Below are 57,671 nucleotides of genomic sequence, written 5' to 3'. Positions count from 1 at the left end.
GCACCAATAGATTATACGATGAATATTTTTATTAATGCTTTTACTAAAGCAGACTTTATGTTCTGATGAACGTCCACTGCAACACTTTCCTGCTTTTAAATATAAAACGAACAAGCGCAAAATAAATTTGTATTTGTTCGTTTTTTATTAATTTATTTCTATATATTCCATAAGTTTCTCTGATCTTTTAGGTCCTATGGCTTTTTCCAAATCCTGCTTAGAATTTATTCTCCCATTATTCTTATCTCTATATTCAATAATTTTTTTAGCTAAACCCTCTGCTATTCCAGGTATTTTTTTATTTACTATATCCGCCTCAGAAGCAGAATTTATATCCAATTTTTCATTTTCATCCTTAGAACTCACAGCTGTATTTGATGAATTATTTTTTGAATTACTTAAGCTTTTCTCTTTTGATCCATCCTCTTTTGATTTTATTTCAATATTATCTCCATCAATCACTTTCTTTGCTCCATTTATACTATAGGGATCTGACTTTTCTGTAAAACCACCAGCTAGATCTATTAAGTCTTTAATTCTATCACTATTTTTTAATGAATACACTCCTGGTTTTTTAATCTCACCATAAATTTGTGCTTTTATTTCTTTTTTTCCGTCACTATTTTTTATGCTTTGTATGTCATTGCTTTCACTTTTATTTTCTTCTTTAATAGTATCCCCTGTTTTATTTTCTTTGTATATTGATACATCTTTATTCTCTAAAGTTGTCTTTGTATTTTGTAATCTATATCCAATAAATAAAAATATTAAAAATATACCCAGTATTATTACAGAACCGTACAGTTTCTTTTTTTGCATTAATTTATACCTCCCTTAAGATGAATTATTAACAACATGTAAAAGAAATAGTCTTTTTTCAATTATTTTGCCATTACATATTTTTTTTGCTATACTGTTACAAGAATAATTAATTTAGGAGGTACCCATGAAGCAAATAATAACAATTGCCATTACGCTTTTATTATTAACTACCAGTACAACTTACAGAGTCAATGCAGAAACACCAGCACCACCTAATGTGTCAGGTGACGGTATAGTTCTTATGGATGCAACCACAGGTGAAATATTATATGGAAAAAATATAGATGCAACTTTTCCTCCTGCATCCACTACAAAGATAATGACAGCATTGCTAACTTTAGAAAATTGTAAATTGGATGATGTAGTTACTGTAAGTAATGACTTTACTACTAGAAATTTCAAATCTTTGGACGGTAATAAAATATATATACAAGATGGAGAACAAATTACTGTGAAAGATTTACTATATGCACTACTTCTCCCATCTGCTAATGATGCAGCCGTAGCTCTAGCGGAACATATAAGTGGCTCTATTCCTGAATTTGCTAAACTTATGAACGAAAGGGCCAAAGAACTTGGCTGCACTACAGCAAATTTTCAAAATCCCAATGGACTATACGATAACGACCACAGAGTTTCTGCTAAGGATTTAGCACTTATCCTAAGACAGTTGGCAACTCATCCGGAATTTTCTCAAATTGCCACTACTCCTAGGTATACTATGGCTCCTACAAATAAATTTGATCCAGTAAAAACTAAATTTGATAGAACACTTATCAATGAAGATAAATTAGTGTACAAAAATCTTCCTTCTTACTATTATGAGGGAATTGAAGGTGGTAAAACAGGCTATACAATACAGTCCCTTCACTCTTATGTAGCTAGTGCTACAAGGGATAATCACAGGCTTATAGTGACAATTCTACATAGTAATGACAGAACTTTTTTTCAGGATGCACGAAACCTTTTTGATTACGGATTTAAAAATTTTGATTTAAAAAAACTGTATTCAAAGGGCGATATAGTAACTACCTTTAATGAAAGCGACGGAAATAAAATCTCGCTCTTAGCATCAAAAGATTTTTATTATGTGAATGATAAGACTTCTAATACAGTACCTGCATTTAATTTTAATGAAGCCTCTTTAAAGGATAAGTATTTTCATAAAGGTGATGTAGTTTCAAATTTAGATATGAAATTAAATGGTAAAGATATTGGAACTTTGGCGCTTGTAAGCAGTGCAGATTATAATCCTAATGTTAATTCTATTGCCAAAGCCTCTGAAAATAATCTGAAAAATAATAGAGTAGCCTATGGAATAGGCATAGTTATAATCTTGCTTCTATTAAATACTTACAGACTTAAAAGAATTTCTGCAGCGAAAAAAAGACGATATTTAAAATATAGAGGACTTAAATAAAAAGGCAGCTAAACGCTGCCTTTTTATTTAAATTTTAAGTATTTTTATCTAAGTCTTTTTATTAAATCCTCTATATCTTTTGGTAAATCTATTTCAATTTTTATAATCTCATTAGTTCTTGGATGAGGAAAACTAAGCCTATAAGCATGTAACGCTTGCCTTCCTATAATTGTGTTATCCTCACCACCATATAGCGTATCTCCTAAAATAGGATGACCAATACTACTTAAGTGAACTCTTATCTGATGAGTTCTTCCTGTTTCCAATTGCAGCCTTATAAGATCTCCCTTTTCAAAGCTTTCAATTACCTCATAATGGGTAATACTTCTTTGTCCTCTGCTATCTATTATTCTTCTTATATCTTCCTCAGTTCTATATATTGGCAGATCAATAGTACCTGCTTTTTCTTGCAAATTTCCTCTAACTACAGCTAGGTACCCTTTTTGGAAAGTATCTAATTTCATATCTCTTGCCAGTGACATATGTGAAAATTGATTTTTTGCTACTAAAATAAGCCCTGAGGTATCCATGTCAAGCCTGCTTACAAGTCTCACTATACATTTTTCACCTTTTTCTTTAAAATAATATAAAAGGCCATTGGCAAGAGTTCCTTCCGGATAGCTTCTAGTTGGATGAACCACAATTCCTGCTGGTTTATTGACAACTATCAAATCCTGATCTTCATATGCTGCGGAGATATCCATTTTCTCAGGAATTATATTTTGGTTTTCATCTCTAAAGGTATCTATTTCAACTTTGTTGCCAGATCTAAGCACATAGTTCATTTTTACAGCACAGCCATTAACAGTTATCCTCTTTTCTATGGCAGCTTTTTTTATAAATCTTGTAGATAAATTGAGTTTATTCTTTAAATACTCTCTTATTTTGGTATCTGCATCATCTTTTTCTATATAGTATGTAAGTTTACTATTCATTCTATACCCCTTTTGTTCTATTTGCTACGCATAATTATATTCACTGTTCATAACATAATTTAATATTCCTTCTTATCAGTTACCTAAATCATTTCCAAGTACAATTACTACATCATGTGAACTCTTTTGTGGGATAAGCTCATAATTATCTGTTTTTATTAAGCCACTCATATCATTGTTTATTTGTATTAATTTATTTTCATCTATACCATAAAAAGTAATTTTTGTAGCTTCCACTGGTTTCTTTGGTGCATTTCCAGTAGTTATATTAGTAAATCCTTTTTCACTTAGTTTTGTTTGATAATTTTTTGCCAAACCATTTTTTGTAGTTCCATTTTGTATATTAATCTTTAAAGCAGACTTATTTATATTGTCAGATTTATTAACTGCCTTAGTTGTAGAAAGGTTGGCACTATTGTTTGCTGTGTCCAGTAAAAAATATTTATTGTTTTCAATAGACACTTCTAATCCCTTGGCAGTAGCTATGCTTATGTTCTGATTTTTTAAATGGCTAAAGGTGCGTGCATATTTTATAATTTGATTAGGAGTCATATTGGTTACTATATCCTTGGAAACTGATGATATTATAGCAGGATATTTGAAAACAGTAGAGAATCTACTAAATTTCTTTATAACTGCATCTATAAGCTGCTGTTGATTTTTTATTCTGCCTAAATCCCCACCTACTATAAATTTACCGTCATTATTTTTAACCCATCTAAAATATTCTTCAGCCTTTTGTCCATTTAAATGAGTGACTCCCTTATCAAAATTAATATGTAAATTCTGAAGGTTGTCATCATAATCCATTTTGTTATTTACATTAACATCCACTCCACCTAAGGAGTTAATCACATCTTTAAATGCATTATAATCTAATTGAACATAATAATTTACTTTAGTATTCATTAATTCCTCAACATTACTTACTAGATATTTAGGCCCATTCACAGAATTGGATACACTTATTTTCTGACGTTTCTCATTAAGATTTATCATAGTATCTCTTGGAATTGAAATAATTTTTAAATTTTCATTTTTAGGATCATAGTGAAGAAGTACTATTGAGTTTGCTTCTTTTATAGTATTAATTTTCACAGAATCTCCTGAATCATTAGACCCGGTGTCCACGCCTGCCACTAAGATATTTACAGGTTCATCCTTTCCTGGTGCTGAAGCATTAATATTGATTAAATTTGATTTACTATTAGTACTTGATAAATAAAATACAGTAAAACATGTAACCCCAACTCCAATACATACAATTACAGCTAAAATTGCAATTACAGCTACTTTTAGTATTTTCTTTGATTTTGTTCCTTGATTTTCCCCATCCATTAACTCCACCTACTTTTCATTACATATAATATAATTTCTTGCATCTATAGTATTTAAATGAATTAGATCTCCTCTTGAAATTACCAACTCAATAGTACTATTAAATGAAAGCAATAATCCTTCACCCAAATCTCTATTTACTGCTTCTCTAAGTTCATCTACTCCAGGAAAATTTCTTGAAGGCTCTATATAATCTGCTAAATAAATTATTTTTTCCAGTAAACTCATATCTTTTCTTCCTGTGGTGTGATATTCGATGGAGTTCAATATATCCTGATCCTCAACTCCCATTACTTGCTTTGCAATTATGGCACCAGCTGCTCCATGCATAATACCAGGATTCTTATAGGCAACATAATCTAATTTATATCCATTTTCAACACAAATATCTAATATCTTGCTTTTTTCCATTTGTTTCGCACAATCATGTATTAGCCCAGCAATTTTAGCCTTATCCACATCTGCCCCATATTTCTTAGCCAAAGCTTCTGCAGTATCTCTTACTCCTAAACTATGCTTTAGTCTTCCCTCTGTTAAATTTTTTTTCAGATATTCTTCCATTTCAATCTCATTCCACATAAAAATCCCTTCCCTCACAAATCATAAAGTCTTAACCTAGCAATATCTTTAGAAACTGAAGCAGGTACCAAATATGATATATTATTGCCCTGCCTGACCTTTTTTCTTATATAAGAAGCTGATATATCCATTAAAGGTAAGTCCAACAATATAATATCCCTATTATATTTCTTTTCAATCTTTTCTTTTTGTTTTTCAAGCTGTTCTTTGCTGTAGCCCGGCCTATTAAATACTACAAAGCTGCAAAGCTCCAATATTCTATTGATATTTTTCCAGTTTTCCATTTCAATGAGGCAATCAGCTCCACTTATAAAATACCATTGAGTATCTGGTTCTTTTTCCTTAAGATATTCCAATGTTTTATAGGTAAAACTTAAACCTCTTTTATGAATTTCATAATTATCTATTTCAAAAATAGGTTCATCTTTTATTACCTTTTCCACCATTTTATATCTTATTAGTGCATCTGTTACTACCTTATCTGTCTTATGAGGTGGATTACCTGTAGGTATAAAAACCATTTTATTAAGCTTTAATCTTTCTATAGCCTCATAAGCAATATTTAAATGTCCGTTGTGAATTGGATCAAAAGTCCCTCCTAAAATGCCTTTTTTCATTTTATTCCCTCTTTAGCTTAGGCATGAAAAATAGAATGACTTCCTTCACTTGCAATTTATCTTTAATGCCCTAATAATTATTAATAACTATATTATATCATATTTACAGCAATGACATATGCCATTTATTGTAACATTATATCTTCTTTATATTACAATAGATGTTAAAAGTTTACTTTTTTCTATATATAAAAATAGAATTCTAAATATTCAGGTATAATTTTATCGCCCTAAATCTTAGAATTCTTATTCTCATGCTTTTAAACAGGTAATTCTATTTTAGCATTATCCTTAGATTTTCTATATAATACAAATTTCCTACCTATAGCTTGAATTCCCTCACAATTTAATTTTCTGCAAAGTAAATCACTAGCTTCCCTCGCAGTATAGTCGCTGGTCTCAAGTACCGTTATTTTTATTAATTCTCTGGCTTTAAGGGCATCATCTACCTGTTTTATAAAAGCTTTTTCTATATCACTTTTCCCTATCTGAAAAATAGGCTGAATTTTATTGGCTAAACCTCTTAAGTAACTTCTTTGTTTGCTGGTTATCATTAAATTGCTTCCTCCTATAATAAAAACTCGAATTCAAAATCATTTAATCTTACTAATTCTCCGTCTTCTATTCCCATACTAACCAACTCATCAATAATCCCCTTATTTCTAAGTACCTTATGGAAATACATCAATGATTGAGGATCATTAATATTTACACTATCTAGCAATCTATCAACAAAGGAGCCTTCAACTATATAGACATTATCTTCTTTACGAATTTCATAAGTAAATTTCTTATCCTCTGGTACAAATCTTTCCTCTTCACTTATTTCCAGATCTGTAACAGGTATCTCTGAAAGTTGTTTTGCAGCTTCCTTCAATAAATCATCTACTCCAAACCTTGTAGCTGCTGAAATCTTAAAGATATGCTTATATCCCATTTTCTGCAACTTCTCTTTAAAATTGTTGAAATTAGTATCATCATAAGAAATATCACTTTTATTTGCGGCTATTATCTGCGGTCTATCCCAAAGTTTAACACTATATTTCTTTAATTCTTCATTGATTTTAATAAAGTCCTCTACAGGATCTCTTCCTTCACTGCCAGAGATATCAACTACATGAATAAGAAGCCTTGTTCTTTCAATATGTCTTAAAAACTGTAAACCAAGACCTACACCCTCTGCTGCACCTTCAATAATACCAGGAATATCTGCCATAACAAAACCTTGAATTCCAGGAATACTAACTACTCCAAGATTAGGTTTTATGGTTGTAAAATGATAGTTTGCAATCTTAGGCTTTGCTTTAGACACCATGGAAAGCAGGGTAGATTTACCTACATTTGGAAAACCTATAAGTCCCACATCCGCCAACAATTTAAGTTCCAAACTTATCCATCGTTCCTCCCCCGGCATGCCAGGTTCTGCAAAATTTGGTGCCTGTCTTGTAGGTGTACAGAATTTTGCATTTCCCTTTCCACCTTTTCCAGCTTTTGCAGCAGTAACCTCATCTCCAGCATGAGATAAATCCGCAATAATCTTATCAGTTTCTACATCTCTAATGATTGTGCCCATAGGTACCTTTATATATAAATCTTTTCCATCTCTCCCATAACATTTAGATCCGGAACCAGCTACTCCAACTTCCGCTACATATTTTCTTTTATATGTAAAGTCTAAAAGAGTAGTCATGTTTTGATCTGCTATGAAGATTACATTTCCACCATCTCCGCCATCTCCGCCATCAGGACCACCTAAAGGTACGTATTTTTCTCTTCTGAAGGAAACAGATCCATTTCCTCCATTACCAGACTTTATAAATATTTTTGCTGTATCAATAAACATTATTCTTCACCTTCCTTTTATGGAGTAAAAAAGCACCCCCTAAAGGGTGCTTTAAATTATTCAGCTATGCTTTCTTCTATAGCTACAGGATAAACGCTTGCTTTCTTCTTGTCTCTGCCTACTCTTTCGTATTTAACTACTCCATCGACCTTAGCAAAAAGAGTATCATCAGATCCCTTACCTACATTAGCTCCAGGGTGGATCTTTGTTCCTCTTTGTCTAACCAATATATTTCCAGCAAGTACGAATTCTCCATCAGCACTTTTAACTCCAAGTCTCTTAGATTCACTGTCTCTACCATTTCTTGAACTACCTACTCCTTTTTTATGAGCAAATAGTTGTAGATTCATAACTAGCATTTCACTGCACCTCCTCTATTTCCACTTTTATATAGTCACCATAATTAATTTCCATATTCTGCATTCCAGATAACATTGTCTTCATTAATATTTGACATTTTTCAATATTACTCACAGCTTCATTTTTTAAGTCTAAACTTAAAAAGCCATCACAAATACTAATCTCGGCATTTGCACCTACAATTTCTGTAATACCATTGGCAAAGGTATAAGCTAATGCCGACACTGCACTACACACAACATCATAGCCTTCTTCGCTAAAACCTGCATGCCCATTTATGTTAAAAGAAACAAAACAATTATGTTTTTTTGTAAAAACAATATTAATCATGACTAAGCTTCAATCTTTTCAATTACAAGCTTAGTATAAGGTTGTCTGTGACCTTGTTTTCTTCTGTAGTCCTTTTTACGTTTATATTTGAATACTATAACCTTCTTAGCTTTTCCTTGTTCTGCTACTTTAGCAACAACTTTAGCTCCTTCAACTACAGGTTTACCTACAACAAATCCGTCTTCTTTTGCAACTGCAAGAACGTTTGTCAATTCAACATTTGAATCAACTTCAGCTTCTAGTTTCTCAACGAATATTACGTCTCCTTCTGAAACTTTATACTGTTTTCCTCCAGTAGTAATTACTGCGTACATTAAAACACCTCCTCAAACCAGTCTCGCCAACTCAGGTACACAAAATTTAATTTCATGTTTAATATAAAACCCTATGCGTGCGGCCTACAAATGCCATTTTAACACATATAATAATATTTGTAAATAAAATTATCCATATATTTTATACATATTCTTATCTTCTATTTCACTATTAAACATTAAAGGTTCTGCATTATATGAATTCATATCTTTTATAAATTTAACATAGACATTTTTTTTCTCTGCACCTATTGACTTTACAAATTTATCTGTATATTTCAATATACTTACTTTATACTCTTCACTTATTTCAATATAAATGTGATCACTGATATTTTCCATATCAATTCTTATTATTCTGTTTCTAATTAAATTGGCTAAATAAGATAGCTTCAATACTCTACCAGAACCATTACAAACTTTACACTTTTGTTCAATATAATCTAATATGGATTTACCCCTTCTTCTTCTAGCTATTTGCACAATATTTAATTCCGTAAATGGGTAAATTATAGTTTTATTCTTATCATCCTTAAAGCCTAATTCTAAAATATGTAAAATTTTATTTTTTATTTTTGTATCATCCACATCTATAAAATCTACAACTATTATTCCGCTTAGATTTCTAAGTCTGATCTGTGCTGCAATTTCCCTGGCAGCCTGAATATTTGTAAATTCTGCAGTATTTTGAATATTTCTTTCCTTAACATTTTTACCTGAATTCACATCAATAACATACATAGCCTCGGTTTTATCAATTACTATAGATCCTCCACAGGGAAGTTCCACAATATTATTTCTAAGTTCTAATATCTTTTTTTCGATACCATAGTATTCCATAATAGGAATATTAGATTTATGTATTTCTATCTCTGCAGTTATATCACCTTTATTTTTTATATAGGCCTCTATGAACTTAAAATCCTCTGAATTATTAACAATTATTTTTTCCGTATCTTCATCTACTACATCCCTTAAAACTTTTCCTAAAACGCCGCCAGAATTGTATATAAGTTCAGGTTTATTAGAGTAGTTTCCCTTTTTCACTATATCCTCGTATATTTTGTATAATCTTTCAATTTCATTATTTATCTCATCTATGGTAATCTTCTCTGCATTAGTTCTTATCATGACCCCTGTATCTTCAGGCTTCCTTATACCATTTTTTAAATGTTCCTGAATTTTTTTATCTACTATTTTCTTTGAAATAGAAATTTCATTGTTTAAAGTTTCAATTACAGCATATCTTCCAGGTACAGTAATTTTATTACTTACCTTTGGACCTTTTGTCCCCATATTTTCTTTAATAATTTCAACTAAAAGTTCTTCACCCTTTTTTATTTTTACATTATTAAATTTAGAATCCATGTACATATATCCATTTTTTCCTCTACCAATATCTATAAAAGCACATTTTATTGCAGGTACAATGTTTTTAACTACACCTTTATAAATCTGTCCTGGATACACTAATGTACCCTCTTCCTCAATATAGCATTCTATAAGTTTTTCCCCTTCTGTTATTGCAATTCTAAGTAAATCTCTTTGCCTTTCAAAGAATATATTTTTCAACTTTAGCACCTCTAAGTCTATTATTGGTTTTCTCTATCTATTCTGAGACATTTTACCCAATTATTATACATTATAATTGGACTCATATAAACATAACAGCCACCCTTCTCAATAATTAATATAAACTCAGTGGGAGTACATGCTCCCACTAAGTAAGGTTTATTGCTGAAAATACTGCCAAAGTGGTACTAACTTTTTATTTTTAACGCCATACATTTCCGTTCTTACAATTTCTGTGAAGGCCTCTTCATCTACAGCTTTAGTATTTTGTTTTATATACTGTGCCAAAAGCTCTGCTGATAAATTTTCTCTGCTTCCACAAGAAAGTTCTGCTTCCAGCTTAAGATAATCACCCTCCACATTAGGCTTTAAATTCTTAATCATTGGTTTAATATCAATCTCTTTTTCACCACTTTTAGTCTTCTTAATAATGTTCCACGCTTTAAGCTGAAGCATATTATCAAGTTCGTTATTAAGATCATCTGTATTCAAATATTTTATATTTATTTTATAGCTTGCTCCATCAATTGCTGCCATGGCTTGAGGAATCTTCCTGCCATCTTTGTCATAGAGTTCCTTAATTTCAACTACCTTTAATAATTTTATATTTTCCGTAGAACTCTCATTAAACTTTCTTTCTATTTCATTTATATCTACTGCTTCTTTGAATTCTATATCGAGATAATCTCCTAAAGAATACATTCCAACAGATAGAGGCTGAGCGATGGAAAGCTTCATATGAGGATTAAAGCCCTTAGAATAATCTACAGGAAGTGCAGCTCTCTTAAAGGTTCTCTGAATTGTTCTCATAATATCAAGATGAGAAACAAATTTTACTTCAGAGCCCTTTGTAAATTTAATTAAATATCGCACCTTCAAAGCACTTCCCTTCTTTAAAATTAACATTTATACCACAATTTTTACATCCACTTCTACAATCAGGAGTAATAACTGCTAGCTTTGCATTTGCATTTTCTTTAATTAAAAATTCTTTATTTACACCAATATCTATAAAATCCCAGGGTAAAAATTCTTCATAACTTCTTTCTCTATAGGCATAAAAATCTCCGTCTATATTACAATCCCTCATAGCTTCCATCCACAATTCATAATCAAAATACTGAGACCAGCCATCAAATTTTGCTCCTTTTTCAAAGGCCTTCACCAGTACATCGCACATTCTTCTATCTCCTCTTGCAAAAACCGCCTCAAGATAGCTTACAGGTGTCTCATGCCAGTTGTAAGTTACCCTCTTATCCATAACCTTTTGTAGTTCTCCTATTTTTCCCCTTACAGAAGGCATTTTATCCATTGCTGCCCATTGGAAAGGTGTAAAGGGTTTAGGAACAAATATAGAAGTACTGGCAGTAACCTTTAAGCCCTTTTTTCTTTCTTCCTTTGGAACCTTATAATATTCCTCTATAACTTTTTTTGATAAATAAGCTATTCCCTTCACATCCTCTGCAGTTTCAAAGGGAAGGCCTATCATAAAGTAAAGCTTAATAGTTGACCAGCCAGCTTTAAAGGCACTTCTAACAGAGTTAATTAAATCCTCTTCTGTTACTCCTTTATTTATTACATCTCTCATTCTCTGGGAGCCCGCTTCTGGTGCAAAGGTAAGCCCAGTCTTTCTGACTTTCTGAATTTCCTTTATTAAATCCACTGAGAATGAGTCTATTCTGAGGGATGGCAATGATACACCAACCTTTTCATCTCTATATTTCTCCACCATAGAATTAATTAAATTTTGTATATCTGAATAATCACAAATGCTTAGAGAAGTAAGAGAAATTTCATCATAGCCAGTATTTTCAATAAGTCTTTCAGATATGTCCAATAATTTTTCTGATTTTTTTTCTCTTACAGGCCTATAAATCATTCCCGCCTGACAAAATCTGCAGCCCCTAGTACAACCCCTAAAGGTTTCCAGCATAATTCTATCATGCACAATTTCATTGTAGGGTACAATTAGTTTATCTGGATATTCTACATCATTGAAATTTTTAATTATTCTCTTCTTTATAGCTTTAGGTATATCTTCATATTTTGGTTTAAACTCCTTTATAGTTCCATCTTCCTTATAATAAACTTCATAAAGACCTGGAACATAAGTACCTTCTATTTTAGAAGCTTCTCTTAAAAACTCCTTTTTACTTTTTCCTTTGTATTTTTTATATAGATCCAGTAATTCATTTAGATGTTCCTCTCCTTCTCCAATAGAGAATATATCAGCTATATCATAAAGAGGCTCGGGATTATAGGCACAGGGACCTCCACATATTACTACAGGATCCTCTTCTTTCCTTTTGGAAGCTCTTACCTCTATTCCTGACATATCTAACATATTTAAAATATTTGTATAACTCATTTCATATTGGAGTGTAAATCCTATAAAATCAAATTCTTTTAAAGAATCTTTTGTTTCAAGAGCATATAGTGGTATTTCACTTTCTCTCATGAGCTTTTCCATATCCGGCCAAGGTGCAAAAGCCCTTTCGCAGTAGGTATCCTCTCTTTTGTTTAAAACATGATAAAGTATCTTCATTCCAAGATGGGACATACCTACCTCATATACATCTGGAAAACAAAAAGCAAATCTTATATCTACTTTATTCTTATCTTTAACACAGGAGTTAAATTCACCACCTGTGTATCTGGCTGGTTTTTCAACTCTGTGCAAAATATCATCGGTTATTTTCTTCAATTCTATTTCCTCCTCATTAGGCATCTAAAAATCAATAGTAAGTCAAATATGCGGCGTATATTTTGAAGATGCCTTAGCTCATCCATTTTGTCATTCATTGTTATTCTAACATATAGGCATTCTCAAAGAAATACCCAATAATACAGCCTATATTTTCTTCTATATTTCTCTTTTTTCCTGCACATACATTATGTCAGTTTTCTGCACTGCACTTTTCCAGTACTATATTTCCTTTTTCTCGTGTATTTGTATTAATTCCTCTATAGTTATATTTCCATAACTTTTTAGTGCCTCTAAAATCTCTTCTTCATAAATTATATCCACAACTCTTAATTCTTCATCAAGTACAGTAAAAATATTGTATTTATTTTTTTCTGCCAGACTAAGCGCCTTTAATAATTCACTTTTATAGTATATAGAAAAATTTCTATTTTCTATATAACCTCTTTTTATAAATCTAAATTTTTTCTTTATAATATCACTCATGATTATATATGCTATCCTTTCCTTTTCCCTAAAAGAATATATCATTATATAAAGTGCTATAATTCCAAAGGACAAATTCATCTGGCCTTTAAAAAAACAGTATATATAATATAACATAAATATACTTCCAATACACATACTAACTATAATAGTAATTAAATTTGCAAATCTGTATATGGTCTTTTTCCCTATTAAATCTCTTAATATCCTTCCGCCATCTAAAGGTAATGCTGGCATTAAATTAAATATTCCAAGAGCAGCATTGGTAAAAAATAATGAATGTATAAAAGTTCTATTAAAGTGTAAATTCAATACATAAAAAATAACTGCCAGTACTAAATTAAAAATTGGCCCTGACAGTGAAATTATCAAATCTTCCTTAAATGAAGCTTCTGCTAAATCATCAAGCCTTAAAGCAGCACCAAAGGGTAAAATTTCAACATTACCGTTTTTAAATCCAAAATATCTTGCTACAAAATAGTGTGTGAATTCATGAAAAATAACCATGGCAAAAGCTATGAATAGATCTCCGTTAAAACCTATAAACACTAGTAAAACAATATATGGTATAAAAAATTTATTAATTTTAATCAAAAGATCACTCCAAGTTTATTGCTTAGGTATATAAAAATAAACAACAATTTAAAAATACATAGTATATTTTTTGAAGATGCCTTGTAAAAATTAAATATTTAAGTATTGCTGTGGATCAAGATTTTCACCCATATATATTAATTCAAAGTATAGTGAAGGAGAAACTACTTTTCCCGTATTACCTGATTTTCCAATAATCTGATCTTTGTTGACTTTATCACCTTTTTTCACTTGAAGGGAGTTCATATGAGCATATTTTGTCTCAATACCATTTTCATGATCTATAACCAAATATTTCCCCAGCGTTTTATCCTCTCCTGCTTCTTTTATGAATCCATTATAAGAGGCCTTTATATCTGTATTTAATGAGCATTCAATATCTATTCCCTTATGGAATTCAACTTCACCTGTAGTACTATTTTTCATTTGACCATATCCTTGTAATACTTTGCCATTTACAGGAACTGTAAAATTATTAGTTATATTTTCCTTAATAGTTTTACCTCCCATAACCTTTGTTCTAACACTATCAATCCAATTTGTTGCCTTGTTTTGAAAATCTGTAATATTATCGCTCTTAACTGACTTCACTAAATTATTTACATCTATACTCTTTATATATAATATTGCGGATTTGTAATCAAAATTCTCATTTACAATATTTTTAGAATAATTATATACCATCTTTGTCTGTGGATTAACATAAAGCTTACAGGTAAATGCAAGCAGAAAGAGAACTACAGTACCTATAAGTTGCATTTCAAAAGTTCTCAAAAGCTTTCTCTTGCTAAAAATAGATTTTTCAACATTAGACTGTCTTTTATAAGGTAATTTGTTCTGGCCGTATCCCTTTTTGGATAATGCATTATAATAATTTTCATACTGGCTGTTAAAACTCCCCATATTTTCCTCCCAATTATAAATTCATACAATATCATATATATTTATTTAATAATTTTTTATGACAAAAAAACTGTTCTAAATAGATAGAACAGCTTTTTTAATGCTTTTTATTTTTTAATCTTCATTTTTCTTATAGGTATATTTGCCACAAGCGCTGGTGAATTTCCATCCTGCTCCTCAACTCTTGTAAGTTTTACTTCTACATCAGAATTATCAATCTCCACATATTTAGCTATAACATTCATTATTTCACCCTTTATCAGTTCAAGAAGCTCTGGAGACAAATCAGCTCTATCATGAATTAAAATTAACTTTAATCTTTCATTGGCTACATCCTTTGAAGAAGGTTTACTTGAAAATAATTTAAATAAATCCATACCCCTATCTCCTAACTACTTAAATTTAAATAATTTTTTTATAGCTGCCATAATGCCATTAGATGTTTCATCTTCTTCCAAAGAAATAAAAGGAACCTCTTCTCCTGTTATCCTTTTTGCAATATCTAAAAAAGCATGCCCAGCCTTGGAATTGTTATTTAAAACTATAGGCTCCCCTCTATTAGTAGAAACTGTTATATCCCTATCATTAGGTACAACCCCAATAAGCTTTATTGCCAAATTATCTATTATGTCATTAATACCCAGCATATCACCTCGCTTAACCATTTCAATGTCTATTCTGTTAACTATAAGCTTATGATCTTCTAATCCTCTGGCATCTAATTTTCCAATTACTCTGTCAGCATCTCTTACAGAAGTGACCTCAGGGTTTACCACCACAATTGCCCTGTCAGCGCCTATAACTGCATTTTCAAATCCCTGTTCAATTCCTGCTGGACAATCAATTAAAATATAATCATATTCATTTTTAAGTTCATTTACTAAATTAAGCATTTGTTCTGGATTTACATCATTTTTATCCCTAGTTTGGGCCGTTGGAAGCAGAAACAGATTATCATACCTTTTATCTCTTATAAGTGCCTGCTTTAATCTGCAATTTTCCTCAACTACATCTAAAAGTGTAAAGACTATTCTATTTTCAAGTCCCATTAATACATCCAAATTTCTAAGGCCCGTATCACCATCCACCATTACTACTTTCTTTCCCATAGCTGCAAGCGCCGTACCAATATTTGCTGTAGTAGTAGTTTTTCCAACTCCACCTTTTCCAGATGTTATTACAATAGCTTCTCCCATTTAATTTACCTCCATTATATGAATTTATTAGGTGAATAAGGTTCTACAATTATAGTGTTTCCTTTTATTTTTGCTACCTCAGGATAATCGGGCTCTTCATCGTTTTCTGGCGCCCTTGTCATTATATTAGCTATTTGCAAAACCTTAGGTTCTAACCTAAAAGCAGCTATAATTGACTTGTCATTACCGTTTACACCGGCATGTACATCTCCTTTAAGACTTCCAAGCACAATAATATTTCCTGCTGCAAAAATTTCAGACCCAGGATTCACATCACCTATTATAACTATATTTCCAGTATAATTTATTACCTGACCACTTCTTACGGTTTTTCTGAAAAATTTAGTTCTTCCTTCATAAACTCCCGTAAAAATTCTACTTTCATTTTCTTCAATGTCCTGAAATATACAATCCTTTATAAGAAATTCTTCGAAGAGAATATCCTTTAATTTTCTAAGCTCTCTTTCACTTATAAACTTAAGTTGTGTAGTAATTTTCAATGTACAGCCCTTATAAAATCTTTTACCTCTTGAAAGCTTTTGTTCTAATTTTTCCAGCATATCACTGAAATCTTTAAATGCATTCATATCAATTAGTACATTTAGGCCATCTTTATTTCCTTTTAGCACAATTTTGTCTTCATCCATAAATACTAAACCTCCAAAGGTTTTTAAGCTTCCTTTATACATTTCAACACAATTTGTTAAAAATCCTTCTTTTATAATTAATTTTTTAAAATAATTATAGGAAATCTTATTAATTAAATGTCCAATCTCAAACTTATATACATAAATAAATTTTTACAATAAAAAAACACCATAAAACCCGTGTAATTTAAAATTGAGTTTTATGGTTATTTTAGATAAAATATATATCTTTTTTATTTATCTGCTGGTCTTTTTGTCACATCTGTTGTCACATCAAATGGATAATTAGCCTTAGTAAGCTGATCTCTAAAATACCCTTCATAAATCCCTCTTGCCACATTTGCTGCCTGGCTGCCATAGCCCCCATCAAATATGACCACTGCTACAGCTATTTGCGGGTTATCTGCTGGAGCATAACCTATAAACCAAGCATAATCTGATCTGCCTATTGTATTTTGTATTTTTACATCACCTTGGGCAGTACCAGTTTTACCAGCAGTTTTAATATCAGAAATTTTTTACTATACTCTAATCTATCATATACGTCAATGGGCTGAATTTTTTTAGTTACAGCTCCATTAGCGTCAGTAATATTTCCATTAGATAAATCAGTTTCTAGATTTAGAAGAAATTGTGTTGCATTTACATTTCTTTGGGATGCAATATTATAAACTGTTCCAAAATTTTCAGGTATTTCTATGCCCATAATTGGATTTCGATTTTTAGGATCGGCACCCAGCCCAAACTGCCATGCATATTTTGCTAAAGCATTATCTAAACATTTTGCAATCTTTTTTACATAAATCTACAAATATTTGAACTTTATATTATATTTCAATGTAATTCATTAAAAATCCTTCTCTTATGTTTAAATTTTTTTAATAATCGAAATATTTATTCTAAAAATTTAAATGGATTTTGTAATAAAAAAACATCATAAAATTGAGGTTTAAACCTGAATTTTATGATGCCTCTAAACTTATATATTTTTTATTTATTTGATGAAGTATTACTTGCACCTGTTGTTGCAGGTAAAGTAGTATTTATATCAAATGGATAATTCATTTTAGTAAGCTGATCTTTAAAATAGCCTTCATAGATTCCTTTAGCTACTTTGGCAGCTTCACTACCATAGCCACCATCAAATATAACTACAGAAATAGCTATTTGTGGGTCATTAGCCGGTGCATAGCCTACAAACCACCCATAGTCTGACCTGCCTGTTTTTGCCTGTACAGTAGTATCTACCTGCGCTGTACCAGTTTTACCTGCCGTCGGAATGTAATTGTTAAAACCACCAAGAGCTGCTGATGCAGTACCATCTCCTCCTGCTCCACCTGTAACCTGACTCATACCCTGCATAATCAAGCTTCTGGTTTCAGGACGCATGTCAACTTTATTCAACACCTCCGGCTTGGTTTCACTTACCACTTTTCCATCAGCATCTTTTATCTTATCCACTAAATGAACCTTATATCTAGTTCCTCCATTGGCAAGAGTGGCTATATAATTTGCCATCTGTACTGGAGTAAAATTATCTATACCCTGACCTATGGAAGCATTATAAATATGATAATTATATTTAGGTGTCAAATCTTCAATTGCCATTCCCATTTGCTGAATTACTACCTTATTTACAATATCATTTATATTAGCGTCACTTAAGTTCTTACCAGTTTCCTGAGATAACTGTTTAAATAAATTAGTAAGAGAAGTAATATAAGGTTTATTATTTTGAGTAAACTTTCTACTCTCATCTACATTTTTAATAGTATTTTTTATGGAATTCTTTATCTGTGTTTTAATATCTGAAACCTTTTTACTGTCATTACCTCTGTCATATAAATCTACCTGTGGTAATTTATCGTTGTAATAATCTGTACCAGTATTCAAATACTGTTCTATATTTAAAAGAAACTGTGTAGAATTAATGTTTCTTTGAGATATTGTATTATACACCTGACCAAAATTTTCAGGTATTTCAATTCCACTACTTGCATTCCCCCCATTTGGATCAGCTCCTAATCCAAATTGCCATGCATATTTTGCTAGAACATCTTCACCTTTCTGATTTTTAAGATCCTTTCCCACAGTCATAAAATATGGGTTACTTGATTTTTCTAATGCTTTAACTATGTTAACATAACCATTAGGTCCATCAGATCTAAATTCAATAACATTTCCACCGTCACCTACAAAATATCCTTGATCATTAACTGTTTTGTTTGCATCTATAACTCCCGTTTGCAATCCTGCAACTCCAGTCAAAGGTTTAAAGGTAGAACCTGGTGGCAACAGTGACATAGTAGCATAATTATATAGATATTTAGGAAAATAATCAAATCTATCTGTTCTTATAGTAGTATTATTTTTAATACTACTATCTATAGGAAACATATAATCAATTAAATCCTGCGGCATTCCCTGTGCCTTTGCCAGTTGCTCATAATCAGGACTAAAATATTTTTTTATCTCATCATCAGTTAGTCCACTGGGATTTGAAAAATCATTAGGATTAAAGCTAGGCAGACTGGCCAGTGCCAAAACCGCTCCTGTATGAACATCAATAACTACTGCCGCTCCTCTTGTAGCATTCTTTGTTCTCTGATCTTGAATCTGTCCCTTATTCTGTAAATATGTCATTTCATTTTGTAATGCCTGTTCTGTAGCATATTGTACATTTGCATCTAAAGTAAGCTGTACATTTTCTCCTGGAGAAGCCTCTCTGCTGGCCAACTTATTAGTAATTCTTCCCTGTTTATCAATTTGAACTATGTCTCCCCCATTGGAGCCCTTCAATCTATCCTCAAGAACCGCTTCAATTCCAGAAGCACCTACATAATCACTGCTGACATCATAACCTTTTTCAGCATACTTCTCCTGATCTGTAGAGCTTATCTTATTTATATATCCCAAAACTGAAGAAGCAAGAGTTCCATAAGGATAACTCCTCATAGGCTGAATGTCCACATTTATTCCAGATAAATCGGATAGCTTTTGCCATAATATTAGTGCTGTATTTTTTTTAATATTACTGGCAATAGGTACTGGTTTATACCCAGAAAAACTATTCATCTTTATGGCATCTTTTACCAGTAAATATCTTCTTAATTCATCTACTGTATATTTACTGTCAAGCTTTGAAACTCCTGAAACTATTCCGTAATGCTTATCATCTATAAGCGTATTAAATACTTGTTCTGGAGTCAATTTAAGAAGTTCACTGTCAAGCTTGCTTGTTTCTGCTGGTGTTAAATCAGTTTCCTTTTTGCCCTTAAATTCTGTTTTTAATATAGAATCCTGAAAACCTCTATCCTTTAGAAATCTAAGCTGCAAAGTCTGTATGCTCTTAGGATCACTGGCATTAAATTCAAATCTGAATGGATTAACTTTTAATGCAAAACTATCATCTTGATGTTCACCATTATCATCTAATATTTTAAATATCTTTGACATGGTAGAAAAAAATTGCTTTTCACTGTCATCAGTATCCATAAAAGTAACCTCATAGCTCTGGATGTTGGTTGCAAGATTTATACCATTCTTATCTGTAATTGTTCCTCTAGGACCTTCCTGTGGTATGAGCTTATGAGACTTAGTATTAGCCGTTTCACTGTAATACGTTCCCATATTCACTTGTAAGTTAAATAGCTGTGTTCCAATAGCGGAAAAGGCAATTATCATAATTACAATTAAAACAGTATACCTATCAAATATTTTTTTCTTTTTTTTATCCTTTATCATAACATCCCCACTCTCGTAAAATTTCCAATTAAATATATGTACTCTTTTTTACATAAATCTAAAAATATTTAAACTTTTATTATATTTCAACGTAATCTATTAAAAATCCTTCTCTCATGTTTAGTGTTTTTAAATAATAAAAACATTTATTCTCAAAATTTAAATAGATTTCATAACAAAAAAGCATCATAAAATCCATGTAGTTTAAACCTGGATTTTATGATGTCTTTAAACTTATATATTTTTTATTTATTTGATGAGGTATTGTTTTCACCTGCTGTTACAGGTAAAGTAGTATTTATATCAAATGGATAATTCATTTTAGTAAGCTGATCCTTAAAATAACCTTCATAGATTCCTTTAGCTACTTTGGCAGCTTCACTACCATAGCCACCATCAAATATAACTACTGAAACAGCTATTTGTGGATTATTAGCTGGTGCATAGCCTACAAACCAACCATAGTCTGATCTACCTGTTTTTGCCTGTATAGTAGTATCTACTTGAGCCGTACCAGTTTTACCTGCAGTTTGAATGTAACTGTTAAAACCACCAAGAGCTGCTGCTGCTGTACCATCTGCTCCTGCTCCACCTGTAACCTGACTCATACCTAGCATAACCAAGCTTCTAGTTTCAGGACTCATGTCAACTTTATTCAATATCTCTGGCTTAGTTTGACTTACCACTTTTGCATTAGCATCTGTTATCTTATCCACTAAATGAACCTTATATCTAGTTCCTCCATTGGCAAGAGTAGCTACATAATTTGCCATCTGTAATGGTGTAAAATTATCTATACCTTGACCTATGGAAGCATTGTAAATATGATAATTATATTTGGGTGTCAAATCTTCAATTGCCATTCCCATCTGCTGAATTACTACCTTATTTACAATATCATTTATATTAGCATCACTTAAGTTCTTACCAGTTTCCTGAGACAACTGTTTAAATAAATTAGTAAAAGAAGTGATATAAGGTTTATTATTTTGAGTAAATTTATTACTCTCATCTACATTTTTAATAGTATTTTTTATGGAATTCTTTATCTGCGTTTTAATATCTGAAACCTTTTTACTGTCATTGCCTCTGTCATATAAATCTACCTGTGGTAGTTTATCACCAGAATAATCCGTACCAGTGCTTAGATATTGTTCTATATTTAAAAGGAACTGTGTGGAATTAATATTTCTCTGAGATATTGTATTATATACCTGTCCAAAATTTTCCGGTATTTCAATTCCTGTACTAGCATTTCCTCCATTAGGATTAGCCCCCAAGCCAAATTGCCATGCATATTGTGCTAAGGCATCCGCACCCTTCTGGTTTTTTAAGTCCCTACCAACAGTCATAAAATATGGGTTACTTGATACAGTTAGTGCTCTAACTACATTAACAAGACCATGCGGACCATCAGAAAGAAATTGAATTTTATTTCCACCATCTCCAGTAAAATATCCTGGATCGTTTACCAATGTGTTTGCATTTATAACCCCTGATTGAAGTCCTGCAACTGCGGCTAAAGGTTTAAAGGTCGAACCTGGCGGCAACAAGGACATAGTAGCATAATTATATAAAGGCTTTGGAAAATAATCATATTTATCATTTCTTATGGTCGTATTACCCTTAATACTAGTATCCACAGGGAACATGAAATCAATTAGACTTTGAGGCATACCTTTAGCCTGTGCCATCTGTTCATAATTAGGATTAAAATATTGGCTTATTGCACTTTGATTTACTCCATTTGGATTGGCAAAAATATTTGGATCAAAGCCCGGAAGACTGGCAAGTGCCAATATTGCCCCAGTGTGCACATCAATGACTACTGCTGCTCCTCTTGTAGCATTGGTTGTATTTTGATCTCCACCAACTGTTCCTTGTTTCTGTAAATATGTCATTTCATTTTGAAGCGCCTGCTCTGTAGCATATTGTACATTTGCATCTAAAGTAAGCTGTACATTTTGTCCTGGATTTGTAGGTTTAGTGGATAATTTACTAATAATCCTTCCCTGCTTATCTGTCTGAACTACGTCTCCTCCATTAGTACCTCTTAGATTATTTTCAAAGGCTGCTTCAATCCCTGAAGCACCAACATAATCACTGCTGACATCATAGCCTTTGGCAGCATATTTATTTTGGTCTGTAGCACTTATCTTACTTATATATCCAAGAACTGAAGAAGCAAGAGCTCCATAAGGATAGCTTCTCATTGGCTGAATATCTGCATTTATTCCAGATAAGTCCGATAACTTTTGCCAAAATATAAGAGCTGTGCTCTTTTTGATATTACTTGCAATAGGCACAGGCTTATATCCAGAAAAACTATTCATCTTTATTGCATCTTTTACTATTAAATATCTCCTTAAATCATTCACAGTGTATTTGCTATTGACTTTTGAAACACCACTTACTATATTATAATTTTTTAAAAGCTGATTAAAAACCTGTTCAGGCGTAATCTTAAGGAGTTCATTGTTAAGATCACTTGTTTCCGAAGCTGTTAAATCTGTTTCCTTTTTACCTTTAAACTTACTTTTAAGTATTGGATCCTGAAAACCTCTATCCTTTAAAAATCTAATTTGCAAGGTCTGTATAGATTTAGGATCACTGGTATTGAATTCAAATCTGTAGGGATTAACCTTTAGCGGAAAGCTGTCATCCTGACTTTCACCATTATCATCTAATATTTTAAAAACCTGTGACATGGTAGGGAAAAACTGATTTTCACTATCAGTAGTATCAGTAAAAGTGACCTCATAACTCTGAACATTGTCAGCAAGCTTTATTCCATTTTTATCTGTAATTGTTCCTCTTGGACCTTCCTGCGGTATGAGTTTACGAGCTTTAGTGTCTGATTGTACAATATAGTATGCGCCATTTGTTATCTGCAAATTAAACAATTGTGCTCCTATAGCCGAAAATGCAATTACCATGATTATAACCAAAACAGTATATCTGCTTAATATTTTTCTTTTTTTTCTATTTTTTATCATAAAATCACCACTCTTAAAATTTCCAATTGCGTATCATATAATCTTTTTTACATAAATTAAATATACATTTATACATAAATATTGCTATAAAGAAGCTATATACTGCAACGAATATTGCATTATATACATTCATTTGTATATGAAGCATATATAGTATTACCCAAATCAATATTCCCTTTAATAGAGTTAATGCAAATATAGCACAAACAGGCATTAACTTCTTCTCCTTAAACAAGTTCCTGCCTATTTCTCCTGCGAGTACACATAAAAGCATATTAAGCAAAGTATTAATTCCAAAAGTGTTAAGAAAAAATATATCTTGTAATGCCCCAGTAATTATGCCAATCACCATTGCCGACCATCTATCATTTATAATGCTGTAGCTTAGAGCAAAGATAAGCAGTAAACTAGGATAATATCCATAAACAGCAGCGAAAGGCATAATGGCATTATCTACAATTGTAAGTCCAAAAATCAAAATTATTAAAATTAAAACCTTTTTCATTTATATCACCCTAGTACTGTATTTGACTGGTATTCTTTGGTACAACAATGAATACCTCTTGTAATTTATTAAAATCCACAAATGGTTTTAATATAGCATATTTAATAATTTTAGTGTTATCAACAGCTACACTGGTAACTTTTCCTATTGGCATATCTTTAGGATAAAAGTTACCAACACCAGAAGTTACTATAGTATCTCCTACCTTTACATCTGTATCTTGATTCATGTTGTCCAGCTTAGCTAATTTATTTTTACTAGCATCTATATATCCATCTACAATACCATCCATAACACCAGTACTTTGAATCTTACCTGCTATTTGAACATTTGGATTATTCAAAGCTCCAACCTGGCTCCAATTGTCTCCTGTACTTATTACCTTACCTACAATTCCATCAGGAGTAGCCACTACTAATCCATTCTTAACTCCATCATTTTTACCTTTGTCTATTATATAAATATCTAATAGACCATTTGCACCGTTACTCGTAACATTACAGGTAATATAATTATATCCTTGATTTTGATGTATAAAATTTAAATCACTACTTAATCTTTGATTTTCTGCTTGCAGAGAATCATATGCGGATACCTTTTTTTGCATATCTGTATTCTGTTTCTTTAGCTGCTCATTTTCCTGTTTTATCTGAGAAAAATGGGTTATAAACCCTAGCCAATCTTTTACATTACTCATTCCTTTATAAATAACACCCTGTACTGAATTTAACGTAACCCCCACACCATTTTCCACTAAGGAAGCATTTTGTCTTTTTACACTAAAGCCTATTAGCACCAAAAAGCTAACTGACAGAACAATAATTGTTACTGCCAGTCTATTTTTCACAAATTTCATCTTTAGCCTCTACTTTTACTTATCTTATCAAAGTGCTCAAGAGCTTTACCTGCTCCCAATGCTACACAATCAAGTGGTGCCTCTGCTATATGTACAGGCATATGGGTTTCGTTATTAATTAAAGAATCTAATCCTCTAAGGAGTGCTCCTCCTCCTGTTAGCATTATACCTATATCCATAATATCTGCTGCAAGTTCTGGTGGGGTTTTTTCAAGGGTAAGTTTAATAGAATCTATTATAGCTGATACAGGCTCTTTTAAAGCTTCTCTTACCTCTGCTTCAGTTATCTCTATATTCTTTGGAAGACCTGTAACTAGATCTCGTCCTTTTATTTCCATAGTTTCTTCTACATCTGAAACCTTGTAAGCCGATCCCAATTGTACCTTAATATTTTCTGCCGTTCTTTCACCGATCATTAAATTATATACCTTTTTAATATAGCTTATAATTGATTCATCCAGCTCATCTCCAGCAACTCTCAGAGATTTACTAGTAACTATACCTCCAAGAGATACTACTGCAACCTCTGTTGTACCACCGCCGATATCTACAACCATACTTCCCTTAGGCTCTTCCACAGGTAAACCTGCACCGATAGCAGCAGCCATTGGCTCCTCCATAAGCTGTACATCTCTAGCTCCAGCTCGTTTAGTAGCTTCATCAATAGCTCTTTTTTCTACCTCTGTGACTCCTGATGGGAAACAAACTATTATTCTAGGGCTTGCAAAACTTCCCTTTGAAGTTACTTTTGCAATAAATCTTTTAAGCATACTTTCTGTAACATCAAAATCAGCTATAACTCCATCCTTTAATGGTCTTATAGCAACTATATTTCCCGGAGTTCTTCCTATCATTTGTTTTGCCTCATTACCAACGGCAAGTACAGTTTTTGTATTTGTATTTATAGCAACAACGGAAGGTTCTCTCAAAACGATTCCCTTTCCCTTAACATAAACTAAAGTATTTGCTGTTCCTAAGTCTATACCCATGTCTCTAGATATACCAAAAAATCCCATTTAAATTTTTCTCCTTTCAAACTTACAAAATTCCTTTTTCCTTTAAACTTACATAAATTCTATCACCAATAATAACATGATCTAAAAGGTCAATACCTATTATTTTACCACATTCTTTTAACCTATGAGTGATATTAATATCCTCAGCACTAGGTGTTGGATCACCTGACGGATGATTATGACATATTATAATGGAAGCGCTATGAGCTAAAATAGCACTATGAAACACTTCTCTTGGATGTACTATAGAAGAATTCAAACTTCCAACAGATACATCTACTATTCTGATAACTACATTCTTTGTATTCAATAAAATAACCTTAAGTACCTCTTTGTTTAGACTTCTCATTTCCCGCATCACCAAATCAGCAGCATCCTTAGGCTTTGAAATGCTATAGGTATCTCCAGATCTATATGTACCAAACCTTCTTGTAAGCTCACCTAACGCAATTATTTGTACTGCTTTAGCCATACCTATTCCATCAATTTGTAAAAGTTCTTCTACATTTAAGTTCAACAATCCGTCGAGCCCACCATTAAGCTTTAATAACCTGTTTGATAAACTTAGAATATTTTCCTTAACTGTACCACTTCTCAATATAATAGCTAAAAGCTCACTGTTAGACAAAACCTCAGCACCATATCTAAAAAGTCTTTCTCTCGGTCTTTCATTTTCGGGTAAATCCATAATTTTAAGAGAATTAGCCAATACTGTACCTTCCTTTATAGACTTATTCCCATCTCCCCAAACATTTTACTCAATTTATTAAGTGGTAATCCAACTACATTGTAAAAGCATCCAGTTATAGATTCTACAAAAACTGCAGCGTTACCTTGTATGCCATAGGCACCTGCTTTATCTAAACATTCTCCAGAACATACATATTTCTTAATCATTTCATCAGTCAAAGCAGAAAACTTCACCTCTGTGCACATATAATCTGTTTTCGTCTTACCAGAATTTAAATCCAGTATTGCAACACCAGTATACACATTATGAATATTGCCACTTAACCTCTTTAATATTCCAAATGCATCATTTTCATCTTTAGGTTTCCCCAAAATAAGATTTTCAAATGCAACAACTGTATCACAACCTATAATAAAAGCATCTTTTCTCTCAGCTATTGTATTTTTAACTTCCTTTGCTTTGCTTTCTGCCAAAGTCATAACGTATTTAGGAACATCACCTTTAAACTCAATTTTCTTTTCATCGAAATTACTTGGAATAACTTTAAAATTTTCAGTAATTCTCTTTAAAAGCTCTATTCTCCTTTCAGAGGACGAAGCTAAAATCAAATTCATACTTTCACTTCCTAATATTTTTTATATATCATTATTACTAATATTACTCCCATCAGGATAATAATATTGACATTAAAGTTTGCTGCTCAATGTTAGACTTAAAAGCTTAATAACAAGAAGATAGGTTTAATTGTACATATAATAGACACACCCTTTAAGAACTAGCAATCTAAAACCTTGTACGGCCTATATAATTACAATGCTCACGCCTATTTCTATCAGCAAAATAAGAAATATGAAATATTTTGAGTCTTTACCAGTTATATTGCCATATCCCCCATTAAATTGAACCTTTCTGTGTCTAATATAGTTTATCATTTAATATACCTTTAAACAAGTATTTATATAAGTTATTAATAAAAATTTTTTAGTTTGTTTTCAATTAAAAAGTCTGCTTTTTCGCAGACTTTTAGCTATTTAGACAATTTTTTAAACTGCGAATACAAAAATACTTTGTCCGCATTTGCATTATCCTTTGAAAAACTTGCAGGAAGCTTATCTATATGTTGTTTCATTTCTTCTAGAACTATTTTATTTTTATAATTTCCATCTACTTTATCAAGTTTTTTGGTCCAATCCTTTAGCGCAGCAGTTTGAACTTCTTTAACATCTTTATCATAGGTTTTGTTTATAACTTGTAAACTTGCATTTAAAATACTTATTATTTGTGAATCACAGACATCATTTTTACTTAGACTATAATTTATATCCTGTGCCTCAAATTTATTATCCCCTAAAAGTTTTACAGCAGCATCATAATCCTTTTTATTATCGTAAAAACCAAACATAACTCTTATATTTCCATTATCCTCAACCTCAAAAGGATTTCCAATTTTACCAAGCTTATTCATTAAATCCTGTGCATTTTCTTTCTTTGTAAATGTACCACATTGTAAAAATACAAAATCTACTGAATTATTCTGATTAAAGACTGCTTTACTTTGTGAACTTCCCACTACACTGCTATTGTTCTTTAAGAATATATTTGATATAAGAGTACCAATTAGTATTGCACAAATTAATACTATAAATACGGCTACAATGTAAAACTTGTTACCTTTTTTTTTTCTTTTTATATCATATCTAGTATATCTCATCTTCTCATCCCCCTAAATTTTACTACTATAAAATATATTTTAATATAGTAAAATTTATACTAGGAATTTAAGATATATTGATCACTAGTTATATATTTTCTTTTTTAATATGACTGCATTTCCATTATTACTCTCGTTCATAAAAAAATCATTACTTATTCTTACCATTTGAAAACCACTATTTTTCAATACATTCAATATTTTTTTATCCTTTACTGAAACACCTATTAGAAAGTCTTCTATACCAAAATTATGTAAGAAATACTTTAATATTTTATCTAATATAATATTTCCTTCATTATTATCTAATGAAGCTGATTCCATAGCAAAGCAGGATGCCCATACTATATTTTTATTTTTAAATTCAATTCTTCCTCTAAAAATTCCAATTATATTATTTCTTTTTATTATCTTTAAAAAAATTTCACATTCACTCATGTAATATTCTAAAAATCTTTCGTAAAATTCATTGGTTCCTAAATAATCATTACTATTGTATAGAAAAGATTTTTGGTTATTATACCACAGTTGTATATGTTTAACATCTTCTCTTTCTACACTTGAAATACTAAAATCCCCATATTTTATATTTACATCAAACATACCTCCACCTCTTTTCTTTCTATTATTTTAATTCTACACAAAATCATAATTTCCTTTTACACTGTAAAAATATATAACCTAAAAACCCCTTTTATTAACTCAATAAACTTCTTAGTTAAAGGGGATCTTTAGGTATCTGAAAATAAATAATAAATTACGGATATATACAGGTATTGCTACAGAACTCTCTATCAATCTTCTTCATCAAAATCTATTATAGCTGGCATGGCCACAATTGCTGGTCCAAAATTTTTAGACCGAAAACCTCTCATGTTCTGAAGTAGCAAATCCTCTTCATAGGACATATTCCAATCTATATTTGGATTATAATTATAATTTACGTTAGCGCCGTACATGCTGCCAAAACTATAATCATCGTTAAATAGAAAATTTCTTTCCATTATAGGGAAAAAATTTTTTCCATTATTTATTAAAGAAAAAGCTGGAATTTCACGAAAATTTTCATAAGGAGTATCATAAGGACATTCATATTCATAAGGTCTAGCAAAAAAATCACTATTATAATAGTTTTTGTTCATTTATCAAGCCTCCTAATAATATAATTATTAATTATAACATTGATATAAAACTTACTTATATTCTACTGAGCGTTTCTTACTAAAGTAAATCTTATTCAATATATATGCATGAGGCGTAAAATAAATACTGTTAAATTATTATCCAATGGTAATATTTTCTATATTTTTAATATATGAAACTCCTCTTCGATTTTATTTAAATAAATTTTCAGCATAAGCTTTAATATTATCTGGTATTTCATATGAAAATAAATTTTTTATATCTTGTAGTGATTTTATTGAGTAAGTTAAATTAAATCTTAGCTTATCACCTTCCAACTTAAAGTCGCTGATTTTAAAGGGTTCAAGAATTTTTCCATCAATATTAATGGAATTATTAGTATTATTAATTGTCATATAATTTGAATTACTCTTTTTTAATCTATTCAACACTAAATTTTTAGGTATGGAAATACGCCCTATCTTAGCACTTTTTAAATTTAATACTAACTTATCTCCACTTGTAAATGGTATAAATTCTAACATGTATTGTGTTGAGATTTTATTAAATAGATAAGAATTGATATATATACTTATACTATCTGCATTTATATCCGTTTCCATTGCATTAACCTTTATTTTATCTTTTATAGCTCCATATAAAAGATTATTTAAATCTTTTTCAGTTAATAAAAAACCAATATGTAAATTATTATCCTGTCTATCAAATTGTATTGTATCCAGTGATTTGAAAAAATTATCTTTAGTATTTGAACTAATGTCGCTATTGTTCCATGCTATTGATCTTACAGGACTTATTAATACAATAAGTCCTAGTATAATAATTATTATAATCATTCCAAGACCTGCTAATTTCTTCTTATTTAACATCTAACTCTGCCCTCCTAATTTACTATTAAGTAATATTATTTTAACATCCACATTTTCAGTTTTCAATTTATAATTCTTTATACCTATTGTACCTGTATGTTTATTGGTATATAATAAATACACTTATATTACATTATTATCATAAGGTAAAATTGTAAGGTAACTATTTTTTTGATATAATATTATCAGCATTTCAATAGTAAAATAACTATGATTTATTTAAATAAACAAAATTATATCTCAAGTTATGAGGGGGAAAATATAAAATGGAAAAAATAGCAAGTTTTACAGTTAATCATTTAAAATTAAAACCAGGAGTATATGTTTCAAGAAAAGATACTATTGGTGAAAATATTATTACTACTTTTGATCTAAGATTTACAACACCTAATCTTGAACCAGTACTAAATACTGCTGAGATTCACGCAATAGAGCACTTAGCTGCTACTTATTTAAGAAATGACAAAGATATTTCAGCAAAGACTATTTATTTTGGACCAATGGGGTGTAGAACAGGTTTCTATTTAATACTTGCTGGAGATTATGAATCAAAAGATATAGTAGATCTATTAATTAATTTATTTAAATTCGTGGCAGATTATGAAGGAGAAATCCCAGGTGCTGCTGCTAGAGATTGTGGGAATTATCTTGATATGAATCTCCCTATGGCTAAATATGTAGTAAAAAAATATCTTAATGAAGTACTTTTAAAAATTACTGATGAAACTTTAAATTATCCTCAATAAAATATGTTTATATCTTTAAATACTAATTTAAGAAAGTTGCGAACTAACTTGAAAGTTTCTGTTCATTAACCAGTGAAAGCTTTTGTGGCCGTAAAATCCCCAAATACATGGGATTTTACGGCCACAAAAAGTTAAAGATTTCACTTCGTGAAAGGTGAAAGATTCAACGTCGCTTCGCTGATTGAAAGTGAAAGATTTGGCTTCGCCAAAAGTAGCAGTGAATTCTTTCACTTTTAATCGAAGCGAAGCCAAGATTAAACCTTTCACCTTGACGCCCCAGCGGCAATCTTTCACTTTTTCACCGCGTAAGCTAGGTGAAAAGCTTTCACTTGTTAATGAGTAAAATCATCATTTATTAGTTTTTTCAATCTTTATAGTTAGTTCGCCCTTTCTCACAAATACGTTGTAAATCAACCTAATAATTATCGTCAATATTAACACTTCTTGATGCCACAATATCTATACCTAAGCCCAAAATATTTTCAATGATTATATCACCCTTTTTAACCGGTGCATTTATTTCAATCTCCTTAACCGGTTTAACAAGATCTGTGACAATACTTTTTGAAACAGGTTCTTTACTTCTAACGGGAAGTCTTTTTATATTTCCTCCCTTTATATTTATAGTAGTAGTAAATATTCTAACTGGATTTTCAATTTCTTGAATAGCATAATTTTTACCTTTTTCACATCTATTACCAGCAACCTGATAGTTACCCTCTTTATTTTCTGTAATACTTATTTTACAAGCCGTCGGGCAAACTGTACAAATTAATTTATCTATCATTATTCTACCCCCATAAAATAGATTTAAAATCTTAAATTACATCATTTCTATATGGCCAACTGAATCTAAAAATTCTAATGGAAATGAGCTTAAATATAAATATTCTTATATTAGATTAAGTACAAAAACTAACTGCTAAAATTAGACCTCACATAGATAGCAGCATTTATTCCTGCTTTTTCCGCCTCTTTAGTTACATTATCCACCAAATCATGTACTTGTACTACATTTCCACAGGCAAAAATTCCTTTTTCACTGGTTTCCTTTAAATCATTTATTTTTATTCCACCTTTTGTTCCAATTTCAATACCAACATTCTTTGCAAGCTCTGTTTCCGGTATCAAACCTGCAGACAGAAGCACTGTGTCACATTCATATTTTTTCTCTGTTTCTGGTATTGAAATACCTTTTTCATCTACTTCACATACATTAACTGCTTCCACTCTTTCTCTGCCATATATATCTGTAATAGTATGCTTTAATAAAAGTGGAATGTTAAAATCAGAAAGGCACTGAATAACATTTCTGTAAGAACCACCTGGCGAATCAGATTTTTCAATTACACCAATAACCTCCGCGCCTTCCAACTTCATTCTGCGAGCCATTATAAGTCCTATATCTCCAGCTCCCAAAATAATTACCTTTTTACCAACCATATAACCATCTATATTAATAAGTTTTTGAGCTGTTCCTGCCGTAAATACACCCGAAGGTCGCTTTCCAAAAATTCCTATAGAATCTCTAACTCTTTCCATGCAGCCTGTGGCTAAAATTATTGCTTTGGCTTTAATTTTTATAAAACCGTCTTTTTCACTGCTGGCAGTTATATTCTTTTCCTTGTCAATACTTAGTACCATAGTATCTAGCTTGTACTCTATTCCTAGTTCATTGACCTTATTGATAAATACTTCTGCATATTCAGGACCTGTAAGCTCCTCTTTAAATATATGGATACCAAATCCGCTGTGTACACATTGCCTAAGTACTCCACCTAATTCCTGTTCTCTTTCAATAATAAGCACGCTATCAATTCCATTATTTTTAGCTTCCACAGCTGAGGCAAGTCCCGCAGGGCCACCACCTATAATTACAATATCATAATTCTTCAAGATATACCCGCTCCCTTAATCTTTAAATTCCATCTATAAGACATATAAAAATAAATAGTGAGTCAAACTAGTTATCTATTTGAATATGCCTAAATAGAAACTTCAAAATAAAAGTTCTCACTAAATTAGACTGTCATTCAATAAGATATATGAACCTTTATTGTCATATTCAATTTCACTCATACTTTTTCCAAGTTCTCTAGACAAAATCTCCAGAATTTTAGGTTCACAAAAACTCCCTTGACATTCACCCATAAGGGCTTTCGTTCGATTTTTTACACCCTTAACTGTAGTTGCTCCACAATTTCTATGTATAGCGTCTACTATTTCGCCTTCTGTAATCATCTCACAACGGCATATTACTCTGCCATATTTTGAATCCTTTTTAATAAGTTCTTCTTTTTCATTGTCATTAAGCTCTTTAAATCTATAAATTTTTCTTCTTTTAGGATTAAAATCTGTTTTTTGTGTTATGGCTTCATAATCTCTTTCAAACACATGCTTAACCATGCCTGCTATCATTTCTGCAATAGCTGGTGCACATGTTATACCCTGGTCCACACTGGCTGCATTTATAAATCCTTTAACTTTCTCTGATTCCCCTAAAATAACTTTTCCACTTTCTTCTTTTCCATTTAATCCAGAAAAGCATCTGATAATATTGTCAAAGGGTATTTTATCACTTAATCTAGACATCTTTTTCTTTAAAATTTCAATTTTATCTGCAGAAGTTTCAAAGGATTCCTTATCAGATGCTGATTCAAACACCGGCCCCATCATAATATTTCCTCCTACAGTAGGCAAAATATTAAGCCCTCTATCGCCTTCTTTAGGGCACCTATTTACAAGATGTTTAAACATAGGTCCAATATTCTCATTAAATACAATAAATTGTGCTTTCTTAGGAATAATATTAAATTTAGAATTCTCCACCAAGGAATTGTTTATTTTATCTGCATAAAGCCCAGCACAGTTTATTATACACTTTGCCTCTATAGTATTATTTTTTGCAATTACCTTGAATCCCTTATCCAACTTTTTTATATCCTCTACTTCACTGTTGAGAAATAATTCAGCTCCGTTGTCCATGGCATTTTCAACCAAGGCAACTACCATTTGAAAAGGCCACAGGCAGCCACAATTTGGAGAATAAAATCCAAACTCAAACTTTGAATCTATATTTGGTTCCAGTTCAGCAATCTCTTCTCTATTTACTATACGTACTCCTGGAGCATTACTTTTAACGGCTTTGGCATGCATATTTTCTATCTTTTCTCTATCCTCTTCATCAAAACCTACTGTAAGGGAACCCATTCTCTTAAAGGGAACCTCTAATTCCTCACAAATTTCATCATATATTTCATTTCCCCTTATAAGCAATTTTTGATTTAAACTTCCCACAGGCTGACGAAACGGCTCATAAATATTACAACAATTTGAACCTGTTGTTCCATTAGATACGTCGCTATTTTTTTCAACAATTGCAATAGATACATTGTACTTGGAAAGTTCTCTAGCTATAAAAGCTCCCACAATACCAGAACCTATAACTGCTACATCATACATATTATCACCCTTTCCTTTAAATTTCTTAATTACCTAAGCCTTTTCAATAAGTAATTAACAAAATATATGCATATCTTATTTAATTGCATTATTTATCTTTAAGAACCTAGGCAAGTTTTTATTTACTTTATTAGTTTTTTCATGAATAAATACTATAACATTTATTGATAATTATACTACTTTTTATTAAAAAATGTCATAGGAACAAACTATAATGAATTCTTAAATTCCACTTTCACTTTCAGTAATTTTCATTATAAATGTTGCAATTTTATCGTTCTAAATATTCACGCATTTTACTTATATAGCAATATACTCCTGTTATTGCGGTAAAATTATTTTAATATTGAAATATTTTCTCTTATTAAATACAAAATACTGTTAATACATATAAATTTTAAGTTTCTAAAAGCAATTTGACTTATTTAACCAATAAGTTTACCATAAGAATAGATTTACATATGTAAACTTTATCCGATGACTAGTCGCTGTAATACTTCACCGCACTCTGTGAAAGCGATTCACACAAAATCCAAGATTTTGGTTCTCTGCTTTTCTAAAGGTGGAGATAGCAGCGACACGTACCTGGATAATTCATCTAAACTTGCTGGGAGTACAAAAATTCCCACCAAGTAAGATTCATTGATAAATCTATTGCTTATATATAAGTTACAATGAAAATTATACTTTTGATTAACATTTCTAATAGATGATTTTTAAATTAGATAATTACATAGTGGAGGGTATAAGTATATGAAAAAATCAGAAATTAAAACTTTAGCTTTATCTATAGGTATGTTAGTATTTCTAAGCGGATGCAGTATAAAAAAATCTAATAATCTTTCTAATAGTTCTAGCATTCCAAATAACAATGTTAAAACAAATGAAAGCACTTCTTATAGCAGTAGTTCCTCTGAGCAGACTCCAGGTTCTGTAAAAATTAAATATAATCTTAACTACATACGTAAACTAGCTAGTAATCAAGTAGCTGTATGGATAGAGGATTCTCAAGGCAACTATATTAAATCACTCTATGCCAGTAAATATACCGCTGATGGTGGTTACAAACAAAGACCAGAAGCTCTTACAGAATGGATTTCAAAATCAGGATGGAAAAATGCCACAAAAAATGAGATAGATACTGTTAGTGGAGCAACTCAAAATCCTGGAAACATTAATCTTACTTGGGACTGCAAAGATGAAAAAGGTGCTGCTGTTAAACCTGGTAAATACATTTATATTGTGGAAGGTAATATTTACTGGGGAAGTCGTGTGCTTTACAAAGGCGACATAGAGATAGGAAATTCTGAAAATACTTCTAATGCTAAGGCTAATTATATAAATAAAGATTCCTCAAATAATGATACTCTTATAAAAAATGTTTCTGCAGAATTTACTCCAAAAAAATAATTTAAAAACATATTTTTTATTCTTTCAATTGGAAGCGCTATCAAACTTAATTTTTAATTCACAAACCTAATAATATTATATTGCATTTAACCTAATGTGTTATCCATCCCCAATCCTCTATAGGAAGAAAACGGATATCACATTAATGTATATGTAAAGATATTTTATTACAATATGTACATTATAAATTAAGTTGTTAACCCAACTATAAACCACACTAATACAAAACTTATTAATATGGTCATATTTGATAATATTCCTATAAATTTTTGGTCATAATTAAATTCTATTGAAAAAGGTATAATTGCTGAAGCTGTTGGTAAAATAAATCCAATAAGTAGAGTATATTTAGACATCTTATCAAAAGGTGAAAATATAAAAAATATAATTCCAACTGTAAAACCTATGATATATCTTAATGCTAACACTGAGGCAATATCTTTAAATTGTCGTAAATCAAATTTAAAGCTTAAATATATTCCCAAAAGTAATAATGACATTGGCATATTGGCTTTAGATATGACGCTGGAAAAATCGATAACCATCTTTGGTAAATGCACCCCTAGGATATTTATAACTACTGAAATGATATATGTAAGCAAAGGTATCGATTTAAATACTTTGCCTGCTGTCTCTTTAATATCCAGCTTTCCAGCTTCATCTGAAAAATAACTTGCAATAATATAGCATAGTCCAAATATTATAAAAGAATTTCCTAAATCAAACATACCAAAATATTTTACACCTTCATGTCCCCAAATTGCCTGAACCAACGGGTAAGCAAAAAGTCCTATATTAAAAGCAGGTAGCAGCATAAGAAGAACTCCTTTTATTCTTCTCTTTTTTTTCCTAAATACATATAAACCAATTCCCATCATAAAAAATCCATATAACATATTTATAAAGGTTAACTTAACAAGAGAAGGTTCAACTTTTAGAGTGCTAAAAGTATTTATAATAAGACATGGCAGTGTAACATTAATTACAATTCTTGCAAGCCCTTCACCATCTTCCTCCTTAACTATATTTAATCTTTTACAAAGGTATCCCAATACTATAATAAGCATGGAAATTAAAAATTGACTATTGATACTATTCATAAAAATCCCCCTAAATGTAAAACTTCATAAGTTGTAAAAATGTTTTAAAATTGTTTTTGTAACCATTTGCATATATTACACAATTTAAATCCTATCACATAAAACAGTATAATAAAACTATACAAATAAATCAAAAATTATTTACAAAAAATTTAATTATTTATACCTAACTTAATCCATAAATATTAAACTCTTGTAGTTATCAATAAAGTTCATTTAGTGTGAATTGGTATCTCTACTAATTTTAGATAATTTATCTATATATGCCACTGCTATTATCGTACTTATGATTAGGTGTTTATTAAATTAAATAATCATAGGATAAATTAAAATATATCTTATGAAAAATCACAAAAATTGATAATATTTTAACAAAATTACTTCTATTTGACATCCAAAACAATAGTGCTATGATGAATTTATAAACTATTAAAACTTAAATGGGGTGGTTTTATTATGGTATTAAAAGAAAATAAAGATATTGAAAATGTAGTTGACAGCGCTTACAAACTATATATAGACGGTAAATGGATTGATAGCACTGAAAATAATACAATAAAGAGCTATAATCCTGCAAACGGCAAATTTTTAGCTGAATTTGTGGATGCAACTAATGATGATGTAGATAAAGCTGTAAATGCAGCTTGGAAAGCTTTTCATGAATGGAAAACAGTAAGCCGTGAGGAAAGAAGCAGGCTTCTCCTAAAAATTGCTGATTTAATTGAAGAAAATGCAGAACATCTAGCTTTAGTAGAAACCCTGGATAACGGTAAACCATTGAGAGAAACTCTTAATGTTGATGTGCCAGCCAGTGCAGATCATTTTAGATATTTTGCAGCAGCCATAAGAACTGAGGAAGGAACCGCTCAGGACATTGATAAGAATACATTGAGCATTGTTTTAAAGGAGCCTATTGGTGTTGTTGGCCAGGTTATTCCATGGAATTTTCCAATACTTATGGCAGCCTGGAAAATTGCTCCTGCACTAGCAGCTGGAGACACTATAGTCATTCATCCTTCTTCTTCTACTTCTTTAAGTCTTCTAGAACTTGTAAAGCTTATTGGCAATATACTCCCAGCAGGTGTATTGAATTTGATTACTGGAAAGGGTTCTAAATCTGGCGATTATATGCTTAAACACCAAGGTTTCAGTAAACTTGCCTTTACAGGTTCTACAGAAATAGGTTATGAAGTGGCAAAGGAAGCTGCAAATAAACTTATACCAGCTACTCTTGAACTTGGCGGTAAGTCTGCAAATATTTTCTTTGATGATGCTCCTTTTGAAAAGGCCATTGAAGGTGCACAATTAGGGATACTTTTTAATCAAGGTCAGGTTTGCTGTGCAGGCTCTAGATTATTTGTTCAAGAAGGTATCTATGATAAATTTCTTTCCGCTTTAAAAGAAGCCTTTGAAAAAGTAAAAGTAGGCCTTCCATGGGACATTGAAACTCAAATGGGTGCACAAGTAAATCACGGCCAACTGGAAAAAATATTAAACTATGTAGAAATAGGTAAAGAAGAAGGTGCAACCCTTATAACTGGAGGCTATAAGATTAATGAAGGTGAACTAGATTCTGGCGAGTTCATTAAACCAACACTTATTGCAGATGCTAAAAATGACATGAGAATAGCTCAGGAGGAAATCTTCGGACCTGTAGCCACAGTAATAAAATTTAAGGATGAAGAAGAAGTTATTAAACTGGCAAATGACTCTGAATATGGTCTTGGAGGAGCAGTATGGACAACAAATATAAATAAAGCTTTAAGAGTTGCTAAAGCAGTGGAAACAGGTAGAATGTGGGTTAATACTTACAATCAGTTACCTGCTGGTGCTCCTTTCGGTGGATATAAAAAGTCTGGAATAGGAAGAGAAACCTATAAATCAATTCTTGGTGCCTATACTCAAACCAAAAATATATTTATAAATATTTCAGATGATAAGCTTGGTTTATATTAAATATTAGTACTTCAACCATATATAAAAAATAGAATTTCTCATGAAAAAGAGCTGTATCACAATGCATATGTAGGTATTGTGATACAGCTCTTTGGTCATTCTACTATTAAAAATAATTATTAAAACCTGATTTTTAATAACTGAATTAGGCCATTCTCAAATTTAATGAATATTTATTACCTTTTGAGCAGCCTCCTCTTTTTAATATAAAGCATATACAAATATTATTTAATCAGTAAATAATATTAATTTTTTTGTTAATAGCAATTATTCAGTCATCAATAATCACTATAAAAAATTGATTATTTACTTTATAAGCCTAAAATTTACTATTTTTTGTGATTTTTTTATCAGGTCTAACTGGCTTATAAAATAAAAAAAATTAGATAAAGGAAAAAAATTTTAATATATATATACCTATAAAAATTGTAAACATGGAAAAAAAAGTTGATAAAATAACCACATCTCCTGTAAGCCTATAATCTGAATTCATTTCTCTAGCCATAATATAAGAAGATACTGCCGTAGGCGCACAAAATAATATAAATAACGATGCTAATTCGTTTCCTCTAAAACCTATTAAAATTGAGATAATCATTAATAGGCAAGGTAAAATTACAAGTCTTCCGACGGCAGCAATTAATGAATATCTTAAGTTTTTTACTACACTCTTAAATTCTAATTGTGCTCCTAATGTAATAAGTGCTAAAGGTGTACCTAGTGATGCAACCTCTGATACAGTTTTATCTATAAACATTGGCAACTTTAAAGAACAAGCTTTCATTAAAATAGCTATAACTGAAGCAATTATAAGCGGATTCTTTATTATACCAATTATAGTAAATTTAATCTTTTCTTTTATATTTATGTCACCATTCTCATCAAAGGCAGCTAAAATTACAACAGCTAAAAGATTATATGTAGGAATAGCTACTGGCAATAAAAGAGCTACATATTCTATATTAGATTTTCCAAGCATATTTATTCCAATAGGTATGCCAAGCAATACAAAATTACTTCTATATATTGTATGTATCATAGCCGAAGCTCTCTTTTTATCTTTTATGAATATTGGAATTATTATACACAATACTACTACGGAAATAACTATACTTAAAAATGCAAAAAGCAACAATTGACTATTAAAAGATTTTCCTACCTGTGCAGAATATATTTCATAAAAGAGAAGTGTAGATAAGCCCACTTTAAAATTAAATTTTACAGCTGTATTTATAAATTTCTCATCAATAAGCCCTATTTTTTTTGAAAAATATCCTACTGCCATAACTAAAAATATTGGCACTATTGCATTAAAGCTAAAAATTAGATTATTCAAAAATATTCCCACCTTAATTTAAGTAGTATTTCATTATATTATAATTCCAAAATAAGCTTAAACATCAAATAAAATTTAGTAATTTAAATTCATGTGTATATTAAATTCTGAAATTGTTTACCTATAACATTATATCACTTTATTAAATAATTAATAAAGAATATAAGTATTAAATATTCAGTAAGCATAGCCATATCTGATAATAAAATTTATGCAAAATAAAAAACTATCTCTAATGTATATAATACATAAGAAATAGTTTTTCTTTTTTAGTACTAAACAGCCTTTTTTATTTATTGTAAATTTTAAATTGTTTTACAAGAATCAGCTTTAACATTACTCTGACATTTAGTTAAATCTTCATCAGGAACATTATGCAATTCTATTAATTTACTAAGATATTCTGTATTAAAGCCTGCTATTAAATTATCACCTATTTCCATAAGTGGTCTTTTAATTAATAGCGGATCACTACATAAGAGTTCAAGTGTCTCTTCAGCTGGCAAAACTCCAGGAATTATAGTACCATTTTTAACTGCAGTAGCATTTGGGTTATACCATTCTTTAACATCAAGTCCCTTTAAATAAGGATAAAGTGTGTCTGGCGTCCATTTTTCAACTAAAATAGAACGTTCCTCTACAGCATGTCCTGATGATGTAAGTAAAGCCTTTTGTCGTAATCCTCCCTTGCAGCCTGGTTTAGTGTAGAAAATAATATGTGACATGTAATTTCCCTCCCTCTTGCAATTTAATCATATAGGTAATACGTCTAAATACTCATGTTTAGATAACATTAATTATTATTTAATATTAATTATATATATTTTATCATATTATTACTATTTTTCAATAGTATTTTCCAATCTTTCTCTCTTTTCTAAAATAACCGAAGTACGAGCCCTACTAAGTAAGTTACATTAATAGTATTTACTATAATATAATAATTAAATAGTAAGTTATTTAAAAATACGTATTACTCCTTCATCATTCATTTTCTTTAATATAGTTACTAAAATTGGTAAAAGAAATAATCCAATAAATCCCAAAAGCTGTGCACCAACAAACATACATATTAATGTAACAATTGGGTGAAGTCCTATTTGATTTCCCACTATTTTAGGTTCTAATACCTGTCTAATTATCAGAATAAGTAAATAAAGACTAACTAATCCAATGGCCAAACTGATATTGCCCGTAACAATGGATATAATTGCCCAAGGCAATAGTGTCCCTCCTGTACCTAAAATGGGCAGTATATCAATTATTGCAATTAGTGCCGCAATTAATATAGAATTTGATATTTTTAATATAGATAAGCCTACGGACAGTTCTATAAATGTAATTGTAATTAAAATAGCATAGGCTCGTATAAATTTTAAAATTGTATCAACACCATTTTTTTTAATATTTATTATAATATTCTGATTCTTTTCTGAAAACTGCCTTAATATAAATTTAGTTATCTTGTAATAGTCAATGGTAAAAAAGAAGGATGAAACAATAGTAAATAAAATTTTTATAAAAAAAGATGGTATACCTCCCGCAACACTCACAACAGCTTTTACAACAGTTGAAGACATAGATTTGACAAATGATAAAATAGAATCATTCATGTTCTCAAAGCCATTAGATAGCCAGATATCCGTTTGTGGAACAGTTTTTCTAAGCCATGCTACCCCTTCTTTTAATATTGGCTCCACAGTATTAATATAAAATCCAGGCAAATTATTAAAAATTTCTTTTATAGATGTAAATATTTTTACTCCAAATAAACTAATTAACATGAAAAATATTAAATAGAAAATTATTAAGGTAATAATAGAAATCCAACTTCGCTTTATGTTACCTTTTTTTGTAATATAATTTATAACAGGTTTTAAAATTAAAGAAATAAAAAAACCGATTATAAATGGTATAAATATTGGAATTACATATTTTAGCGCAGCAAATATGAGAGTGTAAAATAATCTGTGTAAACTCCATAAAGATGATATAATTATTCTTATTAAATGGAGGGTGCACAGATTATGTCTTTTTCAAGAAAGGAACTTATTAAACAACTTATTAAGGAAACAAAGCCTACAAGTGCAAAAGATGTTCAAGAAACATTGAAAGATCTATTCGCCGATACGCTTAAAGAAATGTTAGAAGCGGAGCTTGATGACCATCTGGGATATTCTAAATATGACTACAAAAATAAAAATACATCTAATAGTAGAAATGGACGAAGCTCTAAAAAGGTAATTTCAGATCTTGGAGAATTTCAACTTGATGTACCAAGAGATAGAAACAGTAGTTTTGAACCGGAGGTTGTTAAGAAAAATCAAACAGATATATCTGGAATTGAAGATCAAGTTATTGGTATGTATGCAAAAGGAATGACTACCAGAGATATTGCTACTCACTTAGAAAACATATATGGTTTTGAGGCTTCGCCTACACTAATATCTGGTATAACAGATAAAATTACTCCTATAGCTAAAGAATGGCAAAATAGACCATTAGAAGCCGTTTATCCTATAATCTTTATGGATGCCATACATTATAAAGTTAAACAGGATAATAGAGTCATAAACAAGGCTGCTTACGCAGTTATTGGAGTAAACTTAGATGGTATTAAAGAAGTTTTGGGAATTTGGATTGGAGCTAATGAAACATCAAAATACTGGCTCTTAGTATTAAATGAACTTAAAAATAGAGGGGTTAATGATATACTTATAGCTTGTGTTGATGGTCTTAATGGATTTAAAGAAGCTATTAAAGCGATTTATCCTCGTACTGAGATTCAGAGATGCATAATACATCAAATTAGAAACTCTTCTAAATATGTATCTTATAAAGATTTAAAAGCATTCAATGCAGATTTAAAACTAGTATATACATCTGCAACAGAAGATGCAGCCTTAGCGGAGCTAGCTAAATTTGAAGAAAAATGGGGAGATAAATATCTTATTGCTATCCGCTCATGGAAAGCTAATTGGGAAGAACTTTCTACATTCTTCAAATACCCGCCAGAGATACGAAAAATAATATATACTACCAATGCAATGGAAAGCTATAATAGACAATTAAGAAAAGTAACCAAGAGTAAAAGCGTATTTCCTTCAGATGATGCTTTACTTAAAATGCTTTATCTAGCAACAATGGATATAAGCAAAAAGTGGACCCAATCTATACGTGGATGGGCTCAAATACTAGCTCAATTATCTATATATTTTAGTGATAGGCTTGAAACTGTAATTTTTTAAATTTACCTATAATCTTCTAGTCATAGCTATAATGCTTTACTGTAAAAATATATAATAAATATAAAAAACTAGGTTTTTATATTTCTAATACCAAACCTAGTTTCTCATAAAAACATCTAATTTAAAATTTCTTATGGCAGTTTACACAAAATTATTGACAGACTCGCAAATATAAGTCCAATTATCACAAGCATATAAGTTAATCTTATAATAAAATTCTTTTGTTTTTGTATATCCATTTTTTTGTTGCCTCCATTCGTACTCAAATGTTGTGTAAATAGACTGCTTTCCCTTTATTACATTAATTATCCTATATCATATCTTTTAAAAATATCCAATTTAAATCTGTAGATAATTCTTCACTATAACTATATCCATAGTCAAAATCCTTTAAACTCTCTTTATTGTCAATATAATTTTCTGTTACATATCTTACCATAAGTCCTCTGGCTCTTTTAGCATTAAAAGGAATGATTTTATATGTTCCATTCCTATATTCTTTAAAAATTATATTTACAATTTTTCCATTAAAATTATTAATATTTACCACTTGTGAATATTCTTTAGAAGATAAATTTATTAAACTTTTATCTTTCTGATTTTTTATTTCTTCATTTAGATAATTTGTAATTTTATCACTCCAGAAATTATATAAATTATTGCTCTTCTTATTTTTTAATTTAATTCCCATTTCCAATCTATAAGGCTGTATAATATCTAAGGGTCTAACTACTCCATACAATCCAGATAAAATTCTCAAATGCTGCTGAATAAATCTTAATTCATCACCATTGAATTTTTCTGAATTTATCTGTTTGTAAACTTCACCATCATAATAAGCTATAGCTTGTTTTGAATTGTCCATATTATGAGTTTTTTTCCATCTGTGATATCTTACAATATTTAATTCTGATAATTTATCACTTATTGCCATTAAACTAGAAAGTTGTATGGGATCATACCTTTTAAGCTCCTTGATCAAAACTTCAGCTTCTTTAATAAATATAGGTTCAGTATACAAATCAGTGGCTATGTTTTTATGTTCATTCATACTTTTAGCTGGCGCAATTATCTATATCATTTTGTTAATTTCCTCCAAATACATTTTATTACACTAATCTATATACATAAGTTTATACTAATTATACTATAGAATAATTAGTATACCATCTAATTAAATTTTCTACGTGCCTTTTTGTTAATTCAAATAATCTTATTTGAATCCTTTTTAATTTCACTAAGTTATATAACTTATTAGAAACATACATCTGAATTATACATTTTTAAAGAATAGAATATTACAGAAACTAATCGTAATAAGGTAAATGATAAAAATAAAAAGCACTTAATCTACCATGAAGAAGACTAAATGCTTTTTTGCCTTATATTAATAAAATATTGTGACAAATTCCATTTTCCATTAAAAAATTCGCCTTTTTAACAGGTTTATATTTAACTTAATATAATCATCTTATTTTAGAACCCAAATACTGGCGCCATAAAATAAGCAAATAATCCTAAAACCACCACATAAGCCACACAAAATTTTAATGTTGAATTTAATATTTTTCCTTCTTTTCCAGCAAGACCTGTAGCCGCCGTTGCTACGGCTATACTTTGAGGTGATATCATCTTTCCAGCGGTTGCACCTCCAGTATTAGCTGCTGCAAGCCAATATGGATTTAATCCCAAAGATTTTGCCATTTCAACCTGAAGTCCACCAAATAAAACATTAGCTGAAGTATCACTTCCAGTTACAAAAGTTCCAAGAGCACCAATTAATGGAGCTATTACTGGATAAAATTTTCCCGTTCCTGACACCAAAACAACGGCTATAGATTTTACCATTCCAGAATATCCCATAACTTTTGCCAATGCCAATATTGAAACTATAGTGATTGTAGATTTACTCATCTGTCTAATTGTATTTATAAAAACGTTTACTATTTCTTTAAAGCTAGTACCCTGAATTAATCCACCAATAAAGGTTGCTATTATAATTAATGTACCTGGATTTGCAATCCATAGAAATGAGTATGGTTTAGCACTTACTCCTGTATAAATCTGAATTGATGTTTGTATATTTGATAATGCGCCACTTATTGGCTTAAATAAAGAGCTGGTAAATATAATAAATGTAAAAATCAAAATAAATGGAACCCATGCTAGAAATCCTTCTTTAAAAGATATTTTTTCAACTTTTTTTGATGCAGAAGATTTATAAAATACTTTAGCTATACTTATAGTAACTACCAAACAAATAACTGAACCTAGTATTGCTGGTAATTCTGCTCCCAAATATTTAGCCGCTACAACTTCTGGTATTGCAAAAGAAAGTCCTGAAGCTAAAGATATTAAAAACACCCCTTTTATAGACTTCACACTTTTCCCTGTAAGCATAACTAAAATTATTGGAACTATAATAATTAATAATGTTAACTGTATTCCAACTGCATAGCTTAATGTATTTACATCTATATTAGTTATCTTAGCAAGTGTAGAAACAGGAAGTCCTATGGCCCCAAAAGCTGTAGGTGTTGTATTTGCAATTAGACATATAATTGCTGCAAATATTGGTTCAAATCCAAGCGCTGCCATTATACTGGCAGGTATAGCTACTGACGTGCCAAACCCTGCAATAGCTTCAAGGAAGCCACCAAAGCCCCAGGCAAGAATAAGAACTAAAATTCTTTTATCTGTGGTAATACTAGTCATCATCTTTTTAATTATATCCATACTTTTTGTATAAACAGATAGATTATAAGTAAACACAGCAGCAATTATTACAAGCATTATAGGCCATATTGCCATTGCTGCTCCTTCTAAGGATGCAGTTATTGACTGTGCTAAAGGCATTTTCCAGACAATAACAGCTAGAATTATAGTTATCAGTAATGTAGCTGGGCAGGTTTTATGGCCTGGCATTTTTAATGCTACTAAGGAAATCATTAACCATACAATTGGAATCAGAGCAATAAAAAATATTACGTAAATATTCATAAATTTCTCCCCCTATTTATTATGCCACAGGATAATGTGGCAGCAATATGATTAATATATTTTATCCTATAACTTCTTCAACGCCATAAAAAAAGCGACAATGTCGCTTTTTATTTAACCTTAGGCTCCACAGGTAGAACATATACCTATGAATATTCTCATTATAGGAAAATATATTTTATCCTTTTTCTTTACTATTTCTATACTTTGCATCAATAATATAATAAATTTGTATTAAACGTTTTCATTTTATGAAAACTATATTACTACAAAAAATAAAAATGTTGAAACAATAAAAAATGCTACATAACTACTTATAACATCTCCTTTAATGAATTATTACCAAAATTCTACTTGTTATTTCTATATTATCATTATATTGTAATAATTGCAATAATAGTTATTTTTCAGTAAAATAATTTATAGCTGCGAATTACTATAAGCTATTCTATCTACCTATTTTATGATAATTAAAAATTCATTTTAACTTAACTACTATTATCAAAGTATGCAAAAACATCGTTAAATTATTACTTATATGTAATAAAAATTCAAAATTTATATTTCCATGCAATTACTCTGTTTAAATATAAATTCAGTAAGTAAATCCTGTAACCATTATTATCTCTATATTTGTAAATAGAATTATCCTTATAAATGATTTCCTGAAATACTTACCGAATTAAATTTGAAGAAATACCTTTTATTAGCATAAAAATACCATATATTAAGCATCTGTTATAATCTATTTGAGTATGACAATAACTTCATACAAACTAATATTGAACATTTTTTAGATATAAACCTTTTGCCTGAGCTATTGGACCGTATTCTTCTCTTTTTCTTTTATCTAATATTTTTTCTATATCCATGGATTTAAGCTTCCCTTTACCCACCTCCAAAAGAGTTCCCACAATAATTCTAACCATATTAAGTAAAAATCCATCTCCATTTACTTCTATTTCTATGATATCCTCTTTTTCTAATATGTTTATATAATTTATAATTTTAATGGTGGATTTACCATTAGGCTTTAAATTAGTAAAACTCTGAAAATCATGAGTTCCAATTAAAATCTCTGCTGCATTTCTCATTTCATTTAAATTAAGCCTCTCATCAGTATGGTAAGCATACTTTCTAGTAAATACATTTCTAAATTTATTATTATTTATTCTATATAAATAAGTTTTTGATTTAGCATTATATCTGGCATGAAATCTTTCTGCAGTATCCTCAATAGATTTTACTACTATATCTTCAGGTAAAAATTCATATAAATAGTCTAGCATAGTATTTACAGTAAGCTCACTATTAGTATGAAAATTTGCTATATAATTTTCAGCATGAACTCCTGCATCAGTTCTTCCACAACCTATTATTTGAATATCTTCACCAGTCATTTTAGATAAAACATTTTCTATTTTATATTGTATGGTTGACTCACCATATTTTTGTTTTTGCCATCCCTTATACTTGCTTCCGTCATACTGAATTGTCATTTTTAAATTTCTCATATAGTACCACCTTTGATCTATTTTCTTATCCATTGTTTATTTTTTCTAAGGACATCTTAATTATATAGTTTATATCAATATAAAGCTATTGCATTTTCAATATTCATTTTATTTTTATAGGAATAGGATATTTAAATATTATGGTGTATTTAAATTAGTTATTACAACACAATTACGGCCATTGGCTTTTGCTTTGTAAAGAGCTTTATCACTTAATTTACAAAGTATAGCAATATCTGTTTTTTCATCTGGAATCATAGAAATTATTCCTATACTTACTGTGTATTTTACTGTAACACATTCATTAGTTGAGCTTTCTTCAATGGTCTTTCTTATTCTCTCTGCAATGTTATAAGAATCATCTTTATCAGAACCAAGGAGTAAGATAGCAAATTCATCGCCACCATATCTGCCAAACAAATCATATTCTCTCAACTGTTCCTTTGTTTTATCAGCAAAATCTCTCAAAGTAATATCTCCAATATTATGTCCATATGTATCATTAACGGTTTTGAAATTATCAATATCTACAAGTAAAAATGAAATAGGTTCTTTTTTCTTAACAAAATAAGCTATACTTCTTTTCGCTCCATTAATAAAAGTTCTACGATTAAGAATACCTGTCAATTCATCGGTACTTGCCAGTTTCACAAGTTCCAAATCTATTTGCTCCTTCGATAGAATAACAAAACCAGTACTAGTAAGTCCCAACATCATTAGCATACTAATAAGAGTTAAAGATCCCGTTTCATAAATGCCTTTAATAAATGTAGTCATATACTTATATGGACTAATAGCTATAAAAGCTCTGAAAATTAGAATCATAATTACAAGACAACATAGAGATCCCATAATTCGCTGAAGTATAGAAGATTCTTTATTTTTCATGAGGCAAAACCCTGGAAAAGCTATTAATAAAACTATAAAGATTGAGATAACACTAATTCTTATATTTTCGACATTATAAAATACAGTAATACAATTAAAAATGAATATCATAACTATAGTTAAAAAAACATATATTGTTTTTATGTTCTTTTCAAAGACATTTATTAACATCAGTATGGCTATAGACTCAAATGACACTCCAAGTAGAGCTATAGAGTTTGCAATAGAAATAGATATGAAATTAGGTATAACACCTCTTAAAGCAACAAGACTCCATGCAATTAGCTCAAGAACTTTTGAGGTTGCAAACATATTTATAGATTTATCCATTTTATGATCAAATCTATATGCCATAATATAGATGATGATGAAAATATTTCCTAAAACAACAGGAATCAAAATAGTCTTCATATCAATATTAAAAACCATATATTCTACCTCCAATAAATATAAATTCACTGTATAATTCTATCATTGAATTATAGTATATACAATTCAAATTTACTTTAAAACCAAAGAACTACTGACATTTTTGATTATTATTTCATAAAATATATTGTAACTGATGAGCTTAGACATGCAAACCTCTATAATTTTTTATTCACATTAGGTAGATGCGCTGAACAAAATAAAAAATAAGACTATTTTAAAACGCATATTAACACATTTTAAAACAGTCCTACTTATTACAAAATATGATTTCATAAGTCTCTCTAATCTTTTTTTCAAATTCTCATCATATCCATTAAATATAATTATATATGCTTTTTAGCCTCTATGAGCTTTTCATTAGCTTTCTCCATAAATTCAATAGCTTCAACTATATATTTAGCAGTTTCTTCTTTATTCATAAGCTTACACTTTTCTACCCATTCATTAAAATTATCTTCATGAGATTTATTGTGTTCAACCCAATGATCAAGTAAAATTTTTAGAGTTTTTTCATCTTTATTTAGATTGTTATTATCAGTATTATCATGATCAAAATGATGATGAGTATGTTTGTTCGTATCTATGTTATTATTCATAAACTTGTCCTCTCAATTAAAAACTTATTTCTGTTCTATAATAATCTTATGATCTAAAAGCCTTATTTCTTTTAGCAGGCCTTCAATCACCTTTTTTTCTCCTAACAAATCGTATAAACACAATTTACCATCAGCTTCTGGAAATACATTAACTACATAATCCATCAACTTATACTCTCCTTCAGGAGTTATTAAATAGGCTGTAGATTCACACATTTTTATTATCTCCTTTTATCATTTTATTTTTAAAATGCAATATTAGCCAATTTATTTTTTATTACCTTTATCTCTTCTAAGGTATTTTTACACTCATAGGGAGATTTATTAACCCTATCAGAGTTTCCTACATCTTCTGAATAATGCATTGAACCAAGATAAACTTCTCTATCAATATTTTTCATTATATAATCCTCATCATCTTCATTTTTGATTTTATTTGCTACTACAAAAACTTTTTCAATACCAATATCTTTAGCAAGCTTCTTAACATATTTATAGGTTTGAATGCTTCTAATTCCCGGTTCTACTACTACAATAAATGCATCTACGCCTTCAGCTGTTCCCCTTCCAAGATGTTCTATTCCCGCTTCCATATCCATAATTACAATATCTTTATTTTGTAAAATCAGATGTGAAGTCAATCTCTTAAGAAGAACATTTTCAGGACATATGCATCCAGATCCTCCAGTATCTACTGTACCCATTGTAAGAACCTTTACTCCGTTATACTCTTTACAATACCTTTCTGGTATATCATCCACTTTAGGATTAATTTTGAACATCTTTCCAAATGTACCAGGACTAGACTTAGTTCTTTCAGCAACTAAATTTTTCATTTCTGATATAGGTACAATCTCATCTATTAAATTTTGAGGAAATCCAAGTGCCAAAGCTAAATTTTCATCTGGATCTGCATCTACAGCCAAAACCTTATAGCCTTCTTCTGCATATAGTCTGCTTATTATTGCTGCAAAAGTAGTTTTCCCTACTCCGCCTTTTCCTGTAATGGCTATCTTCATTTTTATCCCTCCTGTTAAAAATCTAATATTATATACGTATTTTGCTGCGTTTTTCATTAAGTCTATTAACTATTTGTTCAACTGTTTTATGTGGATCTGGTTCTACATAAAACTTTGCACCAACCCAATCTTCTATTTTATTGGTTAGTATATCTACTACCTCTGGACTTCCTGTAACCGGTGGAACTATTCCAAGCCATGTATCTATACCAGAAGATACTACATAAGTTCCAATGGCTAAAGCTTTTTCCGCCATCCATTCTGGAGCTGCACCTGCAACTGGTAAATCGCTTATATCCAAATTCAAATAATTCGCTATAGTTCCAATAAGTTCTAATATACGACTTATATCAACACAAGAACCCATATGAAGTACTGGTGGAATATCTAATAATTCACATACTTTTTGAAGTCCTGGGCCAGCATATTTTTCAGCTGCATCTTTTTTAAGTAATCCATATTTTGCTGCTGCTTGAGCAGAACACCCTGTAACTACTACTATAATATCTTTCTCTATTAGCCCTTTAATTATCTCTATGTGACCTTCATCCTGAACTGTATTTATGTTATTGCAGCCCACTATAGCGACAGCACCTTTTAAAATTCCTGACACTATAACATCTACTAAAGGTTTAACTGTCTGTTTTTCAGCTGTTTTTTCATCCACAAGCTTGTCTAGCTTATTGATTATCTCTTCAACACTATAGCCAACTTCTGCTTCAGATTTAAACTCTGGTATCATAACTTTATTTTTATCTCTATTTTTGAAATTTAATATAGCTTCCTTCAATATGTTTTTAGCTGTTTCTAATTTATTTTCTTCACCCATTTCTATATGAGTTGCCCCCTTAATACGGGCCTTTGATGAAGTTGTTATAAATTTAGTATGATAGTTTTTTGAAAGTTCAGCTAGTGATGGCAATATACACTGCACATCAACTATTACAGCTTCTACAGCTCCAGTTATTACAGCCAATTCCTGCTGCATGAAGTTACCTGCTAATTTAACACCATGTCTCATAGCAGCCTCATTAGCAGTGCAGCACATACCACATAAATTAATTCCATCTGCTCCTACAGATTTAGCAAGTTCCATCATTTCCGGTAATTCAGAGGCTTGTATAATCATTTCTGAAAGAGTTGGCTCATGTCCATGCAGTACTATATTTACTTCATTATCCTCTAAAACTCCCAAATTTGCCTGAGTAAATCTTTCCTGTGGAGTTCCAAACATTATATCACTAAATTCAGTTGCCATATAGGAACCTAACCAACCATCCCCTAATGAACATCTCATTGCCATCTTTATCATGCCTTCAGCATCAGCCATACATCCTATATGGGTTGAATGCATGACAGCTACAACTTCTCTATCTATGGATCTTGGTATCATATTTAGTTCTTTCCAGACCTGTTTTCTTTTTTCTGGGACAGTAGGTGGTAAGTTTACTTCTCCAAAAGCTCTGCCATAATCCTCTAAGCCTGCTTTTGCAACATCATGAGCTATATCGTATATGTCTCTATCTTCAGTCTGTATTCCAAATCTCTCGGCTACTTTCATCAGCTTAGTTTTGTCCTTAACTTTAATATCACCATCTACACTTGAATTATATAGATCAAGCGCTATACTTCTTCCATGATCTGAGTGAGATGCTGTACCTGCAGCTATCATTCTGGCAAAGTTTCTTGAAACTATAACATCTGCGGTAGCACCACATACTCCTTTTTGTACACCTTTACCTGGTACCGGACTTACTCTACAGGGACCTAATCCACAATTTCTACAACAGACTCCAGCTGTTCCAAAACCACAGGAAGTCTTCAAAATAGCTTTTCTATCCCAAGCAGTTTCAATTGACTCATCCTTCGCTTTCTTTATCATAGTTAAAGTACTTGGATCAATTGAAATCTTTTTTTCTTCTGACATATATTAATTCACCTCTTATTTTTTCTTTGGTTATTTGAAAATTATGTATAATTATCAAATTATTAATTTATTTTAGTATACATACTAAATTGTTAATGTTTTAATGGTATCATAAGCAATTTATACGCACAACTTTTTTATTATTAAGAAATTGTAACTTAATTTTAATGTATAATTCACTTAATTATGCAAGCAAAATATTATTGCATCGCTAATTAGGTTTAGTATATTACGATAATTTAAGTGTCACAAGTACTTACTTTTATGTAACCTATATTAAATTATCTAAAAGTAAGTAACAATTCATATGTAAATTATATTTTTCTAATTATCTCATTTAAACTTAGTTTGGATACAAACTCCTACTAAGTATCCAGTGACATGCCTCCGCTGTCTGTTGCTTTAGAAAGTTGAGTGTTACAGCGAGGCTAATCATCTGATAAATTAAACTTCATTATTGATATATACTGATATGTATTCCTTAATAATTTTAATGAATTTGTTCCAATATGCACAAAAAGATTACCTATATTTCATAGGTAATCTTAACTGCATTTGTTAATATACATTCTCATTTCTTTATCCCATAACCAGTGGCTATAATACTGCACCCTTAATGCTGGAAATAACAGTGATAGGTCCCTAGATAATTCATCTAAACTTAAAGGGAGTACAAACAAGCTCCATTTAAGTAAGATTCGTTGATAATAAATAATTATATATCCTATACACCATTACTTATTGAGGTGGTATATATTTTTTCTAGCAGAGTTAACGCACCAGTATATCCTATATAACTCCTGTTAATTACTACCTCAAAAGAAGATGGGCAACTAATCTCTACTATTAACCCCTTTAATTCTTTTATTACATCTCTTTCCCAAGCAGAAGAAAATATTATTGGTGTGCTGCTTCCGAAATCCGACTCTTTCAATTTCTTCTCAATTATATAACCATCTTCAACAAATTCAACTTCAGTAGATACATCATCTGCAAGACGCTTATATTCCTCTTGAATAGCTTGTCTATATTTTTCTGGCGGATTATCAGTTATAATCTGTTTTACTGGAATCAATCCAAGTTGATTTACTAAAAACTTATTTAAAGCTATATTATATGCACTATCCCCTATAACTGCATATTTAGAGGGTAACCCAAACCAAAATTCAGAAAAGAAATCAGAAAAATGATCAAGGAAATAATAATATCTATCTTCTTCCTTTTGAATAAACTCTTCAGCTTTTTCTTTATCTATTCCCGCAAAGTCAACAACCTGACGTATGAATTTTGTTGTCTCTTCTGCACCAATTGGAATAATAGGAATATGTAAATAAGGCTGATTATATTTTTCTTCTAAATGCTTAGCTGTTTTAACTCCTACCCAGGGAGAAAGTACTAAATTAAACTGAGCCTTAGGAATGTTCTTCCATTCCTCTACTCCTTTGCTTTCTGAACCAAATAAAATATTGACTTTAAATCCTGCTCCCTCAAGTACTCTTTTAATTTCAATAAAATCTCCACGCCAATAAGTATTAAAATAAGGAACTTCAGTCCAAAGATTTATTAATCCCTTTTCCTTTTCTCCATGATATTCTCCCACAAATTGATCTATTATAGCCTCAGTAACTATTTCATGGCCAATTAAATTATTTCCCTTAAAACCACCAGTCTCTGCAAATACAATTGGATAACCTTTTTTTTGATATTTTTTAACAATAGAACCTACATCGTCTCCCACAAGCTCTCCAATACAGCCGCTCAACACTACAAATAAGTCTCCATCCATTATTTTAAAAGATGATTTTATAAGGTCATCCAGCTTTTTAGCTCCACCAAATACAACTTCATTTTCTCCAGCATTTACACTTGGTATAACAGATGCCCCGCTATATCCACCACCTTGATATCCATTATTATAAGAAAGTATAAAATATTGCTTATCCACACAACCTGGTCCACAATGTACTAAAGGAATTCCCCTAGGAATTGCTGCTACAGTGTATGCTGCGCCTATGGCACAGGCGTAACGTGGGTGCACTATTGAATTAGTTTGTTCATTAGAATTTAATTTGCCTAACATAATATCTCCTTTTCTACAACAAAATTTCTTATTTCTTATTCTTCATCTAAAATTTCAGGATGCTTAGCAAGTATAAATGGATCTTCCTGATCTAACCACCACTTTGTATATGGTAACTTAACGTGCCTCTTTAAATTTTCACCAAATTTTTTATGAGCAAGAACTTCTAATAATGCCTCTCCCATTCTAATTATTCCCTGATATCCGAAAGGAAGATGCTCATCTCCTAATGGGAATGCTGGAATGCCAACCTTAGCAGCTAATGGAGCCAATCCATTGTGCCTGATAATTATAAAATCCGGGCTAACTCTCCTCAGTATTCCATAAAATTGAAATTGCTGTGTTTTACTTACTGTAAAATGCTCTACATCTCCATAATTGTCTACTAAGAATTTCAAGGTATCCTGCTCCTCATTTCCCCCATCATAAACAGGATCATGGTGGAATACCACAGAACCATTTACTTCAATACCCAATTCTTTTAAAACCGTAATTATACCATGAGCATAAGCTGAACCGGTTGCAACAAATCCTCTTACGCCCTTTAGTTTTTCTTTTAATTCATCTATTTTAGGTTTAACTCTTTCATGTTCCTTTTTAATAAATTCCTCTACTTGATTTTCTTTATTTACAAGTTTACCAATCTCTCTAAGCCAAGTATCTGTTCCTTTAAGTCCATAAGGCTGTGGTGCCTTAATTTCTGGAACACCATATTCCTGTTCTAATGCTGCTGCCATATAAGAACCTAATGTAAAACAAAATGTAGCTGATGCAGCTGCTTCTGAACTTTGAGCCAATTCATCCACAGTAGCCATATCTATTACATAATTTACTCTAAGTCCAATTGGGTTCAGCATTTCACTAAAATAATCAGTACCCCATAGAGCTATAATGTTTATTAAATCCTTTTGCTTTTTAGGATGCTTATTTACAATTTGTCTCAAAATACCATGTTGAGAAATATCAAATCCAGTACTCCAATGTTTAGATCTAAATCCTTCACAGGATAGAGGAATAACTGGAATTCCAAGTTCATTTTCAGCTTCTCTAGCTACACTGGCTATATCCTCACCAATGATTGCCGTAGCACAAGCCGCAGAAATAAAAATTGCCTTTGGCTTAAAACGGACCCATGCATCCTGTATTGACTGTCTTAATTTTTGTGTTGCACCAAAAACCATATCCTTTTCCAAGAGATTTGTACTTACAATCTGTATATTTTCTACCTTTTTTCCTCTACGAATTAATCCTATTTTATATCCTACATTAAATCTAGGATGAGCTGCTGAGCAACCTATAGATGAATGTTCAATCAAAATAGCATCAGGTATATTTCCCACCTGACATGCTACTATAGATTGGCTGCACATAGTCTGCTGATTAAATGGCATTTTTAATTCACAAAGCTTACAGCCCGTTCCTCTTTCACCGCCGCAGCTTTTTCCTTTTTTAAGTGCTCTAATTTGATAATTTGATTCTTTTACTAAATCTGATGCAGAACCATCCCAAGCAGTAATTGTGCCTAAACGCTTCTCACGATTTTCCACATCCACAAAATCCAAATTTATTTTCTTTACCTTTGCCATTTTGTCATCTCCTATTCATATTATGTATAGGTCACCGTAAAAAATAACTAGTAAGTATACTCGCCTAATTTATTTTAAAATGCCTAAAACTTCTTTTTATTGAATCACCTATTATGCTAATTTTACTGACTGCTTTAAATTGTATTATTTATACAAAAAAGGTTTTAAATCTAATTTATACAAATTGTAATTAAAATTATATACTCAATGGATGATAGCCAATAATAATTGTATACAAAATAGCTATTTTGATATGATTTTAATTTATTACAAATGTATATTAATTAAATTTAAAACCTCTAGTTTTCTAGTCAGTTTTAAAAAATTTATTATTATATCCCATATATTGTTCCTATTACAATATGCCTAATCTTATCAGTAAAACATATAAAACATATAAATTTAATATGTTTTACTGCTGAGATAATTATATTCTACCTAAGATTTTTTGTCAATACTGTTTTTGTTTAGTTTTTTCTATTTTTTATTTTATATATATTAAATATTTTCATTTAATTAGCTCCCTTTTTGAAAAATGTCTCTAAGCTTCCCGATTTCATATTTCACCAGCAAAGAAATGCTCACAATTTTAAATACTACCTCATAAAATATATTGTAGATAATTAATCCTGGAGGCTTATTAATGAAATATTATTGTCCTTTTGTTTTCGATCCACTTTATCCTCATATGTATCGAAATGAAAATACTATGCAGCCTGACCCTTATACTTATCCTGGAAATTTTCCAGGAGCGCTAAGGCTTATTGAAGGCGCAGTAGCTGGTGAAAGAGAGGATGAGCTCTTTTATGATTATTTAATAAACGCTGCCCCTACTCAGGAAGCTAAAAATATAATCGCAAGTATCAGAGATGATGAAATAAAGCATAACAAAATGTTTAGAAAGATTTATACAGAACTAACAGGAAAAGTATTACCCCCTACTCAGGATATGGCCTTTGAAAAACCACCATCATACTGTGATGGAATCAAAAGAGCACTGCAAGGAGAATTGGGCGCTGTTCAAAGATATAGACGAATCCTTTTTGCTCTTCAAAACAGAGTTCACATAAATATGCTTACTGAAATTATAACTGATGAGATTAGGCACGCAAACCTATATAATTTCTTATTCACATTAGGACGATGTGCTGAAAAAGGTGGAGAATAAATTATATATAAA

The 57,671-nt window shown here is 30.6% G+C and carries 55 protein-coding genes and 1 pseudogene (1 of these 56 only partly in view); 7 read left to right on the top strand and 49 right to left on the bottom strand.

Annotated features, from left to right (window positions below; genetic code table 11):
- Nucleotides 1–35 carry the final stretch of a hypothetical protein gene (locus CLOPA_RS10290; RefSeq protein ID WP_015615364.1) on the top strand. The gene continues 493 nt to the left of window position 1, outside the view, so the window shows 35 of its 528 coding nt (coding positions 494–528); the start codon falls outside the window, past its left edge; its stop codon occupies nucleotides 33–35.
- A gap of 112 nt (nucleotides 36–147) precedes the next feature.
- On the opposite strand, the gene CLOPA_RS10285 is transcribed toward CLOPA_RS10290, so the two are convergent.
- Nucleotides 148–819, bottom strand: coding sequence for a helix-hairpin-helix domain-containing protein (locus tag CLOPA_RS10285; protein ID WP_015615363.1), 672 nt, complete (start codon nucleotides 817–819; stop codon nucleotides 148–150).
- 127 nt (nucleotides 820–946) lie between these two features.
- Here CLOPA_RS10285 and CLOPA_RS10280 point away from each other — a divergent pair, with 127 nt between their 5' ends.
- A complete protein-coding gene (locus CLOPA_RS10280) occupies nucleotides 947–2,242 on the top strand; it encodes a D-alanyl-D-alanine carboxypeptidase family protein (protein ID WP_015615362.1) in 1,296 nt (431 codons plus the stop codon).
- A gap of 44 nt (nucleotides 2,243–2,286) precedes the next feature.
- Here CLOPA_RS10280 and CLOPA_RS10275 read toward each other — a convergent pair whose 3' ends face one another.
- The 31 genes and pseudogenes from CLOPA_RS10275 to CLOPA_RS10135 all read right to left on the bottom strand — a co-directional run bounded on the left by CLOPA_RS10275 (nucleotide 2,287) and on the right by CLOPA_RS10135 (nucleotide 30,191).
- Complete coding sequence (locus CLOPA_RS10275; protein ID WP_015615361.1) at nucleotides 2,287–3,177, bottom strand: RluA family pseudouridine synthase; 891 nt, start codon at nucleotides 3,175–3,177, stop codon at nucleotides 2,287–2,289.
- 75 nt (nucleotides 3,178–3,252) lie between these two features.
- Nucleotides 3,253–4,515 carry an LCP family protein gene (locus tag CLOPA_RS10270; protein ID WP_015615360.1) on the bottom strand — a complete coding sequence of 421 codons (1,263 nt, stop codon included), beginning with the start codon at nucleotides 4,513–4,515 and terminating at the stop codon, nucleotides 3,253–3,255.
- Between the two features lie 9 nt (nucleotides 4,516–4,524).
- A complete protein-coding gene (gene yqeK / locus CLOPA_RS10265) occupies nucleotides 4,525–5,094 on the bottom strand; it encodes a bis(5'-nucleosyl)-tetraphosphatase (symmetrical) YqeK (RefSeq protein WP_015615359.1) in 570 nt (189 codons plus the stop codon).
- Between the two features lie 14 nt (nucleotides 5,095–5,108).
- Nucleotides 5,109–5,711, bottom strand: a complete 603-nt coding sequence (gene nadD / locus CLOPA_RS10260; protein WP_015615358.1) for a nicotinate-nucleotide adenylyltransferase — start codon at nucleotides 5,709–5,711, stop codon at nucleotides 5,109–5,111.
- A gap of 260 nt (nucleotides 5,712–5,971) precedes the next feature.
- On the bottom strand, nucleotides 5,972–6,265 hold the full coding sequence (yhbY, locus tag CLOPA_RS10255; protein WP_015615357.1) for a ribosome assembly RNA-binding protein YhbY: 294 nt from the start codon (nucleotides 6,263–6,265) through the stop codon (nucleotides 5,972–5,974).
- Nucleotides 6,266–6,279: 14 nt separating this feature from the next.
- A complete protein-coding gene (gene obgE / locus CLOPA_RS10250; RefSeq protein WP_015615356.1) occupies nucleotides 6,280–7,554 on the bottom strand; it encodes a GTPase ObgE in 1,275 nt (424 codons plus the stop codon).
- A gap of 56 nt (nucleotides 7,555–7,610) precedes the next feature.
- The gene (gene rpmA, locus CLOPA_RS10245) at nucleotides 7,611–7,913 is read right to left on the bottom strand and encodes a 50S ribosomal protein L27 (protein WP_015615355.1); all 303 of its coding nucleotides are present in this window, start codon (nucleotides 7,911–7,913) and stop codon (nucleotides 7,611–7,613) included.
- Nucleotide 7,914: 1 nt separating this feature from the next.
- The gene (locus CLOPA_RS10240; protein WP_015615354.1) at nucleotides 7,915–8,244 is read right to left on the bottom strand and encodes a ribosomal-processing cysteine protease Prp; all 330 of its coding nucleotides are present in this window, start codon (nucleotides 8,242–8,244) and stop codon (nucleotides 7,915–7,917) included.
- Between the two features lie 2 nt (nucleotides 8,245–8,246).
- A complete protein-coding gene (gene rplU / locus CLOPA_RS10235) occupies nucleotides 8,247–8,558 on the bottom strand; it encodes a 50S ribosomal protein L21 (protein ID WP_015615353.1) in 312 nt (103 codons plus the stop codon).
- 129 nt (nucleotides 8,559–8,687) lie between these two features.
- A complete protein-coding gene (locus tag CLOPA_RS10230) occupies nucleotides 8,688–10,130 on the bottom strand; it encodes a ribonuclease E/G (protein ID WP_015615352.1) in 1,443 nt (480 codons plus the stop codon).
- 159 nt (nucleotides 10,131–10,289) lie between these two features.
- Complete coding sequence (locus tag CLOPA_RS10225) at nucleotides 10,290–11,009, bottom strand: TIGR03936 family radical SAM-associated protein (RefSeq protein WP_015615351.1); 720 nt, start codon at nucleotides 11,007–11,009, stop codon at nucleotides 10,290–10,292.
- On the bottom strand, nucleotides 10,987–12,834 hold the full coding sequence (locus CLOPA_RS10220) for a TIGR03960 family B12-binding radical SAM protein (RefSeq protein WP_015615350.1): 1,848 nt from the start codon (nucleotides 12,832–12,834) through the stop codon (nucleotides 10,987–10,989). Before CLOPA_RS10220 ends, CLOPA_RS10225 begins: the two co-directional genes overlap by 23 nt.
- Before the next feature lie 222 nt (nucleotides 12,835–13,056).
- Complete coding sequence (locus CLOPA_RS10215; RefSeq protein WP_015615349.1) at nucleotides 13,057–13,914, bottom strand: M50 family metallopeptidase; 858 nt, start codon at nucleotides 13,912–13,914, stop codon at nucleotides 13,057–13,059.
- A gap of 90 nt (nucleotides 13,915–14,004) precedes the next feature.
- Nucleotides 14,005–14,817 carry a M23 family metallopeptidase gene (locus CLOPA_RS10210; RefSeq protein WP_015615348.1) on the bottom strand — a complete coding sequence of 271 codons (813 nt, stop codon included), beginning with the start codon at nucleotides 14,815–14,817 and terminating at the stop codon, nucleotides 14,005–14,007.
- A gap of 107 nt (nucleotides 14,818–14,924) precedes the next feature.
- A complete protein-coding gene (minE, locus tag CLOPA_RS10205) occupies nucleotides 14,925–15,194 on the bottom strand; it encodes a cell division topological specificity factor MinE (RefSeq protein WP_015615347.1) in 270 nt (89 codons plus the stop codon).
- Nucleotides 15,195–15,209: 15 nt separating this feature from the next.
- Nucleotides 15,210–16,013 carry a septum site-determining protein MinD gene (gene minD, locus CLOPA_RS10200; RefSeq protein ID WP_015615346.1) on the bottom strand — a complete coding sequence of 268 codons (804 nt, stop codon included), beginning with the start codon at nucleotides 16,011–16,013 and terminating at the stop codon, nucleotides 15,210–15,212.
- Between the two features lie 14 nt (nucleotides 16,014–16,027).
- Nucleotides 16,028–16,660 (bottom strand): septum site-determining protein MinC, encoded by a 633-nt coding sequence (minC, locus tag CLOPA_RS10195; protein ID WP_015615345.1) that lies wholly within the window; start codon nucleotides 16,658–16,660, stop codon nucleotides 16,028–16,030.
- 233 nt (nucleotides 16,661–16,893) lie between these two features.
- Nucleotides 16,894–17,040 (bottom strand): hypothetical protein, encoded by a 147-nt coding sequence (locus tag CLOPA_RS26090; RefSeq protein ID WP_242834291.1) that lies wholly within the window; start codon nucleotides 17,038–17,040, stop codon nucleotides 16,894–16,896.
- A pseudogene (locus CLOPA_RS26085) lies at nucleotides 17,041–17,121 on the bottom strand (hypothetical protein); the annotation flags it as partial.
- Between the two features lie 2 nt (nucleotides 17,122–17,123).
- On the bottom strand, nucleotides 17,124–17,366 hold the full coding sequence (locus CLOPA_RS26080; protein ID WP_041710860.1) for a hypothetical protein: 243 nt from the start codon (nucleotides 17,364–17,366) through the stop codon (nucleotides 17,124–17,126).
- 284 nt (nucleotides 17,367–17,650) lie between these two features.
- Nucleotides 17,651–20,404, bottom strand: a complete 2,754-nt coding sequence (locus CLOPA_RS10185; protein ID WP_015615344.1) for a penicillin-binding transpeptidase domain-containing protein — start codon at nucleotides 20,402–20,404, stop codon at nucleotides 17,651–17,653.
- A gap of 245 nt (nucleotides 20,405–20,649) precedes the next feature.
- On the bottom strand, nucleotides 20,650–23,400 hold the full coding sequence (locus CLOPA_RS10180) for a peptidoglycan D,D-transpeptidase FtsI family protein (protein WP_015615342.1): 2,751 nt from the start codon (nucleotides 23,398–23,400) through the stop codon (nucleotides 20,650–20,652).
- A gap of 13 nt (nucleotides 23,401–23,413) precedes the next feature.
- Entirely contained in the window at nucleotides 23,414–23,905 is a 492-nt protein-coding gene (gene mreD, locus CLOPA_RS10175; RefSeq protein WP_015615341.1) for a rod shape-determining protein MreD, read from the bottom strand.
- Nucleotides 23,906–23,915: 10 nt separating this feature from the next.
- Nucleotides 23,916–24,761, bottom strand: a complete 846-nt coding sequence (gene mreC / locus CLOPA_RS10170; protein WP_015615340.1) for a rod shape-determining protein MreC — start codon at nucleotides 24,759–24,761, stop codon at nucleotides 23,916–23,918.
- A gap of 2 nt (nucleotides 24,762–24,763) precedes the next feature.
- Complete coding sequence (locus CLOPA_RS10165) at nucleotides 24,764–25,777, bottom strand: rod shape-determining protein (RefSeq protein WP_015615339.1); 1,014 nt, start codon at nucleotides 25,775–25,777, stop codon at nucleotides 24,764–24,766.
- A gap of 22 nt (nucleotides 25,778–25,799) precedes the next feature.
- Nucleotides 25,800–26,486 (bottom strand): RadC family protein, encoded by a 687-nt coding sequence (radC, locus tag CLOPA_RS10160; RefSeq protein ID WP_015615338.1) that lies wholly within the window; start codon nucleotides 26,484–26,486, stop codon nucleotides 25,800–25,802.
- Between the two features lie 14 nt (nucleotides 26,487–26,500).
- A complete protein-coding gene (locus CLOPA_RS10155; protein WP_015615337.1) occupies nucleotides 26,501–27,082 on the bottom strand; it encodes a Maf-like protein in 582 nt (193 codons plus the stop codon).
- Between the two features lie 413 nt (nucleotides 27,083–27,495).
- Nucleotides 27,496–28,179 (bottom strand): SPOR domain-containing protein, encoded by a 684-nt coding sequence (locus CLOPA_RS10150; protein ID WP_015615336.1) that lies wholly within the window; start codon nucleotides 28,177–28,179, stop codon nucleotides 27,496–27,498.
- An 84-nt stretch (nucleotides 28,180–28,263) separates the two neighbouring features.
- Nucleotides 28,264–28,782, bottom strand: coding sequence for a GNAT family N-acetyltransferase (locus tag CLOPA_RS10145; protein ID WP_015615335.1), 519 nt, complete (start codon nucleotides 28,780–28,782; stop codon nucleotides 28,264–28,266).
- A 191-nt stretch (nucleotides 28,783–28,973) separates the two neighbouring features.
- Nucleotides 28,974–29,321 carry a hypothetical protein gene (locus tag CLOPA_RS10140; protein ID WP_015615334.1) on the bottom strand — a complete coding sequence of 116 codons (348 nt, stop codon included), beginning with the start codon at nucleotides 29,319–29,321 and terminating at the stop codon, nucleotides 28,974–28,976.
- Nucleotides 29,322–29,513: 192 nt separating this feature from the next.
- Nucleotides 29,514–30,191 carry a hypothetical protein gene (locus CLOPA_RS10135; protein WP_015615333.1) on the bottom strand — a complete coding sequence of 226 codons (678 nt, stop codon included), beginning with the start codon at nucleotides 30,189–30,191 and terminating at the stop codon, nucleotides 29,514–29,516.
- A 266-nt stretch (nucleotides 30,192–30,457) separates the two neighbouring features.
- Between CLOPA_RS10135 and CLOPA_RS10130 the strand changes: the two genes are divergently transcribed.
- Complete coding sequence (locus CLOPA_RS10130) at nucleotides 30,458–30,937, top strand: S-ribosylhomocysteine lyase (RefSeq protein ID WP_015615332.1); 480 nt, start codon at nucleotides 30,458–30,460, stop codon at nucleotides 30,935–30,937.
- Between the two features lie 415 nt (nucleotides 30,938–31,352).
- On the opposite strand, the gene CLOPA_RS10125 is transcribed toward CLOPA_RS10130, so the two are convergent.
- The 3 genes from CLOPA_RS10125 to CLOPA_RS10115 form a co-directional block, all read right to left on the bottom strand.
- The gene (locus tag CLOPA_RS10125; protein ID WP_015615331.1) at nucleotides 31,353–31,724 is read right to left on the bottom strand and encodes a DUF1667 domain-containing protein; all 372 of its coding nucleotides are present in this window, start codon (nucleotides 31,722–31,724) and stop codon (nucleotides 31,353–31,355) included.
- A gap of 128 nt (nucleotides 31,725–31,852) precedes the next feature.
- Complete coding sequence (locus tag CLOPA_RS10120) at nucleotides 31,853–32,833, bottom strand: NAD(P)/FAD-dependent oxidoreductase (protein WP_015615330.1); 981 nt, start codon at nucleotides 32,831–32,833, stop codon at nucleotides 31,853–31,855.
- 120 nt (nucleotides 32,834–32,953) lie between these two features.
- Nucleotides 32,954–34,399 carry an NAD(P)/FAD-dependent oxidoreductase gene (locus tag CLOPA_RS10115; protein ID WP_015615329.1) on the bottom strand — a complete coding sequence of 482 codons (1,446 nt, stop codon included), beginning with the start codon at nucleotides 34,397–34,399 and terminating at the stop codon, nucleotides 32,954–32,956.
- Between the two features lie 753 nt (nucleotides 34,400–35,152).
- Between CLOPA_RS10115 and CLOPA_RS10110 the strand changes: the two genes are divergently transcribed.
- Nucleotides 35,153–35,809, top strand: coding sequence for a DUF2271 domain-containing protein (locus tag CLOPA_RS10110; protein WP_015615328.1), 657 nt, complete (start codon nucleotides 35,153–35,155; stop codon nucleotides 35,807–35,809).
- Between the two features lie 188 nt (nucleotides 35,810–35,997).
- On the opposite strand, the gene CLOPA_RS10105 is transcribed toward CLOPA_RS10110, so the two are convergent.
- Nucleotides 35,998–36,909: an AEC family transporter gene (locus CLOPA_RS10105; RefSeq protein WP_015615327.1), complete on the bottom strand. Its 912-nt coding sequence runs from the start codon at nucleotides 36,907–36,909 to the stop codon at nucleotides 35,998–36,000.
- Between the two features lie 456 nt (nucleotides 36,910–37,365).
- Between CLOPA_RS10105 and CLOPA_RS10100 the strand changes: the two genes are divergently transcribed.
- Entirely contained in the window at nucleotides 37,366–38,865 is a 1,500-nt protein-coding gene (locus tag CLOPA_RS10100) for an aldehyde dehydrogenase family protein (protein WP_015615326.1), read from the top strand.
- A gap of 382 nt (nucleotides 38,866–39,247) precedes the next feature.
- Here the strand turns inward: CLOPA_RS10100 and CLOPA_RS10095 are convergent, their stop codons facing one another.
- From CLOPA_RS10095 to ytvI, 3 genes are all read right to left on the bottom strand, one after another.
- Nucleotides 39,248–40,201 (bottom strand): AEC family transporter, encoded by a 954-nt coding sequence (locus CLOPA_RS10095; RefSeq protein WP_015615325.1) that lies wholly within the window; start codon nucleotides 40,199–40,201, stop codon nucleotides 39,248–39,250.
- A 305-nt stretch (nucleotides 40,202–40,506) separates the two neighbouring features.
- On the bottom strand, nucleotides 40,507–40,926 hold the full coding sequence (locus CLOPA_RS10090) for an ArsC/Spx/MgsR family protein (protein WP_015615324.1): 420 nt from the start codon (nucleotides 40,924–40,926) through the stop codon (nucleotides 40,507–40,509).
- A 231-nt stretch (nucleotides 40,927–41,157) separates the two neighbouring features.
- Nucleotides 41,158–42,153, bottom strand: coding sequence for a sporulation integral membrane protein YtvI (gene ytvI, locus CLOPA_RS10085; protein WP_278246058.1), 996 nt, complete (start codon nucleotides 42,151–42,153; stop codon nucleotides 41,158–41,160).
- A gap of 75 nt (nucleotides 42,154–42,228) precedes the next feature.
- Between ytvI and CLOPA_RS10080 the strand changes: the two genes are divergently transcribed.
- Nucleotides 42,229–43,449 carry an IS256 family transposase gene (locus CLOPA_RS10080; RefSeq protein WP_015614553.1) on the top strand — a complete coding sequence of 407 codons (1,221 nt, stop codon included), beginning with the start codon at nucleotides 42,229–42,231 and terminating at the stop codon, nucleotides 43,447–43,449.
- 310 nt (nucleotides 43,450–43,759) lie between these two features.
- Here CLOPA_RS10080 and yaaA read toward each other — a convergent pair whose 3' ends face one another.
- The 10 genes from yaaA to CLOPA_RS10030 all read right to left on the bottom strand — a co-directional run bounded on the left by yaaA (nucleotide 43,760) and on the right by CLOPA_RS10030 (nucleotide 56,491).
- On the bottom strand, nucleotides 43,760–44,518 hold the full coding sequence (yaaA, locus tag CLOPA_RS10075; RefSeq protein ID WP_278246057.1) for a peroxide stress protein YaaA: 759 nt from the start codon (nucleotides 44,516–44,518) through the stop codon (nucleotides 43,760–43,762).
- Between the two features lie 407 nt (nucleotides 44,519–44,925).
- On the bottom strand, nucleotides 44,926–46,449 hold the full coding sequence (locus CLOPA_RS10070; protein WP_015615321.1) for an L-lactate permease: 1,524 nt from the start codon (nucleotides 46,447–46,449) through the stop codon (nucleotides 44,926–44,928).
- Nucleotides 46,450–47,225: 776 nt separating this feature from the next.
- Complete coding sequence (gene truA, locus CLOPA_RS10065; RefSeq protein ID WP_015615320.1) at nucleotides 47,226–47,963, bottom strand: tRNA pseudouridine(38-40) synthase TruA; 738 nt, start codon at nucleotides 47,961–47,963, stop codon at nucleotides 47,226–47,228.
- A gap of 138 nt (nucleotides 47,964–48,101) precedes the next feature.
- Entirely contained in the window at nucleotides 48,102–49,280 is a 1,179-nt protein-coding gene (locus tag CLOPA_RS10060) for a GGDEF domain-containing protein (protein ID WP_015615319.1), read from the bottom strand.
- Nucleotides 49,281–49,606: 326 nt separating this feature from the next.
- Nucleotides 49,607–49,879, bottom strand: coding sequence for a hypothetical protein (locus tag CLOPA_RS10055; RefSeq protein WP_015615318.1), 273 nt, complete (start codon nucleotides 49,877–49,879; stop codon nucleotides 49,607–49,609).
- Nucleotides 49,880–49,903: 24 nt separating this feature from the next.
- Complete coding sequence (locus CLOPA_RS10050) at nucleotides 49,904–50,095, bottom strand: CooT family nickel-binding protein (RefSeq protein WP_015615317.1); 192 nt, start codon at nucleotides 50,093–50,095, stop codon at nucleotides 49,904–49,906.
- A 29-nt stretch (nucleotides 50,096–50,124) separates the two neighbouring features.
- Nucleotides 50,125–50,898 (bottom strand): AAA family ATPase, encoded by a 774-nt coding sequence (locus CLOPA_RS10045; protein WP_015615316.1) that lies wholly within the window; start codon nucleotides 50,896–50,898, stop codon nucleotides 50,125–50,127.
- Nucleotides 50,899–50,926: 28 nt separating this feature from the next.
- Complete coding sequence (gene cooS / locus CLOPA_RS10040) at nucleotides 50,927–52,825, bottom strand: anaerobic carbon-monoxide dehydrogenase catalytic subunit (RefSeq protein WP_015615315.1); 1,899 nt, start codon at nucleotides 52,823–52,825, stop codon at nucleotides 50,927–50,929.
- Nucleotides 52,826–53,549: 724 nt separating this feature from the next.
- Complete coding sequence (locus tag CLOPA_RS10035; protein WP_015615314.1) at nucleotides 53,550–54,905, bottom strand: nitrogenase component 1; 1,356 nt, start codon at nucleotides 54,903–54,905, stop codon at nucleotides 53,550–53,552.
- Between the two features lie 35 nt (nucleotides 54,906–54,940).
- Nucleotides 54,941–56,491 (bottom strand): nitrogenase component 1, encoded by a 1,551-nt coding sequence (locus CLOPA_RS10030; RefSeq protein WP_015615313.1) that lies wholly within the window; start codon nucleotides 56,489–56,491, stop codon nucleotides 54,941–54,943.
- 643 nt (nucleotides 56,492–57,134) lie between these two features.
- Between CLOPA_RS10030 and CLOPA_RS10025 the strand changes: the two genes are divergently transcribed.
- The gene (locus CLOPA_RS10025) at nucleotides 57,135–57,659 is read left to right on the top strand and encodes a ferritin-like domain-containing protein (RefSeq protein ID WP_015615312.1); all 525 of its coding nucleotides are present in this window, start codon (nucleotides 57,135–57,137) and stop codon (nucleotides 57,657–57,659) included.
- Nucleotides 57,660–57,671: the final 12 nt, after the last annotated feature.

The organism is Clostridium pasteurianum BC1, assembly GCF_000389635.1.
GTDB lineage: Bacteria > Bacillota > Clostridia > Clostridiales > Clostridiaceae > Clostridium_I > Clostridium_I pasteurianum_A.
Note: the sequence above shows the minus strand (reverse complement) of the source record. Positions and strands in the feature narration are given on the sequence as shown.

What these genes read in the sequence shown, in the direction of transcription:
- CLOPA_RS10030 (WP_015615313.1), bottom strand. Translation starts at nt 56,491, where the DNA reads ATGGCAAAGGTAAAGAAAATAAATTTGGATTTTGTGGATGTGGAAAAT.
- obgE (WP_015615356.1), bottom strand. Translation starts at nt 7,554, where the DNA reads ATGTTTATTGATACAGCAAAAATATTTATAAAGTCTGGTAATGGAGGA.
- minE (WP_015615347.1), bottom strand. Translation starts at nt 15,194, where the DNA reads ATGGATTTATTTAAATTATTTTCAAGTAAACCTTCTTCAAAGGATGTA.
- CLOPA_RS10115 (WP_015615329.1), bottom strand. Translation starts at nt 34,399, where the DNA reads ATGTATGATGTAGCAGTTATAGGTTCTGGTATTGTGGGAGCTTTTATA.
- yhbY (WP_015615357.1), bottom strand. Translation starts at nt 6,265, where the DNA reads ATGATAACCAGCAAACAAAGAAGTTACTTAAGAGGTTTAGCCAATAAA.
- minD (WP_015615346.1), bottom strand. Translation starts at nt 16,013, where the DNA reads ATGGGAGAAGCTATTGTAATAACATCTGGAAAAGGTGGAGTTGGAAAA.
- rpmA (WP_015615355.1), bottom strand. Translation starts at nt 7,913, where the DNA reads ATGCTAGTTATGAATCTACAACTATTTGCTCATAAAAAAGGAGTAGGT.
- CLOPA_RS10050 (WP_015615317.1), bottom strand. Translation starts at nt 50,095, where the DNA reads ATGTGTGAATCTACAGCCTATTTAATAACTCCTGAAGGAGAGTATAAG.
- CLOPA_RS10150 (WP_015615336.1), bottom strand. Translation starts at nt 28,179, where the DNA reads ATGAGATATACTAGATATGATATAAAAAGAAAAAAAAAAGGTAACAAG.
- CLOPA_RS10110 (WP_015615328.1), top strand. Translation starts at nt 35,153, where the DNA reads ATGAAAAAATCAGAAATTAAAACTTTAGCTTTATCTATAGGTATGTTA.
- CLOPA_RS10080 (WP_015614553.1), top strand. Translation starts at nt 42,229, where the DNA reads ATGTCTTTTTCAAGAAAGGAACTTATTAAACAACTTATTAAGGAAACA.
- nadD (WP_015615358.1), bottom strand. Translation starts at nt 5,711, where the DNA reads ATGAAAAAAGGCATTTTAGGAGGGACTTTTGATCCAATTCACAACGGA.
- CLOPA_RS10125 (WP_015615331.1), bottom strand. Translation starts at nt 31,724, where the DNA reads ATGATAGATAAATTAATTTGTACAGTTTGCCCGACGGCTTGTAAAATA.
- CLOPA_RS10270 (WP_015615360.1), bottom strand. Translation starts at nt 4,515, where the DNA reads ATGGATGGGGAAAATCAAGGAACAAAATCAAAGAAAATACTAAAAGTA.
- yqeK (WP_015615359.1), bottom strand. Translation starts at nt 5,094, where the DNA reads ATGTGGAATGAGATTGAAATGGAAGAATATCTGAAAAAAAATTTAACA.
- CLOPA_RS10240 (WP_015615354.1), bottom strand. Translation starts at nt 8,244, where the DNA reads ATGATTAATATTGTTTTTACAAAAAAACATAATTGTTTTGTTTCTTTT.
- CLOPA_RS10165 (WP_015615339.1), bottom strand. Translation starts at nt 25,777, where the DNA reads ATGGGATTTTTTGGTATATCTAGAGACATGGGTATAGACTTAGGAACA.
- CLOPA_RS10185 (WP_015615344.1), bottom strand. Translation starts at nt 20,404, where the DNA reads ATGATAAAGGATAAAAAAAAGAAAAAAATATTTGATAGGTATACTGTT.
- CLOPA_RS10055 (WP_015615318.1), bottom strand. Translation starts at nt 49,879, where the DNA reads ATGAATAATAACATAGATACGAACAAACATACTCATCATCATTTTGAT.
- mreC (WP_015615340.1), bottom strand. Translation starts at nt 24,761, where the DNA reads ATGAAATTTGTGAAAAATAGACTGGCAGTAACAATTATTGTTCTGTCA.
- rplU (WP_015615353.1), bottom strand. Translation starts at nt 8,558, where the DNA reads ATGTACGCAGTAATTACTACTGGAGGAAAACAGTATAAAGTTTCAGAA.
- mreD (WP_015615341.1), bottom strand. Translation starts at nt 23,905, where the DNA reads ATGAAAAAGGTTTTAATTTTAATAATTTTGATTTTTGGACTTACAATT.
- CLOPA_RS26080 (WP_041710860.1), bottom strand. Translation starts at nt 17,366, where the DNA reads ATGGGCATAGAAATACCTGAAAATTTTGGAACAGTTTATAATATTGCA.
- CLOPA_RS10135 (WP_015615333.1), bottom strand. Translation starts at nt 30,191, where the DNA reads ATGTTAAATAAGAAGAAATTAGCAGGTCTTGGAATGATTATAATAATT.
- truA (WP_015615320.1), bottom strand. Translation starts at nt 47,963, where the DNA reads ATGAGAAATTTAAAAATGACAATTCAGTATGACGGAAGCAAGTATAAG.
- CLOPA_RS10285 (WP_015615363.1), bottom strand. Translation starts at nt 819, where the DNA reads ATGCAAAAAAAGAAACTGTACGGTTCTGTAATAATACTGGGTATATTT.
- CLOPA_RS10035 (WP_015615314.1), bottom strand. Translation starts at nt 54,905, where the DNA reads ATGTTAGGCAAATTAAATTCTAATGAACAAACTAATTCAATAGTGCAC.
- CLOPA_RS10100 (WP_015615326.1), top strand. Translation starts at nt 37,366, where the DNA reads ATGGTATTAAAAGAAAATAAAGATATTGAAAATGTAGTTGACAGCGCT.
- CLOPA_RS10140 (WP_015615334.1), bottom strand. Translation starts at nt 29,321, where the DNA reads ATGAACAAAAACTATTATAATAGTGATTTTTTTGCTAGACCTTATGAA.
- CLOPA_RS10105 (WP_015615327.1), bottom strand. Translation starts at nt 36,909, where the DNA reads ATGAATAGTATCAATAGTCAATTTTTAATTTCCATGCTTATTATAGTA.
- CLOPA_RS10210 (WP_015615348.1), bottom strand. Translation starts at nt 14,817, where the DNA reads ATGGGGAGTTTTAACAGCCAGTATGAAAATTATTATAATGCATTATCC.
- CLOPA_RS10275 (WP_015615361.1), bottom strand. Translation starts at nt 3,177, where the DNA reads ATGAATAGTAAACTTACATACTATATAGAAAAAGATGATGCAGATACC.
- CLOPA_RS10130 (WP_015615332.1), top strand. Translation starts at nt 30,458, where the DNA reads ATGGAAAAAATAGCAAGTTTTACAGTTAATCATTTAAAATTAAAACCA.
- minC (WP_015615345.1), bottom strand. Translation starts at nt 16,660, where the DNA reads ATGGATGAAGACAAAATTGTGCTAAAAGGAAATAAAGATGGCCTAAAT.
- CLOPA_RS10155 (WP_015615337.1), bottom strand. Translation starts at nt 27,082, where the DNA reads ATGAATTTGATTTTAGCTTCGTCCTCTGAAAGGAGAATAGAGCTTTTA.
- CLOPA_RS10060 (WP_015615319.1), bottom strand. Translation starts at nt 49,280, where the DNA reads ATGGTTTTTAATATTGATATGAAGACTATTTTGATTCCTGTTGTTTTA.
- CLOPA_RS10045 (WP_015615316.1), bottom strand. Translation starts at nt 50,898, where the DNA reads ATGAAGATAGCCATTACAGGAAAAGGCGGAGTAGGGAAAACTACTTTT.
- cooS (WP_015615315.1), bottom strand. Translation starts at nt 52,825, where the DNA reads ATGTCAGAAGAAAAAAAGATTTCAATTGATCCAAGTACTTTAACTATG.
- CLOPA_RS10145 (WP_015615335.1), bottom strand. Translation starts at nt 28,782, where the DNA reads ATGTTTGATGTAAATATAAAATATGGGGATTTTAGTATTTCAAGTGTA.
- CLOPA_RS10090 (WP_015615324.1), bottom strand. Translation starts at nt 40,926, where the DNA reads ATGTCACATATTATTTTCTACACTAAACCAGGCTGCAAGGGAGGATTA.
- CLOPA_RS10280 (WP_015615362.1), top strand. Translation starts at nt 947, where the DNA reads ATGAAGCAAATAATAACAATTGCCATTACGCTTTTATTATTAACTACC.
- CLOPA_RS10025 (WP_015615312.1), top strand. Translation starts at nt 57,135, where the DNA reads ATGAAATATTATTGTCCTTTTGTTTTCGATCCACTTTATCCTCATATG.
- CLOPA_RS10070 (WP_015615321.1), bottom strand. Translation starts at nt 46,449, where the DNA reads ATGAATATTTACGTAATATTTTTTATTGCTCTGATTCCAATTGTATGG.
- CLOPA_RS10180 (WP_015615342.1), bottom strand. Translation starts at nt 23,400, where the DNA reads ATGATAAAAAATAGAAAAAAAAGAAAAATATTAAGCAGATATACTGTT.